At 47.1% G+C, this 57,671-nt stretch carries 50 protein-coding genes and 2 riboswitches (2 of these 52 running past the window's edge); of the genes, 33 read left to right on the forward strand and 17 right to left on the reverse strand.

Annotated elements, in window-relative coordinates:
- The 5 genes from G9G57_RS00840 to rhaB all read right to left on the reverse strand — a co-directional run.
- Positions 1-632, reverse strand: partial view of a GDYXXLXY domain-containing protein gene (locus G9G57_RS00840; RefSeq protein ID WP_180986851.1) — the 5' portion only. 1,657 nt of this gene lie to the left of the window's left edge; 632 of the gene's 2,289 nt are visible here — the first part of the coding sequence; its start codon is at positions 630-632; the stop codon falls past the left edge of the window.
- 143 nt (positions 633-775) lie between these two features.
- Entirely contained in the window at positions 776-1,672 is an 897-nt protein-coding gene (locus G9G57_RS00845; protein WP_017426086.1) for an AraC family transcriptional regulator, read from the reverse strand.
- Between the two features lie 182 nt (positions 1,673-1,854).
- Positions 1,855-2,700 (reverse strand): rhamnulose-1-phosphate aldolase, encoded by an 846-nt coding sequence (gene rhaD, locus G9G57_RS00850; RefSeq protein WP_017426087.1) that lies wholly within the window; start codon positions 2,698-2,700, stop codon positions 1,855-1,857.
- A 51-nt stretch (positions 2,701-2,751) separates the two neighbouring features.
- Positions 2,752-4,008: an L-rhamnose isomerase gene (rhaA, locus tag G9G57_RS00855; protein WP_017426088.1), complete on the reverse strand. Its 1,257-nt coding sequence runs from the start codon at positions 4,006-4,008 to the stop codon at positions 2,752-2,754.
- A gap of 12 nt (positions 4,009-4,020) precedes the next feature.
- Positions 4,021-5,502, reverse strand: a complete 1,482-nt coding sequence (gene rhaB, locus G9G57_RS00860; RefSeq protein WP_017426089.1) for a rhamnulokinase — start codon at positions 5,500-5,502, stop codon at positions 4,021-4,023.
- Between the two features lie 328 nt (positions 5,503-5,830).
- Positions 5,831-5,934, forward strand: a riboswitch (purine riboswitch).
- Between the two features lie 156 nt (positions 5,935-6,090).
- Here rhaB and G9G57_RS00865 point away from each other — a divergent pair.
- The 16 genes from G9G57_RS00865 (at position 6,091) to G9G57_RS00935 (ending at position 22,172) form a co-directional block, all read left to right on the forward strand.
- Complete coding sequence (locus G9G57_RS00865; protein ID WP_016822598.1) at positions 6,091-6,708, forward strand: xanthine phosphoribosyltransferase; 618 nt, start codon at positions 6,091-6,093, stop codon at positions 6,706-6,708.
- Positions 6,702-8,009 (forward strand): nucleobase:cation symporter-2 family protein, encoded by a 1,308-nt coding sequence (locus G9G57_RS00870; RefSeq protein ID WP_016822599.1) that lies wholly within the window; start codon positions 6,702-6,704, stop codon positions 8,007-8,009. The genes G9G57_RS00865 and G9G57_RS00870 overlap by 7 nt, the downstream gene beginning before the upstream one ends.
- Positions 8,010-8,448: 439 nt before the next feature.
- Positions 8,449-8,580, forward strand: coding sequence for a hypothetical protein (locus G9G57_RS26140; protein WP_016822600.1), 132 nt, complete (start codon positions 8,449-8,451; stop codon positions 8,578-8,580).
- 382 nt (positions 8,581-8,962) lie between these two features.
- A riboswitch (cobalamin riboswitch) is annotated at positions 8,963-9,167 on the forward strand.
- Positions 9,168-9,383: 216 nt separating this feature from the next.
- A complete protein-coding gene (locus G9G57_RS00875; RefSeq protein ID WP_017426091.1) occupies positions 9,384-10,967 on the forward strand; it encodes an ABC transporter substrate-binding protein in 1,584 nt (527 codons plus the stop codon).
- 15 nt (positions 10,968-10,982) lie between these two features.
- The gene (nikB, locus tag G9G57_RS00880; RefSeq protein ID WP_017426092.1) at positions 10,983-11,912 is read left to right on the forward strand and encodes a nickel ABC transporter permease; all 930 of its coding nucleotides are present in this window, start codon (positions 10,983-10,985) and stop codon (positions 11,910-11,912) included.
- A 14-nt stretch (positions 11,913-11,926) separates the two neighbouring features.
- Complete coding sequence (nikC, locus tag G9G57_RS00885; RefSeq protein ID WP_017426093.1) at positions 11,927-12,742, forward strand: nickel transporter permease; 816 nt, start codon at positions 11,927-11,929, stop codon at positions 12,740-12,742.
- The gene (locus G9G57_RS00890) at positions 12,742-13,659 is read left to right on the forward strand and encodes an ATP-binding cassette domain-containing protein (protein WP_031462488.1); all 918 of its coding nucleotides are present in this window, start codon (positions 12,742-12,744) and stop codon (positions 13,657-13,659) included. The genes nikC (G9G57_RS00885) and G9G57_RS00890 overlap by 1 nt, the downstream gene beginning before the upstream one ends.
- The gene (locus tag G9G57_RS00895; RefSeq protein ID WP_045244751.1) at positions 13,656-14,432 is read left to right on the forward strand and encodes an ABC transporter ATP-binding protein; all 777 of its coding nucleotides are present in this window, start codon (positions 13,656-13,658) and stop codon (positions 14,430-14,432) included. The genes G9G57_RS00890 and G9G57_RS00895 overlap by 4 nt, the downstream gene beginning before the upstream one ends.
- A gap of 142 nt (positions 14,433-14,574) precedes the next feature.
- Positions 14,575-16,200 carry a nickel ABC transporter substrate-binding protein gene (gene nikA, locus G9G57_RS00900; RefSeq protein WP_045244750.1) on the forward strand — a complete coding sequence of 542 codons (1,626 nt, stop codon included), beginning with the start codon at positions 14,575-14,577 and terminating at the stop codon, positions 16,198-16,200.
- A 45-nt stretch (positions 16,201-16,245) separates the two neighbouring features.
- On the forward strand, positions 16,246-17,190 hold the full coding sequence (gene nikB / locus G9G57_RS00905; RefSeq protein WP_016822607.1) for a nickel ABC transporter permease subunit NikB: 945 nt from the start codon (positions 16,246-16,248) through the stop codon (positions 17,188-17,190).
- Positions 17,190-18,020: a nickel ABC transporter permease subunit NikC gene (gene nikC / locus G9G57_RS00910; RefSeq protein ID WP_045244749.1), complete on the forward strand. Its 831-nt coding sequence runs from the start codon at positions 17,190-17,192 to the stop codon at positions 18,018-18,020. The genes nikB (G9G57_RS00905) and nikC (G9G57_RS00910) overlap by 1 nt, the downstream gene beginning before the upstream one ends.
- 19 nt (positions 18,021-18,039) lie before the next feature.
- Positions 18,040-18,861 (forward strand): ABC transporter ATP-binding protein, encoded by an 822-nt coding sequence (locus G9G57_RS00915; protein WP_164964467.1) that lies wholly within the window; start codon positions 18,040-18,042, stop codon positions 18,859-18,861.
- Between the two features lie 41 nt (positions 18,862-18,902).
- Complete coding sequence (gene nikE, locus G9G57_RS00920) at positions 18,903-19,712, forward strand: nickel import ATP-binding protein NikE (RefSeq protein ID WP_017426100.1); 810 nt, start codon at positions 18,903-18,905, stop codon at positions 19,710-19,712.
- 140 nt (positions 19,713-19,852) lie between these two features.
- A complete protein-coding gene (locus G9G57_RS00925) occupies positions 19,853-20,662 on the forward strand; it encodes a transporter substrate-binding domain-containing protein (RefSeq protein WP_164964378.1) in 810 nt (269 codons plus the stop codon).
- 30 nt (positions 20,663-20,692) lie between these two features.
- Entirely contained in the window at positions 20,693-21,409 is a 717-nt protein-coding gene (locus G9G57_RS00930; RefSeq protein WP_016822612.1) for an amino acid ABC transporter permease, read from the forward strand.
- A gap of 4 nt (positions 21,410-21,413) precedes the next feature.
- Positions 21,414-22,172, forward strand: coding sequence for an amino acid ABC transporter ATP-binding protein (locus tag G9G57_RS00935; protein ID WP_164964379.1), 759 nt, complete (start codon positions 21,414-21,416; stop codon positions 22,170-22,172).
- Positions 22,173-22,367: 195 nt separating this feature from the next.
- Here the strand turns inward: G9G57_RS00935 and G9G57_RS00940 are convergent, their stop codons facing one another.
- The 4 genes from G9G57_RS00940 to G9G57_RS00955 form a co-directional block, all read right to left on the reverse strand.
- The gene (locus G9G57_RS00940) at positions 22,368-23,351 is read right to left on the reverse strand and encodes a FecCD family ABC transporter permease (protein WP_017426101.1); all 984 of its coding nucleotides are present in this window, start codon (positions 23,349-23,351) and stop codon (positions 22,368-22,370) included.
- Positions 23,348-24,370 carry a FecCD family ABC transporter permease gene (locus G9G57_RS00945; protein ID WP_017426102.1) on the reverse strand — a complete coding sequence of 341 codons (1,023 nt, stop codon included), beginning with the start codon at positions 24,368-24,370 and terminating at the stop codon, positions 23,348-23,350. The genes G9G57_RS00940 and G9G57_RS00945 overlap by 4 nt, the downstream gene beginning before the upstream one ends.
- Before the next feature lies 1 nt (position 24,371).
- Positions 24,372-25,349 (reverse strand): ABC transporter substrate-binding protein, encoded by a 978-nt coding sequence (locus G9G57_RS00950; protein WP_017426103.1) that lies wholly within the window; start codon positions 25,347-25,349, stop codon positions 24,372-24,374.
- Positions 25,350-25,448: 99 nt separating this feature from the next.
- On the reverse strand, positions 25,449-26,246 hold the full coding sequence (locus tag G9G57_RS00955) for a helix-turn-helix domain-containing protein (RefSeq protein ID WP_016822617.1): 798 nt from the start codon (positions 26,244-26,246) through the stop codon (positions 25,449-25,451).
- Between the two features lie 114 nt (positions 26,247-26,360).
- Between G9G57_RS00955 and G9G57_RS00960 the strand changes: the two genes are divergently transcribed.
- A complete protein-coding gene (locus tag G9G57_RS00960; protein ID WP_045244741.1) occupies positions 26,361-27,374 on the forward strand; it encodes an asparaginase in 1,014 nt (337 codons plus the stop codon).
- Positions 27,375-27,412: 38 nt separating this feature from the next.
- On the opposite strand, the gene G9G57_RS00965 is transcribed toward G9G57_RS00960, so the two are convergent.
- A complete protein-coding gene (locus G9G57_RS00965; protein WP_017426106.1) occupies positions 27,413-28,360 on the reverse strand; it encodes a Gfo/Idh/MocA family protein in 948 nt (315 codons plus the stop codon).
- A 112-nt stretch (positions 28,361-28,472) separates the two neighbouring features.
- On the opposite strand from G9G57_RS00965, the gene G9G57_RS00970 reads away from it, so the two are divergent.
- Complete coding sequence (locus G9G57_RS00970) at positions 28,473-29,432, forward strand: helix-turn-helix transcriptional regulator (protein WP_026065362.1); 960 nt, start codon at positions 28,473-28,475, stop codon at positions 29,430-29,432.
- Positions 29,433-29,474: 42 nt separating this feature from the next.
- Here G9G57_RS00970 and G9G57_RS00975 read toward each other — a convergent pair whose 3' ends face one another.
- Positions 29,475-29,720: a DUF6953 family protein gene (locus G9G57_RS00975; RefSeq protein ID WP_107733709.1), complete on the reverse strand. Its 246-nt coding sequence runs from the start codon at positions 29,718-29,720 to the stop codon at positions 29,475-29,477.
- A gap of 211 nt (positions 29,721-29,931) precedes the next feature.
- Here G9G57_RS00975 and G9G57_RS00980 point away from each other — a divergent pair, with 211 nt between their 5' ends.
- Positions 29,932-31,332, forward strand: a complete 1,401-nt coding sequence (locus tag G9G57_RS00980) for a helix-turn-helix domain-containing protein (RefSeq protein ID WP_016822621.1) — start codon at positions 29,932-29,934, stop codon at positions 31,330-31,332.
- Positions 31,333-31,542: 210 nt separating this feature from the next.
- Here the strand turns inward: G9G57_RS00980 and G9G57_RS00985 are convergent, their stop codons facing one another.
- Positions 31,543-33,285 carry an ABC transporter substrate-binding protein gene (locus tag G9G57_RS00985; RefSeq protein ID WP_107733710.1) on the reverse strand — a complete coding sequence of 581 codons (1,743 nt, stop codon included), beginning with the start codon at positions 33,283-33,285 and terminating at the stop codon, positions 31,543-31,545.
- Positions 33,286-33,432: 147 nt separating this feature from the next.
- Here G9G57_RS00985 and G9G57_RS00990 point away from each other — a divergent pair, with 147 nt between their 5' ends.
- The 4 genes from G9G57_RS00990 (at position 33,433) to G9G57_RS01005 (ending at position 36,369) form a co-directional block, all read left to right on the forward strand.
- Complete coding sequence (locus tag G9G57_RS00990; protein ID WP_017426110.1) at positions 33,433-34,947, forward strand: DUF4153 domain-containing protein; 1,515 nt, start codon at positions 33,433-33,435, stop codon at positions 34,945-34,947.
- 13 nt (positions 34,948-34,960) lie between these two features.
- The gene (locus G9G57_RS00995) at positions 34,961-35,527 is read left to right on the forward strand and encodes a hypothetical protein (RefSeq protein ID WP_017426111.1); all 567 of its coding nucleotides are present in this window, start codon (positions 34,961-34,963) and stop codon (positions 35,525-35,527) included.
- 9 nt (positions 35,528-35,536) lie between these two features.
- Positions 35,537-35,695, forward strand: coding sequence for a hypothetical protein (locus G9G57_RS01000; RefSeq protein ID WP_164964380.1), 159 nt, complete (start codon positions 35,537-35,539; stop codon positions 35,693-35,695).
- Positions 35,696-35,931: 236 nt separating this feature from the next.
- A complete protein-coding gene (locus G9G57_RS01005) occupies positions 35,932-36,369 on the forward strand; it encodes a hypothetical protein (protein ID WP_016822626.1) in 438 nt (145 codons plus the stop codon).
- A gap of 73 nt (positions 36,370-36,442) precedes the next feature.
- Here the strand turns inward: G9G57_RS01005 and G9G57_RS01010 are convergent, their stop codons facing one another.
- Positions 36,443-37,558, reverse strand: a complete 1,116-nt coding sequence (locus G9G57_RS01010; protein WP_017426113.1) for a WG repeat-containing protein — start codon at positions 37,556-37,558, stop codon at positions 36,443-36,445.
- Positions 37,559-38,060: 502 nt separating this feature from the next.
- On the opposite strand from G9G57_RS01010, the gene G9G57_RS01015 reads away from it, so the two are divergent.
- From G9G57_RS01015 to G9G57_RS01035, 5 genes are all read left to right on the forward strand, one after another.
- Entirely contained in the window at positions 38,061-38,378 is a 318-nt protein-coding gene (locus G9G57_RS01015; RefSeq protein WP_013312603.1) for a PTS sugar transporter subunit IIB, read from the forward strand.
- The gene (locus G9G57_RS01020) at positions 38,371-38,703 is read left to right on the forward strand and encodes a PTS lactose/cellobiose transporter subunit IIA (RefSeq protein WP_016822628.1); all 333 of its coding nucleotides are present in this window, start codon (positions 38,371-38,373) and stop codon (positions 38,701-38,703) included. Before G9G57_RS01015 ends, G9G57_RS01020 begins: the two co-directional genes overlap by 8 nt.
- Before the next feature lie 84 nt (positions 38,704-38,787).
- Positions 38,788-40,116 carry a PTS cellobiose transporter subunit IIC gene (gene celB / locus G9G57_RS01025; protein ID WP_016822629.1) on the forward strand — a complete coding sequence of 443 codons (1,329 nt, stop codon included), beginning with the start codon at positions 38,788-38,790 and terminating at the stop codon, positions 40,114-40,116.
- A gap of 74 nt (positions 40,117-40,190) precedes the next feature.
- Positions 40,191-41,600, forward strand: coding sequence for a glycoside hydrolase family 1 protein (locus G9G57_RS01030; RefSeq protein WP_026065363.1), 1,410 nt, complete (start codon positions 40,191-40,193; stop codon positions 41,598-41,600).
- A gap of 212 nt (positions 41,601-41,812) precedes the next feature.
- Entirely contained in the window at positions 41,813-42,523 is a 711-nt protein-coding gene (locus G9G57_RS01035; protein ID WP_016822631.1) for a GntR family transcriptional regulator, read from the forward strand.
- A gap of 98 nt (positions 42,524-42,621) precedes the next feature.
- Here the strand turns inward: G9G57_RS01035 and G9G57_RS01040 are convergent, their stop codons facing one another.
- On the reverse strand, positions 42,622-44,163 hold the full coding sequence (locus G9G57_RS01040; RefSeq protein ID WP_017426115.1) for a family 43 glycosylhydrolase: 1,542 nt from the start codon (positions 44,161-44,163) through the stop codon (positions 42,622-42,624).
- A gap of 405 nt (positions 44,164-44,568) precedes the next feature.
- On the opposite strand from G9G57_RS01040, the gene hmpA reads away from it, so the two are divergent.
- Positions 44,569-45,798 (forward strand): NO-inducible flavohemoprotein, encoded by a 1,230-nt coding sequence (gene hmpA, locus G9G57_RS01045; RefSeq protein ID WP_016822633.1) that lies wholly within the window; start codon positions 44,569-44,571, stop codon positions 45,796-45,798.
- Positions 45,799-45,905: 107 nt separating this feature from the next.
- Here hmpA and serS read toward each other — a convergent pair whose 3' ends face one another.
- The gene (gene serS / locus G9G57_RS01050; protein ID WP_016822634.1) at positions 45,906-47,195 is read right to left on the reverse strand and encodes a serine--tRNA ligase; all 1,290 of its coding nucleotides are present in this window, start codon (positions 47,193-47,195) and stop codon (positions 45,906-45,908) included.
- A gap of 598 nt (positions 47,196-47,793) precedes the next feature.
- Here serS and G9G57_RS01055 point away from each other — a divergent pair.
- The 4 genes from G9G57_RS01055 (at position 47,794) to G9G57_RS01070 (ending at position 55,236) form a co-directional block, all read left to right on the forward strand.
- Positions 47,794-50,346, forward strand: coding sequence for a DUF2339 domain-containing protein (locus G9G57_RS01055; protein ID WP_016822636.1), 2,553 nt, complete (start codon positions 47,794-47,796; stop codon positions 50,344-50,346).
- 162 nt (positions 50,347-50,508) lie between these two features.
- Positions 50,509-51,858: a sodium-dependent transporter gene (locus G9G57_RS01060; RefSeq protein WP_016822637.1), complete on the forward strand. Its 1,350-nt coding sequence runs from the start codon at positions 50,509-50,511 to the stop codon at positions 51,856-51,858.
- Between the two features lie 165 nt (positions 51,859-52,023).
- Complete coding sequence (locus G9G57_RS01065) at positions 52,024-54,078, forward strand: acyltransferase family protein (protein ID WP_164964381.1); 2,055 nt, start codon at positions 52,024-52,026, stop codon at positions 54,076-54,078.
- Between the two features lie 201 nt (positions 54,079-54,279).
- On the forward strand, positions 54,280-55,236 hold the full coding sequence (locus G9G57_RS01070; protein WP_107733715.1) for a polysaccharide deacetylase family protein: 957 nt from the start codon (positions 54,280-54,282) through the stop codon (positions 55,234-55,236).
- Positions 55,237-55,310: 74 nt separating this feature from the next.
- Here G9G57_RS01070 and G9G57_RS01075 read toward each other — a convergent pair whose 3' ends face one another.
- Both G9G57_RS01075 and G9G57_RS01080 read right to left on the reverse strand, forming a co-directional pair.
- The gene (locus G9G57_RS01075; RefSeq protein WP_107733716.1) at positions 55,311-56,438 is read right to left on the reverse strand and encodes a glycoside hydrolase family 88/105 protein; all 1,128 of its coding nucleotides are present in this window, start codon (positions 56,436-56,438) and stop codon (positions 55,311-55,313) included.
- 47 nt (positions 56,439-56,485) lie between these two features.
- Positions 56,486-57,671, reverse strand: partial view of an MFS transporter gene (locus tag G9G57_RS01080; protein WP_025366158.1) — the 3' portion only. The gene runs 347 nt beyond the window's last position; the window shows 1,186 of its 1,533 coding nt (coding positions 348-1,533); its start codon lies beyond the right edge, outside the window — the gene reads right to left on this strand; it ends in the stop codon at positions 56,486-56,488.

Raw genomic sequence — 57,671 nt, forward strand, 5'->3', positions numbered from 1 at the left:
TGCGGTATATTCATGATCAGGCCATACCCATCGAATGCAAAGGAGTTGGTCATCGCCAACATAGCTATATGGAGAACAGTAAAGCTGATGTATTGTAGTGGAGCAGAATGTATACGATGAAGGAACGTCAATAGAAATAGAACCATATTGAATATTGCGAACACTCCAGCAATGGATAACGATTCCAGTTGGCTATAAGCCGCGCTTTGCATCGTTGGATAAAAATAAAGCCATACCCCCAAATGAATCAATACATAAGACAGCATATAAAAAGGATTATAGCGGGTGATCCAGCTAAGCAGTAAAGCCGGCACTGACCAAATGAGAAACAATCCATAGCTGTCTGCATGGGAGTTGTAAATTTGACCGAGTAACGCCACGGAAACGCCGAAGGCTACACAGCCAGCCAGCAGAAATATATTGGACAGAAAAGCTTGTTGCCCGGGAACAGCACGAACACGTGCAAATACAAAAGACAAGCCATAGAACAAAACAATAAGCGCAATAGCTAGCACAATTTTGGCTGTCCGATCCAGTCCGCCCCAATTGGAGGCGAAAAAATAAATAATCGCAGCCAGTATCAGTGAGATGCCCAGCAGATAACCTGTACGTATAGCATTAAATCGCAGCATGGAATTCACGTACCTTTCCTGTTGGTTTGATGCCTATTATAGCGTTGATAGCGCTCAGAACCAAGTACAAATTAGGATCAGGTCATAAAAAAGGGAGAGCCGCCGTATGATGGTGGTTCTCCTGTATCGTTGCTGGATTCCGACTAAGCGTTGGCAGTGCGGATCTCTTGCCGGGACTGATGCCGGAAGCGATATTCTCGGGGTGGGATTCCTGCTGTTTTCTTAAATGCCTTTGAAAAGGTGGACATGTCGGTATAACCGATAGATTGGGCGATGATCGACAAATTGTAAGTGGTCTGTTCCAGCAATCTTTTCGCTTCGTTAATCTTGAGGGTTTGCAAATATTTGGCGGGGGAGATAAGGAAGGTAGAATGGAATTTACGTGAAAAATGCGCACGATCCACACCTACATGCTCAGCAATTTGCTCAATTGTAACACGGTCACAATAATGCATTTCGATGTAATCCTTCCCCTGCTGGAGCCAATAATCAGAGCATACAGAGTTGCGCAGAGCACCAGATGTGTTGCGGGACAACTCCTCGAAGATCTGATGTAGTGTAATTAAGCGGGCCAGATCGCTGCCCTGTCTGTTGTGGTCGTTGACGATGGAAAATAGGTTGGAGATCAGTTCGAGGATTTCCTCGCTCACTGCGTTAGCTATAAATGGCTTAGAGGGGTTGATCCCGATCCGCTCCAGCAACGCCAGAGATTTCGGTCCCTCAAAGGCAATCCATACCTTTTGTAACGGGTGCTCTTGGTCGGTGTAAAATTCATGGGCAAGATGCGGAAAAAAACAGAATACATCAGACTTTTGCACACGATACTTCTTTTCCTTATAAATGAACTCAGCTTGACCTTCAAGTACAAAAATAAAATAAAAATAAGGGACAGCCTTGGGGCCGACATGACAGCTTGCCTTCGAAATATCCATACCCAGTCTGACTGGCCAAATGGCACTGGATTTTTCCAGTTCGGTTGTTGTGAAATAATGGTCTTCCACGATGTCGAAGTGATCTTCATTCTTTGTTCTTCTCATCATTGTCACCTCTCCTTTGGTGGAGATAAGGGAATTTTGATTTTATTGTATATAAAGGAAAGTACAATTACAAGTTAATTCATTGGAATTTAGGGTTATAAAATTAAAACGGTAAAGGCTCCATGGCTGGTTTGAGACGAGCCGTGGAGCCTTATAGAGTCCTGCGCTATACGATTAGCCTGTGTTTATACGTTCAGGATTCCTTCTTTTGGAGTAACATTAAAGGCTTTAGCCAGATCTGATAGCTCCTGATCTGTAATCCGTTGCTGGATATCATGCTTAGCAATCAGCATATAAATTTGCGCTGCCTTTTCAATCGTTTCAATCAGGCCAAACGCTTCATCAATGGAGCTACCTGTTCCGAAAATGCCGTGATGAGGCCATAATACAGCGTGATGATCCTTCATTTTTTTCGCTGTTTCACGGCCGATTTCGCTGGAGCCTGGCACCATCCAAGGGATTACACCGATACCGTCTGGAAAGACTACGATACATTCGGTACACATTTCCCACAGCGTTTTGGTAAATTGGTTTTCGTCCAGACTATGAATGAAGGTCATGGCAATGACATGGGTGGCATGATTATGGATTACAACCCGATGGTTGGGACCGACCTTCAAGCGCTCAATATGGCTCATAAAATGAGACGGCAATTCGCTGGTAGGAACCGCGTCATGCTTGAGGCCCCACAAAATTTCTAGCTGCTCACCATCTTGGGATACACGCAGGACTCCTAAATTGGCTTCCGGATCGGCAATAACGTTTTTGAAGTACTTGCCTGATCCAGTGACGATAAAATATTTGCCTGCCAGTTCATTCACGGGGAAAGCAGGTTTAATCGTTCGAATGACTTTATGAATATCAATATATTTGGCAACCTCGGCTTCATCCAGAATATAGCTTACATTTCCTCCGTTGCGTTCATCCCAGCCGAATTTCCACATGTTTTGCGTAATTTCCGCCATCTCGCGAACAAATGGGATATCCAGTCCTGATTTTCGTTCTTTTTGATTCTCCAGCACAGTAGTCATGGATGATCTCTCCCTTTGGATGATATGAATATAAAATGATCAGTGCAGTAGTTACCGTTTCAGCAGGACTCGTTGTTCATAGTTTTTAGCCTCGGTTAGCCATTCCTCACGAACAGGAACGCCGTTTTGAGCGCAATAGTAATCCCATACAGCCCCAAACGGATAGGATTTAAACTCTTCGACCAGGGCAAGTCGCGTAGTGAAGTCTCTTTCCTCTTCGGCTTTTTTCAGTTCCTCAATCGGCTCCAGCATGGCGCGAAGCAACGCTTTGATGGTGTTGCGTGTTCCGATGACCCATGCAGCCACATGGTTGATACTGCCATCAAAGAAATCAAGGCCGATATGAGTGCGGGAAAGCAGCTCACCGCGAACGAGCTCACGGGCAATGTCCAGCAATTCGTCGTCCATCGTCACGACATGATCGCTATCCCAACGAACAGGTCTGCTGACGTGTAGCAATAATTGATCGGTGAACATCAGCACAGAGGACAGTTTGTTCGAAATGACTTCTGTCGGGTGGAAGTGACCAGAATCGAGACAGATAGATTTCCCCCGTGTCAGGGCGTAACCCATATAGAACTCATGAGAGCCGACGACATAGCTTTCCGAACCGATGCCGAACAGTTTACTTTCAACTGCATCGATGTTGTAATCTTCACTAATTTCCTCGCTGAAAATCTCGTCCAGAGCATCCCGCAGACGTTCTCTTGGAGCCAAGCGATCCACCGGGGTATCCTTGTAACCATCCGGCATCCAGTGATTTGTGACACAAGGCTGACCGAGTTCCCTTCCAAAATATTCCGCAATTCTGCGTGATTTCTTACAGTGTGTGATCCAGAAATCGCGAATTTCCGGGTCCTTGTGGCTTAGGGTGAAGCCGTCTTCCGCTTTAGGATGGGAGAATAGGGTCGGATTAAAATCAAGTCCAAGCCCTTGCTGTTTGGCCCAGTCTACCCAGTTCTGAAAATGGCGTGGCTCCAGTTGATCCAAATCTACTTGTTCTGTAGTATCTGCATAGATCGCATGCAGATTAACCTTGTGTTTACCGGGGATGAGCGATAGGGCTTTTTCCAAGTCCTGACGTAGTTCATCTGGCGTACCTGCTCTGCCCGGGTAGCTACCTGTTACGGCAATTCCCCCGCTAAGCTGTTTATCTTTGAACAGGAATCCTTGCACATCGTCTCCCTGCCAGCAGTGCAGTGATATTTTGATTTGTGAGAGCTTCCGTAAAACGTCATCCACCTGAATACCGTGGCGGGCATACAGCTTTTTCGCTTCGTTATAACTCGCTTCAATGGCTTCGTTCATGGCTTTACTCCTTTATTGAGATATGTGAATAGGGGGTGTTGCTTGTATCTTGAGGCGTTCCCAGCGATCCAGAAGCTCTCCCATGCCTTCCACCGGTTGCGGCTCATATAGCCGAGTCGGGAAGGAATTGGCTATGGTTCGGCCAGCAGCTTTCAGATCTCCAAGAGCACCAGAGCTGATTAATTGCACGACAATATTGCCGATGGCCGTCGATTCGGAAGGTCCTGCCTGAACCTCAATTTCTAAAAGGTCGGCTGTTAGCTGACATAGTAATTCGTTGTTAGCGCCTCCGCCGACAATGTGCAATCTGGTAATCGTTTCGTCTGTTAAATGTTGTAGCTCATGTAAAGCATCCCGGTAGCTTAAGGCCAGACTGTCAAAAATACAGCGGGCGAGCGAGCCAGGTGTGCGTGGGACAGGCTGCCCGGTTTTTTCACAGAACCTCTGAATCTCAAGGGTCATACTATCCGGATTTAAGAAAGAGGACTGGTTACAGAGGACGAGACTGACAAATGGTGTCTCTGCTGAAGCCAATTGGGCCAATTCGGCAAAGCTATGTGCAGAACCACCTTCTCTTCTAACCTCCTGAATCATCCATAAGCCCATGATATTTTTCAAAAAACGGTACGTGCCGTAAGCGCCCCATTCATTGGTGTAGTTCGCCTGCATAGCTGTCTCGGTATTCAAGGGTTGGGATCGTTCCATACCCAATAGCGACCATGTTCCGCTGCTGATATAAGCCCAAGACTCCTCTCGCGATGATGGAACACCTGCAACCGCTGAGGCGGTATCGTGTGTAGGCACAAGGATGAGCTGACAGTCGGGAAGATCGTATTTCCGAACAAGCTCCGGCAAGATGGAGCCCAGAACACGTCCAGGCTCAGCCAGCTCCGAAAATTGATTGCGCCGAAGCTGGAGCAGGGAGAGCAGGTCCTCATCAAACTCTCGGGTGTTCACGTTGAGAAGCTGCATCGTGGATGCATTGGTCATTTCATTGACCATAATGCCTGTCAGGCGATAGTACAGATAATCGGGTACCATCAATATTTTATCTGCTTGGGCGAGTTGTTCCCGATCATGGACGAACAGTTGATATAGGGTATTAAAGTTTAGTTCCTGGATGCCCGTTTTCTCATATACCTCTTCTCGGCTGATGAGCTGGTGCAGCTTATCGGGGACATGTAGAGTGCGTGCATCGCGGTATGCGTACACCTCATGGATGCGATGACCTTCCTTATTAAGTAACACGTAATCTACAGCCCATGTGTCAATGCCGAGCGTACAGGAATCGATTCCATTTTGTTTGGCTTTTTGCAGTCCCTGGATGATCTCATCAAATAAATTGTCTATATTCCAGTAATCGTGCCCGTTCCTCTCAGTAAAGGAGTTGTTGAAACGATGAAGTTCTTGCAAGTGAATTTGTTCACCTTGTAGAGTTGCACTCACGAGTCTTCCGCTTGAAGCTCCAATATCAACAGCAAGATAGTTGTTCATATCTAATCTCCTTGCATGGATGAAATCCCGGCAGCCTGAAAGACTGCCTTTTGTTTCTTAACTAATTCCATACTACTTCCGTTTGTCTGTGCAGTCAACATAAACGGAAACATTATTATTGGTTTTATTTTTGAATTTAAAAATGAAATTAATTTTAAATGTTGTTTTGTATTGTTTTCCGTTTTTTAATATCTGGTTTCTACTATATATATACTTCAAAAATGGATCGGTGTATGGCTGCGATATTCAAATTGTGGAAGGTTCTCCAAATGCCGCTGTTTGTATGAAAAATAGTCTTGAAACCGCCCGCCAGAGGGTGTAGTATACAAGATATCAATTTCATATGACTCGTATAATATTGGGGATATGGCCCAAAAGTTTCTACCGGATGACCACTGTAATCGTCCGACTATGAGTGATAGCGCATCAGCTTCGGATGAATGCGGGCATTTTATTTGTGCGCCAATCCGTCAGGGATTACGACCCCAAGGACAGGCTTCACTTGAGAAACGACTCAAGGGAGCTTGTCCTTTTTTGGTTTTGGCAGGTTTTATTCTATTTTAAGTACAGAGGAGCGATATTCGCATAATGAAAGCTTTGGAAGAACGTATTCGTCAAGAGGGACAAATTTTATCCGATACGGTGTTAAAGGTAGATTCATTTTTGAACCATCAGGTGGATACAGCATTAGCATTGGAGATTGGTAAGGAGTTCGCACGTCTGTTCGGCAGTGCTCCAATTACCAAGGTGCTTACTATTGAAGCTAGTGGTATTCAATTTGCTATGGCCACTGCTATTGCTTTGGGAGTACCGTTCATTTATGCGAAGAAAAAGAAGGCGATCACGCTGAATGAACAGGTATACTTCGCAGAGGTTCATTCGTTCACTCGGCAGGAAACCTATCAGGTGAGCATTTCCCAAAAATATCTCGATGCCAGCGACCATGTGCTGATCGTGGATGATTTTTTGGCAACTGGTGCAGCTTTGGTCGGACTTACCGATATTGTGAAGGAAGCAGGAGCAGAGCTGGCCGGAGTTGGCTGCGTAATTGAAAAGAGCTTTCAGGAAGGCCGTGGACTGTTGGAGCAAAGAGGTATTGCCGTACGTTCTCTAGCGCGTATCGCTTCCATGGCACCGGGCGAAGTCCATTTTATAGAGGAAGCTGGCACGGTAATTCCTCCCGTTAAGGAGAATGTGGGATGTTAAGTAAACAAAAATTATTTGCGCTGGGCTTCCAGCATGTCATGGCGATGTACGCCGGAGCCATTGCCGTCCCTCTGATTGTAGGGGGAGCGCTGCACCTGACGCCAGCCCAGATGGCTTATCTAGTGGCTGCTGATCTATTCACTTGCGGGATTGCTACATTATTACAGATTATGGGCACACGTTTTTTCGGAAGTAGACTGCCTGTCATTTTGGGCTGTACGTTTACGGCAGTAGGACCCATTATCGCAATTGCTTCGACATCAAATCTGGCGACAGCGTACGGTGCCATCATTTTGTCCGGTATATTTGTGGTGCTTGCGGCACCGTTGTATGGCAAACTGTTACGCTTTTTCCCAACAGTGGTTACCGGCTCGGTCGTTACGATTATCGGTCTATCCCTTATTCCGGTGGCGATGAACAATGTAGCGGGTGGTCAGGGCAGCGCGGATTTTGGACAGCCGCGTAATTTGCTGCTGGCGCTGGTTACACTACTGGTTATTCTGCTTGTCAATCGAGTAGCCAAGGGCTTTTTACGCTCGATTTCCGTTCTTATTGGTCTGTTCGCAGGTACTGTAGTCGCCTATGCGATGGGAATGGTGCATTTTGCTCCCGTAGCGGATGCTTCGTGGGTGAGTATTGCGCAGCCGTTTTATTTTGGTAAGCCGGAGTTTAGCATTATGGCAGTATGTACGATGATTATCGTCAATATTGTGAGCATGGTCGAGTCTACAGGGGTTTATCTAGCAGTAGGTAAAGCGATTGATCAGAAAGTGGAGCAAAAGCAAATCGTCAATGGACTTCGTTCGGAAGGACTTGCAATTATGTTGGGCGGTATTTTTAATGCGTTCCCTTACACGGCCTTCTCCCAAAATGTGGGTTTAATCTCGCTGACTCGCGTCAAATCCCGTAACGTTATTTTTGCTGCTGGCGGCATCATGGTCGTCCTCGGTTTGCTGCCTAAGCTGGCTGCCTTGACGACAGTAATTCCTAACGCTGTGCTGGGCGGGGCGATGATCGTCATGTTTGGCTCGGTTGCTGCATCAGGCATGTCTATTTTGTCAGAAGTGGATCTGCGGAAAGAAAGCAATCTGCTGATTGCAGCATGCAGTATTGCCGTGGGCCTAGGCTCAGCTGTTCTGCCGCAAATGTTCGACCAACTGCCGAGCTTTGCCAAAATGCTGCTGCAAAATGGCATCGTATCTGGCTCGATTACGGCAATTGTCTTGAACATTGTTTTGGCAAGAAAACAGGGTGAATCGGTCAAAGGCGTTAATGTCTCAGAAGTTCCACAGAAGGTTTGATGAATAGGAAATAAACAAAAACAGCCGGAGAAAGGGCGTTGCCTCTTTTCCGGCTGTTTGGCATGGGGTTATCCAGTACTAGTTATTTATTAAGCAGCATGAAATTATTGATAAAACCCTCTTTCTGTATGAAGATCGGGGTTTGGATTTTCGAAGTGAAGTCATAATAGTACACGCCGCGTCCTTCCTCCTGATTTTTCGGGAGGCGCTGCCTAAATAATAGACCCCTTTGCTGTCTGGGGACATATAGATAAAGCTGCGGGACGAAATGGGGAGCTTAGTTTGGTGCGTTTTCCAGTTGCACTTTTAGGTTGGTTTATCTACTAGAGGAATTTGCTAGAGTGGTAGGAAGAGGCATGGTATAATCTACCTTAAGGACTTTGGATAGTGGTGGATGTTTTCGGATCACGGCGCAGCTTCCCGAAAGGGGGTGAAGCCGATGGTCAACCTTGTGTCGTGCTATGATGTGCTGCGTTGGATGGTTACGTTACTAAGCCTGGTGTTTAGTATTCGTAAGCTTTATCGCTGGCTGCGTCGGAAATTTCGGAACAAGCGAAAACCCACCGCGTAATTAGGTTGGCCCCTAACAGTGGGTTTCGTTCGCATTAACATTCAGTTATGCAGCGCGCCGTGGTGGTGATCCACAGCCTTTCAAGTCCTAAGAGTCTTTGCCGTTGGAGCGGCGAAGGCTCTTTTTAGTATACGGATACGGTGGTTATCTCTATACCTAATTTTAACACGTGAATTGTGTGCACGCAACGTTAAGACATACCTTCAATTGCGCGCAAGCAATGAATAGCCTTGGTCTTGATTCACACTATATCATTCAAATTTAAATTATTACGCAACATTTGTTGACAAGCCAGTAGCAACAAAATAAGATAATCCTAAATCGTAATAAAAAGGAATAAAGGAAGAAAACAGGTGTGAGCCGGACAACTCTATATACGAAGTTTCGTAGAGACGATGTAGATAGTTGTTGAGCGTGTTCACTTAAAAGGGAAGTTCGGTAGATTCCGACACGGACCCGCCACTGTATACAGGCATCAGCAGGGTACTGCTGGAGCTTTCAGAACAAGCCACTGGAACTGTGAGGAACCGGGAAGGCCTGAAAGATACGCTTGGAGTCAGGAGACCTGCCTGTTTTGACATCACTGTCAGACCCACGGGATGCTGGGGAGGTGGTTAGGCGTGCTGCATACGGAATGTCTGAAACCGATCTGATCCCTTCTATGTTTTTGGAGCTGGCTTTGAGGTGAGTTTTGACATTTTATAATGAAAGCATTTCTGACTGCTGATCAAGTGGTTGGGAATGCTTTTTCGCGTTTTGCGTTAGGTTTATACGATTTTACAAGATAGAGGGGAAAATGTGGGATGATAGGCAATCGTAATAGGCGTTCATGGTTCATATGTACAGGATTGCTGCTGCTGATGGCAGTTATGACTCTTTCCGGATGTGGCGTAGCCACGAAGACGGAGGATAGCTCGGGCAAGGGTGAGAACACGTCTGCACAACAGACTCAAGCAGATAAAAAGCTGGTGATGGCGTATACGTGGAAACCGTCAGGCGTCGATCCGCATGGAGACAATAGCTGGGATGTGATGCGTTCCGGTGCCGGTGAGACACTCATTCGTTTGAATGAAAAGCTGGAGCCTGTGGCTTGGCTAGCCAAGGAGTGGAAACATGACAGCCCTAACGTGTGGTCGTTCAGCTTGCAGGATAAGGTCACGTTTCATAATGGAAAGAGCATGGATGCAGCAAGTGTAAAAGCATCTTTGCTGCGCTCAATCGAGAAAAGCCATCTGGCGAAGGATTTACTGGATGTGAAGTCCATTGATGTAACTGGTCCGCTGACGCTGAAAATTACGACAAACCAGCCGAATGCAGCGCTGGTATCCAATTTGGCTGATCCGTCAACGATTGTACTGGATGTGGCATCCATGAAAGATGAGCAAAGCTACCCTGCAATGACAGGTGCTTTTAAAATCAAAGCCTTCAACAAGGATCAATCCTTGGTCGTCGAGCGTTATGACGGATACTGGGGCGAAAAGGCGCGATTGGCCGAAGCGACGATGAAATTCATTACGGACGGTAATTCGCGCCTGATGGCGTTACAATCTGGTGAGGTGGATGTAGCGACGGATATTCCGGTAGATAACGCAGAGGTATTAAAAAAGAACGACAAGCTACAAGTGCTGTCGGCTCCATCCTTGCGCACCCATATGATTGTGTACAACATGGAATCACCTGTGTTCAAGGATGCAACCAACCGTAAGGTGGTGGACAGTCTGATTCCGCGCGCATCCATTGTGAGCGCCGTCATGAGAGGCTTCGGTACGGAAGCAAGCAGCCCGTTTCCGAGCATTCTTCCCTTCGGTAAGATTGAGCGCAAAGCATTGGACGGAACGGCGGAGCAGTTGTTGACGAAGGATGGCTGGCAGAAGGATGCCCAAGGTACGTGGACCAAGCAGGGCAAGCCATTCGAGGTTACGCTGCTGACCTTCCCACAGCGTCCGGAGCTATCCGTCATGGCTGAGGTGATTCAGAGCCAATTGCTGAATGAGGGAATTCAGGTCAAGATTCGCAAGGTGGAAAATATCGACGAGGCATTGACCAAAAATGATTGGGATTTTGCTATGTACAGCATGCTCACGGCCCATACAGGGGAGCCGCAGTATTTTATGGACATGTTCTACTCCTCTACAAGTGAAGCGAATGTAAGCCGTTATGCTTCCAAACCGCTGGAGAATATTCTTCACAGCCTGAAGTTGGCGAAGGATACCGCACAGCGTAATGCGGTAACACTGCAAGCGCTGGATATCATCAATACAGATTTGCCGCAGTCGTTCATTGTGCACCCTGACAATGTGTTTGGTGTGAAAAAAGGAGTAAAGGGCTTTACACCGCATCCGATCGAGTATTACTACATTACAGCGCAATCCGATATTGCGGAATAACGAGCAACGTATCCTATGATTCGTTTTATATTGGAACGTGTGGCGCAGCTGCCCATCATTGTATTCGTTGTATCTACGCTGACTTTTGTACTGATGAGGCTGGCCCCTGGTGACCCTGCTCTCATTTTGCTCACCGCGCATAATGTTCCTGCTTCTGGGGAGGCGCTAACCGCGCTGCGAAACGAACTGGGCTTGAATGAGCCGCTTCATATTCAATATGTGAACTGGCTGAGGGATGTGTTCACAGGACATTGGGGAACCTCGTATGTGTCCAAGGAGTCAGTGCTAAACGAACTATGGAGCAGACTGCCCGCCACGGTGGAGCTAGCTTTGGCGGGCTTTGCCGTCATGACGGTGCTTACGCTTGGGATGGGACTGGCTGCCTCGCTAAAAGTCAGCGGTCCACTAGATCGTCTGGGCAGGCTGTTCGCTTTGCTGGGATCGTCAATCCCTTCTTTTTGGCTTGGGTTTCTGCTGATCTATCTATTTTCCGTTCGCTTGGGCTGGCTCCCATCCATGGGAAGGGAGGACTGGACACATTTAGTACTCCCAGCGCTGACGCTTGGTGCAGGATTGGGAACGGTGCAAGCCCGTGTATTGCGTGCTCAGATGCTGGAGCTGAGTGACCGGAATTTTGTGAAGGCAGCGAGGGCTCGCGGTTTTTCACGTATGCATATTCTCTTTTTTGAGATATTTAAACATGCCGTTCTGCCTATGATTACGCTGCTAGGTACGAATCTATCATTTATGCTGGCAGGTAACGTCATCGTAGAAACCATTTTTTCATGGCCAGGGTTAGGAAAGTATTTTATAGATGCAATTACGCAGCGGGATTACCCGGTGATTCAGGGGTATGTTATGTTTGCCGCGTTTTTAATTGTAGGTGTTCAGTGTTTGGTGGATGTGGTCCAGACGGTGATAGATCCAAGGCTGCGTTTGCGTTAAGGGGGAAGCTGAAAATGAAAAAGATACGGCTTTCCTTTAGAGGAAGCTTGCTGGCAGGGGGCGCACTGTTTGGCCTGATCGTGCTGCTTGGGTTGCTGGCTCCCTGGGCCGCTCCGCATGATCCTCTGCATGTGGACCTTCTGAACCGTTTGGCACCACCCAGCCGTAAATATCCTTTCGGTACGGATCATCTGGGTCGGGATGTGCTGTCACGGCTCATTTATGGAATTCGGACAAGCGTGTTAATCGCTTGTGCGATTACGGTAGCTACGCTATGTATTAGTCTGCCCACAGGCTTGCTCATTGGTTATGTGCGAGGACGTGTGGATCAGCTGATTATGCGGGGAATCGATGGCGTACTGGCTTTTCCCGATATTATTTTAACGGTGGCGATTGTGGGTATTTTGGGGCCGGGTTTCGTCAACATGACCTTAGCGATTATTGCGGTACGGTGGGCGGGCTATGTCCGCTATATCCGTAGTTTGGTTCAAAAAGCCTGCCAGGAGGACTATGTACGGTATGCCCGTTTGTCCGGCAATTCACACGTGCGCATACTAAGACGTTATGTATTGCCACAAGTATGGCCGCAATTATTGGTATATGCGGTATGGGATATTGGACACGTGGTGTTGATGATCGCTGGACTCTCCTTTCTTGGATTGGGTGTACAGCCGCCCAAGCCAGAGTGGGGCGTGATGCTGCATGATGCAACCTCGTATTTTCAGGTGGCTCCGCATGTTATGATCTTTCCGGGTTTGGCGATTATGCTGTTTGTGCTTGCCTGCCAGCTTCTGGGTGATCATTTTTCAGAAAAGGGGGCGGCGAAATAGTGGGAAAACGACCAGTCATAGGGTGGAAGGATACGATAGAGCGAGCTTACGTACAAAAACCGTTGTTACACGTGGAACATTTGGAGATTAGTCGTACAGGTGCAGGAGCAAGCGGAAGCGAGAGCAATCCGCTACTGCGAGATGTGAACTTTTCCGTCTACCCAGGGGAAATTGTGGCTCTGACTGGACCAAGTGGATGTGGCAAGAGCCTGACCGCACACGCAATCGCGGGTATGCTGGACCCAAGTGTTGGTGTTACGCAAGGGTGCATCTACTATAACGGGGAAGACATTATCCCATTCCATGAACAGCGCTGGCAAAGACTGCGCCGTGAGGATATTGCCCTGCTCATTCAACAATCGCTGAGCGGGCTGAATCCGATCCGTACCGTCCGCGCCCAGCTGACGGATACGCTTAGACTGCACAGGCGGCGCCAAATGCACGCCCAGAAGGAGCAGGGACAGGCTGATCTTGCCCCGTCCCACACTGCATCACAGCAGACCCATCGACGACAGGGCGTAATGTCACGGATGCGACAGATGCTGAACCGTGTCACGGAGCTGGCTGGAGGCCGCACTACTCCAGGGCAGGAAGCTTATTTGTGTTCTCTGCTCCGCAAGGTCGGTTTTGCCGATCCTGAGTATATTCTGTCATCATATCCTTTTGAACTAAGCGGAGGTATGTGCCAAAGGGTGCTGCTGGCTGCAATGTTAAGCTCCGGCCCGCGCCTCTTTATTGCCGACGAGCCCACTACAGCGCTGGATGTGATCAACCGCGACAAGGTTCTGTCATTGCTTTTACAGTTGAGAGAGGATTTCGAGCTCACTATTTTGTTAATTTCACATGATCGTCAGGGTATGAGTCGCGTAGCAGATCGAGTATTGGAGATGACCCCGGAAGGGAGGATGCAACCGTGATATTGGAATTGAAGAACGTCACCAAAGCTTATCCTGTCCGCAGACGGAGAAAAGGCTGGTTCAATACGAAACACAGTGAGCAGGCTATAAAGAAAGTGAGCTTGGAATTACGACAGGGAGAATGCCTTGGACTGGTTGGAGAAAGCGGAAGTGGCAAAAGTACGCTGGCACAGTGTATCCTGGGGCTAGAGTCGTTGACCTCGGGGGAAATCTGGCTGAATCAGCAGCCCATACATACCGGAAGGATGAAAGATATTCATCTGTACAAACGAATCCAGTTAGTCGCGCAGGACTCGGCCTCCTCACTGCATCCCCGTATGACCATTCGAGATATTCTGATGGAGCCGATCTGCAACTATTTTCCTGAGCGAAAAGTAAGGGCACTGGATATCTGCCTTTCCTTACTGGAATCGGTAGGGTTAGAGGCTGACAGTCTGAAAAAATACCCTGCGCAGCTAAGCGGTGGACAAAAACAGCGGGTGTGCATTGCTCGGGCGTTGGCCGTTGAACCAGAAATCATCCTGTTCGATGAATCCGTCGCCAATCTGGATACGACAACCCAGTCCTCCGTGCTGAACATGCTCAAAAGAATGCAGCTCGAACGTCAGTTGTCCTATCTTTTCATCACCCATGATCTTCAATCCACCCGTACGTTCTGTGATCGTGTTGCCGTCATGGTTCAGGGAGAGATCGTGGAAATATTTGAGGATTGGGATGAAGAGCTAGTGAAGCATGAATACACGCGTACTCTATTTCAAACGTTGGCGGATTAATCCATAAATTTAATATTATACAAATTCAAAATAAATAAGAGCTTTGCTTGTCGAATATTGTTGACAAAATATAATGTGGTACCTATTCTAAATATGATTATGATAATCATTATCACATATATAGAAAAGGGGAAATACATTGATGTCCGTTCGACACCGCAAGACTGCCACCTTTATGTTGGTGACGCTCCTCTTATTATCCGTTATTCTGGGCTGCGCGAAGCAGGAGAACACACCTGCATCCACCTCTACTAACGGAGCTGCCAATGAAAAGTCGATCACGCTATCGTGGCCACGGGACATTGGTACAATGAATCCTCACGTATACAACCCTTCCCAGCTATTTGCACAATCCATGATTTATGAGCCGTTAGTCAGCTACAAGCAAGGAGGCAAGCTAGAGCCTGCTTTGGCTGAATCCTGGACCATATCCAAGGACGGCAAGACATATACGTTTAAGCTGCGTAAAGGTGTGAAATTTTCCGATGGAACGCTATTTAATGCGGCGATTGTGAAAAAGAACTTTGACGCTATTATGAAAAATGAGAAAACGCATAGCTGGCTTGGTATAGTAGGCGTTCTCGATAAAACTGAAGCTGTAGATGACAGTACGTTCCGAATGACGCTCAAAGAGCCATACTACCCAGTTATTCAGGATCTGTCTGTCGTTCGCCCGTTCCGTTTTTTGGGTGAAGCCGGGTTCCCGGATGATGGAGATACGTCCAAAGGAATTAAGAAACCTGTAGGTACAGGACCTTGGATGCTGGATGAATACAAGCAGGATGAGTATGCAACCTTTAAGCGTAACCCGAATTATTGGGGTACTGCACCGAAGGTGGACAAAATTACGGTCAAAATTATTCCCGATGGTGAAACACGTGTAATGGCCTTTGAAAAAGGCGACCTGGATCTGATTTATGGAGAAGGTGTTATTAGCCTGGATGCTTTCAAACAGCTTCGCGACGCGAATCAGTATGTTACCACGCTGTCCGAGCCTGTCGGCACAAGAAGCCTGTTGCTCAATTCGTCCAATCCCAAGCTGGCAGATCTTCGGGTACGTCTGGCACTCCAGCATGGATTTAACAAGCAGGCGATGGTGGAAGGCGTAACCTCGGGGCTCGAGGAAACAGCGGATACGGTTTTATCCAAAAACTACCCGTATACGAATGTCGACTTACAGCCAATAGGCTATGATGTGGAAAAATCCAAAGCATTGTTGGATGAGGCTGGCTGGAAGCTGCCCGCAGGCGGCACAGTACGGGAGAAAGACGGACAACAGCTGGATTTTGAGCTGATTTTCGATAAGACCGATCCGATCCAAAAGGCGATGGCTGAAACCATTCAGGCTGAATGGGGAGAGCTGGGTGTCAAAGTGAATCTGACCGGACTGGAGCTGACGGTTCAAATCAAGCGGCTTAGATCCAACCAGTTTGATCTGTATTTCTGGTACAACTATGGTGCGCCTTATGATCCGCATTCCTTTATTAATGTTATTGCCAAGAAGAGCTTCGGAATTTCTGAGGTGCTGAGCGCCCTTCCGATGAAGAAGGATCTGGATCAGCAAGTACACGAAGCACTTTCATCGACAGACGAAACAAAGCGTCAGGAGCTGTACGCCTCAATCCTGAAGACACTTCAGGAGCAATCTGCAATTGTACCTATTTCGTATATTAAGAAGACGGCAGTGTATCAGAAAAAGATTACTAATTTTGTATTCCCAGCTAATCGGGATGAAAATCCATTTGAGGGAATTGAAATTGGAAAGTAACTGAAACGGGAAGGTAACGTTAATTTACAGGATAGGAGGACAACTATGATTAGCTATATCGGGAAGCGAATGGTAGCGGTCATTCCTATTGTTCTCTTTGCCACCCTTGTTACCTTTGCACTCATTCACATTTCACCGGTTGATCCGGCTGAAGCTTATTTGACGGCTGCTCATATTTATCCTACCCCGGAAATTCTGGAGCAGAAAAGGCATGAGTTCGGGCTGGATCAGCCATTGCTGACACAGTATATGCATACACTTCAAAGAATCAGTCGGTTGGACTTTGGTAGTTCGTATCTGACCAACAAGCCAGTGTGGGATGAGGTGAAGGCTCGATTGCCTGCCACTGTTGAGCTGGCCTTAAGCAGCATGGCATTATCCATCGTGGTGAGCATTCCGCTGGGTGTGTTGGCGGCGATGCGTAAAAATGGCTGGATCGACATACTGAGTCGAGGGATTTCGTATTTCGGGGCATCTATTCCCCAGTTCTGGCTGGGATATTTGTTAATCTTCTTTTTCTCTGTACGATTGGACTGGCTACCTGTAGAGGGTCGGGGAACGTGGCAGCATCTGGTGTTGCCGACGTTGACTCTGTCGCTGGTTCTGATTGCTTTATATACGCGCCTGTTGCGCTCCAGTGTGCTGGAACAGCTTCAGGAAACGTATGTCCAGTATGCCAGAACCAGAGGAATACGCGAGCGTGTGATTATGCTCAGGCACATACTCAAAATGGCCATTACTCCGCTAATAACAAGTATGGGCATGAACCTGGGCAAGTTGCTGACTGGAACGATTATTGTGGAGCAGGTGTTTTCATGGCCTGGGTTTGGCCGTTATTTCGTGGAAGCCATTTTTAACCGGGATATTCCCGTCATACAATGCTATGTGTTTTTGGCGGCATGCCTGTTCATCGTATGCAATTTGCTCGTTGATCTGGTGCACTTGTATATGGACCCCCGAATTTCTTCGAAGGGACGAGCAGAGCAGTGATGATAAGGTTGCGTAAAATGTTCAAAGGTCAAAAGGTAATCGTGGTTTGCTCTGTCGTGCTGGTAGCCCTTTTTATCATAATGGCGCTGGCTCCGTGGCTAGCTCCTCATGATCCGGTTAGAGTCAATTTACTGCATAGGCTGGAAGGCCCCTCAAAAGAGTATTGGCTGGGAACGGACCATCTGGGTCGGTGTAATCTATCCCGGCTGCTGTATGGAGCGCGAATTTCGCTCGGCTTTGCGACATTAATTTTCTTGTCCTCGCTTAGTATCGGTGTTGTGATCGGATCAGTTGCAGGTTATTTGGGCGGTTGGGTCGATAGTGTACTGATGCGGTTTTGCGAAGGCATTATGGCGTTTCCCAACTTGGTGCTTGTGCTCGGCATTGTTGGTATTTTTGGGCCAGGTCTCATGCAGGTGCTGTTTGCCTTGATGCTGGTGCAGTGGGTGTACTATGCCCGAATGTGCCGCAATATGGTCGTCAGTCTGAAAGAGCAGAATTTTATAGCGGCCGCAAGGATTAGCGGCTCCTCCTCAGGGGCCATTATCCGGCGGCACATCATTCCGAATGTGCTGCGGCCGATTGTGGTCATTGGTACGCTGGAGATGGGCTGGGCGATCATGGATATCTCCGCGTTGTCATTCCTGGGTCTAGGCATCCAGCCGCCGACTCCTGAATGGGGAGCCATGATTCATGAGGGAACGGGATACATCCGCAGTCATCCGGAATTAATGATTTATCCGGGTATCATGATTCTGCTGGTGGTAATGGCCTTCAATATATTGGGAGAGGCGTTGTCCGACCGATATGGAATTGCCAAACGTCAGTAAAACAGGAGTGGGGACAACGATGGAGGACACAGCCAAGACGCAGGTGCTGGAGGTCAGTGGCTTGCAGGTAAAGCTCAAAACTGATGCAGGGGCGGTATCTCTGCTGGAACCTATCCATTTTGAACTGAAAAAGGGGCGGGTTCTGGGTCTTGTCGGCGAGAGTGGTAGCGGTAAAACAGTAACCTGTAACGCGCTGCTCCAGCTACTGGATCGCCAGACGATGGATGTGGAAGGCAGTGTTCGTCTGAACGGACGTGAGTTGAATGGAATGCCAGCCGAGGAGATGCGCCGCATTCGGGGCAAGGCAATTGCTTTTATTATGCAAAATCCGATGAGGGCTTTTACGCCAGTATATACGATTGGGGATCAGTTTATGGAAACGATCCGCACGCATACCGGATTAAGTAAACGACAGGCCCGTGATCTTGCTATAGCGGCTCTGGAAAATATGAATCTGCCCAATCCAGCCAAGCTAATGAAGTGTTATTCGTTTCAGTTGAGTGGCGGGATGCTGCAACGGGTCATGATCGCCATTTCCATGTGCCTGCGGCCAGCAGTGGTTATTGCGGATGAACCGACGACGGCACTCGATGTGGTTAATCAGCTACAGGTGCTGAGAGAGTTGGATCGCTTACGTACGGAATATGACACGTCTATTTTGCTGATCTCGCATGATCTGGGTGTCATCTCCCAAATGGCGGATGAAGTGGCAGTGATGCAGCGGGGGCGTATTGTTGAGCAGGCAGAGGTGTTTCAGTTGTTCGACCAGCCACAGCATGAATATACGAAAATGCTGTTGCAGGCCAGACCTAAGTTGTCCCTTCAGGGCAGAAATCAGTAGGGCGATGAGTTGCCTGTTGTATACTTTCAAAGGGGGAGCGAATGCATGTGCTGCAAGTGAAGGAAGTAACTCATAGCTATAGAAAGCGCAAATGGCTGGGCCGCTCCGAATCACGTCTCCCTGTGCTCACTGATGTGTCGCTTACCATAGAGAGCGGATTTTGCCTAGGACTGCTTGGAACCAGTGGAGCGGGGAAGAGCACGCTGGGCAAGGTTATTCTGGGGCTGGAGAAGCCGCAGGAGGGTCAGGTGCTGTTTCAGGGGCAGGACATCTATAATGGAAGTCCTCAAGTACGCAGGGGATTGCGACGGGATATGCAGGTTGTATTCCAGGACTGCTATTCTGCTGTAAACCCTCGCATGACCGCCGGACAGATTATCGGAGAGCCCTTGGACAATTACGAGCGGTTATCAGTGCAGGAACAAAAAAGAACGGTAGAAAATCTGCTGGAGCGGGTGGGTCTTAAGCCGGAGGATCGGAATAAATATCCGCATCAATTCAGCGGCGGACAATTACAGCGGATTAACATTGCACGGGCGATTGCGCTCAGACCCAAGCTGATCGTGCTGGATGAGTCCGTCAGCAGTCTGGATATGGTTCATCAGATGCGCATTTTATCCCTGTTGGAAGAGCTGAAAACTTCATTTGGATTGTCATATCTGTTTATCACACATGATATTCGAGCGGCTTACGCCGTCTGTGATGGCATTGCTGTGATGGAACAAGGGAAATTAGTCGAGCACTGTGCTGAGAAAGATCAGATTTTTGAATCTGCTCACCCGGCCGTGCAACGTTTAATTTCGTCCATTTTGCCGGAGCATCCAGCAGACCGTCTCCCACTTCATGAATAACAACTGACCCGCAGGGGTCTTTTTTTGTGCAGCATCTGGTTAGATAATCAAAATGAAATTTGCTAGTTGTATTATTTGAATAACTCGTTATAATATAAAATCATAGTAAATTACTTGGATTTTAAAAGGGGATGTCATTTATGAAGAAATCTGCTTGGGTAGCAGCGATTGGGCTATCTCTTGTGTTAATAACGGGTGCCTTGAGTGGTTGTTCCTTGAAGGAAGCGGCATCAGGGGATAAGGTACTCTATGTGGGGACACAAAATGACTACCCGCCGTTTGCCTTTACGAATGATAAAAATGAGCTGACCGGATACGATGTGGAAGTAGTCAAGGAGATCGATAAGAAGCTGGACGGCTATAAGATTGAATTTGTACCTTCGGGCTGGGATGCGATATTCCTTGCGCTGGATGCGAATAAAGTGCAGATCATCGCAGATGAAGTTGCCAAAAATCCTGAGCGTGAGAAGAAGTATTTGTTTTCGGATGAGTCCTATTTCTCGGCTCAGTCGGTTATTATTGTGAAAAAGGGTAGAACGGATATCCATTCTCTCAAGGATTTGGAGGGCAAGAAGGTAGCCGCCTCGGTAGGCGATTCCTATACGCAGTTGCTGGAGCAGTATAATGCGAAGAACGGGAACAAAATTATTTTAAAATATAATGATACAGGCACTTCGTCCGACAACCTTCAAGATGTGCAAAATGGCCGAGTGGACGCTTATGTGAATGATCCAGTGATGGCGGCAGCAACGATCAAGAAGGAAGGCTTACAGGTGGAAGCTGTGGGCGAGCCTGTGCAAAGCGATAACATCAATCTAGTGTTCAAGAAGGATAAGCAGGGTGAAGAACTGAAAGCTAAAATCGACCCGATTATTAAAGAGCTTAAAGCGGACGGAACACTGAAAAAATTGTCTGAACAGTGGACAGGTGGAGAATTTATTCCTCAGTAATCACAATGTAAAGAATAGAGTGGGGTTCCTATGGAAAAGCTGTTTGATTTAGATTATATGCTGAAAAGCCTTCCCCAGATCGTGGAGTATCTCCCCGTTACCTTATGGATTGCGTTTGTCTCCATGCTGCTGGGTGCGATCATCGGGTTAGCTACGGCCTTAATCCGGATATACAAGGTGCCTGTCTTGGCACCCTTGTCTACATTGTATGTCTCGTACATCCGGGGAACACCGCTCATTGTGCAGCTGTTTCTCGTATATTACGGAATACCCAAGTTTTTGTATTATTTTCAGAGCGAATATGGCTTCTTGCAGCAATTCAATGTCTACGTCATTCCACCCGAGCTGTTTGCGTTGCTCTCATTTTCATTGAACCTGGGGGGATATTTGTCGGAGACGTTCCGGGCAGCGATTCATTCGGTCGATCGGGGACAGTTTGAGGCGGCCAATTCCATCGGAATGAGCCAAACACAGATTATGCTTAAAATTGTATTGCCGCAGGCGCTAACGGTGGCTTTGCCCAACCTGGGAAATACGCTGATCAGTACAGTGAAGGATACGTCTTTTATCTTTATGATTGGTGTCGTCGATATGATGGGGCAGGCCAAAATTATGGGCGCGCGGGCGTTGGCTTTTTTTGAGGTCTATGTTGCGGTGTCTTTGATCTACTGGCTGGTGTGCATCATTATTGAGCGCGGGCTTGTTGTGCTGGAGAAACGTATTCGAATTTACGAAAGAAGTGAGTAAGGGCATGATTCAACTTCATCAAATTCATAAGCATTTTGGGCAGCATCATGTGTTAAAGGGCATAGACCTGACAGTAGGTAAGGGAGAAGTGGTGGTCATTCTGGGCCCAAGCGGATCGGGGAAATCCACACTGCTGCGCAGCATTAATTTTTTGGAACAGCCGACCAGCGGTACCATTGAAATTGATGGCCTGAAGGTAGATGCAGCCAAGGCCGGAAAAAAGGACATTCTCGGACTGCGGATGGCAACGGCAATGGTATTTCAGCAATATCAGCTGTTTAAAAATTTGAATGCACTCCACAACGTGATGATTGGTCTGACCAGTGTGAAAAAGATGGATCGCAAGCAGGCAAGGGAGATCAGTGAAGGCATTTTGGAAAAGGTCGGGTTAAAGGATCGTATGACCTATTATCCTGCCCAGCTTTCGGGTGGACAGCAGCAGCGTGTTGCGATTGCCCGCGCTTTGGCGCTGAATCCGCAGGTGCTGTTGTTCGATGAGCCGACATCCTCGCTTGATCCTGAACTGGTGGATGAAGTGCTGTCCGTGATTCAAAAGGTGGCGAGTGAAGGCAATACGATGATTATTGTCACGCATGAGCTTGGTTTTGCGAGGGATGTAGCGGATCGGGTCGTGCTGATGGAGCATGGTGCGATCGTAGAACAGGGACCGGTGGAGCAGTTTTTCAATCATCCGAAGGAAGAACGGACACGGCAATTTTTGGGCAAAGCTTTGGGGCAAAGAACGTTACAGGAGCAACCGTAAAATTCTGTACAATGACGTGGAAAGGGGTAGAACTTAGAGTAAAAAGCACGTTAGACTTATCGCAGGAGAAGAGAAACCTGTGTATGTCTGACGTGCTTTTTGGCGTGCTATATATAGATGCATCAGGCTACTAGTGGATGTACCCGGAGAATCCTCAGGTAGGATGAGAGGTCTTTTCCCGTGGGTATCGGGGAATCAGAATGATCTTCTGCTGCGTTCCCTCCGCAGCAAATATACAAAATAAGGAGCGCCCACAAGTGCTGTCATGATCCCGACGGGTATTTCACGTGGAACAATGAGCATTCTGCCCAAGATGTCGCCCATCAGCATCAGATTCGCTCCCAGCAGGGCAGCCAGCGGAATCAGCCACTGATTGTGGCTGCCAACAAATCTTCGAGCCATATGGGGTGCCATCAGTCCGATGAAGCCGATGGCGCCGACCGCCGAGACTGAAATTCCGGCCAGTGTAACGGCAAGCAATAGAAGCAGCAGGCGCTGGCGAGTCATATGTACCCCGAGGGAAGTAATGGTCTCATCGCCAAGCTGGTAAACATTCAGTTTTTGGTAGCTGCCCCAGGCCAAGGGTAGCAAGACAATGATCCAGGGCAGCAGTGAGATGACCTCCCGCCAGCTCCGGCCCCATAGGCTACCTGACATCCAGAGCAAAGCCGTGTTCACATTGGTCGGGTGGGTTACGATGAGATACTGCGTGGCTGCCATGAGGACGGCCCCCATAGCGACCCCGACCAGAGCTAGAGCTGCTGGCGCCAGCGTAAGTCTACGGCTGAGCAGCAGCAGAATCAGGAATGTTCCCACGGCTCCGCCAAACGCCGCCAAGGGCAGGATATAGGCTGGAGACTGGGGGAACAGGAAAATCACAGCCGCCGCTGCAAATCCGGCTCCTTTGGAAATGCCGATCACGTCAGGACTGGCTAGCGGATTGCGAAACAGACTTTGCAGAATAGCTCCTGCCACGGCTAGTCCCATGCCTGCCAGCAGTCCAACCAACGTCCGGGGCAAGCGAACCTCGTATACGATAAAATGAAAACGGCTGTGCGTATCCAGCAGAGCCGAGCTGACATCATGCAAGGGAATAGAAAGTGCTCCCACACTGACCGAAACGATGCCGAGCAGGAGCAGCAAAAGCAAGGCGGCCACAAGATAGAAAGTTCTGGTCATCGTGTCCCCCTCCTTTTTTTACGGGCCAGATAGATAAAAAACGGCCCTCCGACAGCAGAGGTTACAATTCCCACGGGCGATTCGAACGGAAACGAAATGATGCGGCTGAGCAGATCCGCATACACCAGCAGCAGTCCTCCGCCAAGCGCTGTCATCGGAACGAGCAACGAGAGACGTGTTCCAACCAGCGCCCGGGCGATGTGGGGTACGATCAGACAGACAAAGCCGATCGGTCCGCATACCGCCACGGCTGAGCCTGCCATTACGATAACCAGCAGCAGAGCCAGCGCTCGAACAAGAGGGACGCGCTGCCCTAGTCCGGCTGCGATCTCATCCTCCAATAGCAGCAGTCGCAGGGCTGGCAACAGCATAACGAGTAGCACAAGGCTCGCAATGAAAAAAGGAAGAATCATTCGTACCTCTGTCCAGCCCGCCTGACTGACAGAGCCAGCCAGCCAGAAAATCATGGACTCCGTAGAGTACTGATTTAATATAATGAAGCCCTCTGTTAGTGACGACAGCATGAAATGAATGGTGATGCCCGCCAGCGCCAAGCGAACAGGCTGCTTGTCTGCGAATCCAGCCAGCGACCAGACCAGCCATGCACCTGCCGCTGCCCCAGCAAAGGCCATCAGCATCGTGGATGTTGCCGATAGCTGTGCGGATAAGACGAGTCCCAGCACCACGGCGAGAGAAGCCCCAGCGTTAATGCCAAATACATGTGGTGAAGCCAGCGGATTTCGTGTGGTGAGCTGGGTCAATAGCCCCGCCAGCGCCAGCAGGGTACCGACCATGCAGGCGGTCAGGGTGCGCGGCAGGCGCAGCGTCTGAATATACAGATGTACCTTGTCGCTGCGCTGATAGGTCAATGCCTGATACAGTTCAGCCCACGATATAGAGGCGGGGCCCCATTTGAGGCTGAATAACAAGCCCAGGATTAATAAAATCAAAGACACTAAAAACAGGAAGAGCAGAAACCGCGAACGGCTCTGCTTCTTGGTGGATATGGAATGGATCATTTTACTTCTCTCCCAGGCTGTTTACGATGTCCTCGGCTATTTTTTCACTTCCCAGCATCCCGCGGGACAAGGACCAATTACGTCGTTCTACCGTAAATACACGGTTGTTTTTAACTGCGTCTATTTTTTGCCACAAGGGATTGCTTTCCCACTGGTTCACGATCGTTGCAGAGTCTGTCGGCATCAGGAACAGTACCTGTGGGTTGGCTTCAACTAATTGCTCCAGCGTCAGCTCGGGATATGCCTTGTCGCTGTGCACCGGATCGGTAAAGCCTAACAGCTTTACAATGGAGCCAGTATATGCATGGTCCGAATGGGCGAAGAAGCCTTTAGGATTGACGACAGCAGGCAGTACGGTCAGAGAGGTGCTCTTCAGCTTCTTTTTGGCTGCATCCATTTTGACCTGATGTTCTTTTAGGCGTTTTTGAGCCTCTTCACTTTTACCTACGGCCGTAGCGAGGATCGTGTAGTTTTTTAGCATATGCTCATAGTCTGCCTGAAAATCGTCCAGTGCCAGCACTGGGGCAATGCCTTTCAATTGAGTTAGGGCGTTTTTGTGCTTATTAATATCCACAATAATCAGATCAGGCTGCAATGAGCTGATCAGTTCAATGTTGGGTTCATAACGGGAGCCTACGGAAGTGTAGTCCTTCAGCTTGCTTTTCACGGAATCCATGAACAGCTCAGGCGTACCGTCATCAGCAATTCCGATAGGCTGCACACCAAGAGTCACCAGCATGTCCGTAAAGCTGAAATCCATTGAAATAATACGTGCAGGCTTGCCTGGTAAAGTGAGAGTTCCGAGTGCGTCCTGAACGGTGATACGGTCTCCGTCAGATGAGCTGTTCGCTGGTTGGGAACCCGTCGAATTGCCGTTTGCCGCAGTCTGATTCGTGGAGGATGAACTACAAGCTGCCAAGCTAATAGCGAGCAGTAAGGTGAAGGCGAGGCCCAATATACGTGTAAACCAATGATGCATCCTGTTTCCCCCTGATAATAATAATTATTCTCATTTGAATTTTAGCGGTAACCTCTCTTTTATACCATGTCTGATTTGTAGACGTTACATGTTATATTATTAGATTCTTTGAAACTGGGTGGGGGAGCAGCCGACTTCTTTTTTAAAAATACGACTAAAATGAAAATAATCCGTAAATCCAACCCGTTGGGCGACTTCCTTGGCTGGAAGTCGGGTCTGCTGGAACATTTGCTTCGCTTTTTGGATACGGAGATGACGTAAATACTGGGTCATGGTCATGCCAGTGGCTTTTTTGAACAACACCGTGTAATGTCCTTCGCTCATGCCCGCCCGATCAGCCAGAAGCGGCAAGGTCAGCTTGAGCATATAATGCTCATGGATATAAGACAGGGATTGTTCAATAGATACCGATGAGTTGTGGTTGTCCTGCACCATATGCGTCTCATAGATATAAATGAATAGCAAGCGCTCCAGAAGCAGTCTTTTTCGAAATTGCCGGGCCGCCTTTTCCACGCCAGCTTCATCCTGAATGCTTGGGGCTGTTGTTCGTAGCAGCTCGTCCAGCATATATTTGATTTTGTATTCACTCAAGGTACGCAACGGACCATGCAGCGTCCAATCCGTGGATTCGCCTTGCAGCACACGATACGTAAGCACGATATATTCGGCTTCCCGGGTTTTGGGGACCTGAATGCTGCAAGCGCCATATTGATTATGAAAGGCAAAGCCCTGCGTGAAAATAACCGGCTCTTGGTCTTTAGCTGAGAGAGTGACATGTCCGTGCAGCGCAACAATCAGGAGATGGCTGTCGGAGCCAGGATGCAGGGTCTGAGAGGTGTTGCCGTATTCGATATGCTCCAGCAACGGGATGACGGTTGCTAGCTGCTCCAGATTCATGAATGCACCATCCTTCATTATTTCTTTTCTTTAGCAAAGTAGCTAATCACCCTTATTCATGATAAATTCTAAGAACAATAAAGTGAAGTTGTAATCGGGAAGGAACATTGGCAAATGAAAAAGGTTCTGTTCATTAATACCGGAGGAACAATTTCTTCCTCCTATCAGGAAAACGGCCTGACTCCAACTCAATCGGCTGAAAATATTTTGGCTGAAATTCCAGAGCTCCAGGAAATTTGCGAGATTGATGCCTACAATCTGATGAGCATTGATAGCACCAATACACAACCAGAGGATTGGGCTTCCATCGCCCGGATGGTACATCGTTCGCTCGATCAATACGACGGTATTGTTATTGCCCATGGCACGGATACGATGGCTTATACGGCTTCAGCCCTGAGCTTTATGTTGGGGACTGTGGACAAACCCGTCGTTGTGACAGGGTCACAAGTATCCATATTGGCGGAGCACAGCGATTCCAAAAAAAATGTAATTGACTCATTCCTGACCGCATGTGGCGAGGTAGCAGGGGTTTTTGTCGTGTTTAATGGCAAGATTATTAACGGCAGCCGCAGCTCGAAGATCAGAACACGCAGCTATAATGCTTTTGAGAGTATTAACTATCCGTACATAGGTCTCGTGGAGAATGGCAAGGTGGTCTATACGGAGGGCGTATTTGCAAATCGTGATACCGTTCGTCACCCATACAATGACAGGTATGCTTCTGAAGTATTTCTGCTCAGGCTGATTCCAGGTACAAACCCGGCGATTTTTGATGCTATTCAGAGCTTGGGCTATAAAGGTATCGTCATTGAGGGCTTTGGCATGGGCGGCGTGCCTTTTAAAGAAAGGAGCCTCATCAGTAAAATTGAGGATCTGATGAAGGACGGTATGAGTATTGTTGTTACCACTCAATGTCCTTATGAGGGCGGGGACCTGACGATTTATGAGGTAGGGCAGAAGGTGCTGGAAAAGGGTGTTATTCCGGGGTATGACATGACAACAGAAGCGCTGGTAACGAAAATGATGTGGGCGTTGGGCCAGACGACTGACCCGGCTGAGGTAGCCAAGATTATGGCAACGAACTATGCGGACGAAGTGTCCCTGCCTGCGGATACAGCTTCCTGATAGGAAGCTGATTTCCGAAGGTACGGGCTAACTACCGGCTAACGCCGAGCTTGCTCCAGTCTGTTTTTAATCTCAATGGCCATTTCCAGTGCTTGTACGGCCGACTCCAATGGAATCAGACATTCCGCATGTCCGCCAAAGCAATCAAGTGCATGATCCCAACTTTTTTCGTATGGATTGGCGGATTCGAGGTTGATTTTTTGCTGTCCTGATGCGGTATACTCAAATAATGCGGTGGGTATGGGATCGTTTTCGTCACTCTCATGAAATACCAGCTTGGCTTTTTCAAAATAAGCTTCATAGGCCACCGTGAAAGGATAGCTTTTCGGCATATGGGAAGAAGCGATGACTTCTGTGAATGTATCCCGATGCTGAAAATAAGCCCGAACTTGTGCCTGTTCGGGATGGACTACCTCTGTACCCCACACTGTATATGGATCACATGGACCCCATAGCCAGGTGAATAAATCCAGTTCATGAATCATGAACTGCGTAGGGAGGGAACTTAGTCCAAGGTCTCCCCATAGGGGAGGGGTTTCTCTTTTCAAGGACAAGGAAATGAGTTTTCCGTATTTTTGTTGGTGATAAGCCTCGTACAGATAGGTATAGGCAGGATCAAACTTAATGAACTGGTTGACCAGAATTTTTTTGCCATATTGCTTCTCAGCTTGTTGCATAAGAAGAGCGTCTTCGAGATGAAAGCAAACCGGTGTTTCACAAAATACATGCTTCCCGTGCTTTAGCGCATCAATGGCATGTGACCTATGCAGGTGGGAGGGCAGGCATAGATCGACGATATCCACGTCCGGATCCAGCAGAATATCCTCTATATTTTGTGTGACTTCTACGTTTAGCTCCTCTTTCAATTTTTGCAGCTTGGTTTCGTTCCTTCCAAATACAATGAGACTGTTTACCTTGGGATGGTTGTTTAACAGCGAGGCATGATACGCGCCGAATCCCGTCCCCAAAATTCCAATATTCATCATCCATTACACCCCTTTACTTCTATGATACACACCTATTGCTGCCAACAGGGTGTCAACAATCTTTGCATCATCTTTTCATTTCGGGTTAACCATCTATTGTGGAGGTATGATTGTGAGACTGCATCGTTTAATCGCGATTTTATTATGTATCGAATCTAGAGGGAGAATGAAGGCCAGGGAATTGGCGTTGGCACTGGAAACCTCTGTACGCTCCATTTACAGGGATATCGACCTTCTGGCTGAAGCCGGAGTTCCGATTGTTACCGCATCCGGTCCGAAGGGCGGAATTTATTTAATGGAGGGTTATACGGCAAACCTGAAGCAGTTGAATGGCGGGGATGTCATTCAGTTGTATTTAACGGGGATGGGCATTTATACGGGCGGGTCCACGGAATCGGGTTTGAAGTTAAAGAATACTTTGCTCAAACTGGAACAGACGATGCCGGCCCCCTATCAATCCGATATTCAAAAAGCCAAAGCTCGGTTTTATTTTGATGATACACCGTGGTGGACGGAACGTGTAGCGATTCCTTGCCTGGAAGCCGTGAGAGCGGCAGTATGGGGGTCCTATAAAATAACTATACAATATGAGAAAGCTGACGGCTCTTGCACTTCTCGCCATGTACATCCCTATGGACTTGTGGTGAAAAAAGGAGATTGGTATCTTATTGCCTTTTGTGAAGTCGGGCAGGAGATTCGGACTTTTAAGTGTGAGCGAATTATGGAGGTTCAGCCGTCTGTTGAAGTCTTTAAGGTTCCTGAGGATTTTTCACTGGAATATTATTGGACAAGTAAAGAAAGCGCTTTTAAGCAACTTTGTAGAGAGAAAGAATACTATCCTGTTCTGGTCCGAGCGACTAAGAAGCAAGCTGGAATACTAGCGAAAAGGATGGAAATCATCCAGTCTGTACAGGAAGGCAATCACTTCATTCTAACCGTCAACATGTATAGCTATGAAGCGGCCTGCCGCGATGCGATGGATTGGATCGGCCGGGTTGAAATCGTGGAGCCTGCAATACTCCGACAGTTTGTGAAGGAGGAAATTAGCCGACTCCAGAGGATATACGGTTAAATCATCAAAAAAACATCTGCCTATAGCAGATGCTTTTGCTTGTTAAGTCCAGGCCCAGAGGAATGCATCACGATCCCAGGCGATTCGGCCACCATGTAGCTTGCGAAATGCCTTTTTGATTCCTTTTTCCAAAGATACATGACCATGCTCGCTTATAAACACATACTGCTCTCCGTATTCAGAGCGTACATATGCAATGGCATCTTCTTGTTTCAGAGTGCCCACTTCACGGATTTGCGCGACCATCCATTGTGCAATTTGTTGTTCTATAGTTGGGGTGTTGTCCATTTGTCGTATCCTTTCCTGCGACCGATTGGTTGTAGCTGTTCAGCTCGCCTCCTGTAGTATACGGCAATTCGGAGAATTATTGAATTTTTTGATATAAATGTACTTATGCAGTTGGCTAAGTGGGCTTTCTTTTGTATAATTAAGGGAATATTCACGGGAATTTTCTTTTTTTGTATTGAAATCATGCAAGTTATCCCTGGGGGTGCCTGATTTGAAGGAAACAACCACTATTCGCGCAGAGCTGGAGCAGTACATCAGACGAGAAGGAATTACGATTAGTAAGTTTGGGGAGAACACAGGTATTAATGCAGGAACAATCAGTGCCATTATCAACGGTAACCGGCCAATTGCGATGCTGCTGCTGGATCGGATTGCTGCAGGTATGGGGCTTGAAGAAGGAAGCCTCTATGAGCTATACATTGATGAATTTATACGGAATACGGCACCGAATTGGCGACGGGTTCGGCCTTTTTTGCATCGCTGTGCAGAGCTGAACAAACTCGATTGTATTAAGCAAGTCGTGGAGTTTATCATGGACTATCTCATATACGCCCCGGCTTTGTTTGAGACAGCGGAAGAATTATTCAGCGAAGGTAGGTTGGAGGCTGCGGCCATTATTTATAAAAATGTCGCGGAAAGTGAGAAGTATCAACATTCGGAGCGGCTGGCGCTCTGCCAATACCGTTTATTTACGATTACCGTTGGCGATGATCAGGATGAAAATTTATGGGCAGCCACACATTTTGAAAGCTTTGTAGAGCGATTGGGTGAGGCAGACCAACTGGATGCCTTAAGAGATTTGGCTAATACGTATGCCTCCTTGCGGCGTTGGGATAAAGTAGAATGGTTTGCTGAAAAAATGGCTCAAAAAGCCAAAGTACAATACGAGCAAAAATACGGAAATACCAGAAAATCAGAGCGTGGCAAGGAACCTAAGGGCCCTTTGTTTATGTATATTGTATACTCTTACGTACTCCGTGCCGGGGTATGGGATGAGCGCGGGGATTATCAGAAGGCACTGGAATATGTATCCCTATACTCTGATTTGAGCTGGGTGCAAGAGGATACGGAGGAAGCTCGGCATTTGAAGGCCCTTTGTAGCAACTGGGCTGAGGCCAACAGGTATTTGTATCAGTTGATGTCCGGTAGCCTGGATGTGATTCCACAGTATGTAAATTATTTGGAAAAAAATGAGGGCGAAATTCTGGTGGGGTTACATAAGATAATGGTAGCGGCCAACCGTTATGATTTTAATGTAGATCATGTACTGCAGCACTTTGAAAAACAAATTGAGGCATTTGCAGATCAGCATGCCAAGGTAGGCACCTATACCGAGCAAATGTCAGCAGATCTCTATGCACGATTTTTGGCAGAGATGGCTTGTTACGATCTCAACAAACATCGTTATTCCAAAGGTATGAAATTCCTGCTTGAGAGCCTTTCCTATTCTGTCGTGCTGAATGGTAATCCTGTCACCATCAAGTGTGTAGGACTATTTGAAAAGTATCGGCATACTGCCACTTCTGAGGACAAAGAGGAATATAAAAACTTACTTGGAGAGGTAGAGTACATCTATGATAAAAAAGATCGTTTTTTCTCTGCTCGCATTTAATGTTTTTATCCTATTGAATTTTCCACCCGTCACCCCTCCTATAGAAGACCCTAGCGATGTCCACAGTCATGGGCTGGGGGGATGGGCATTGTCATCTCCTGAACCATCGGCTTAGAGGGTCTAGATAACATTAAAAAAGGTATTCTCTTATGAAGAGGATACCTTTTTTATTTGCAAGTGCATTTGAAGGTTGAAGGAGCGTCCTTGCCGTCAAGTGTGAGGAGTTGGAGGTTGGGCAGGCGGAAACCAGACATGACGAAGATCCACCCAACCTTGGCTGTTAAAGGATACGCCGCGAACAGTAGGAAGATAGGCCGTCTGAACGGGCTTTTCATATAAAATATGCAGCTGGTGCTCATCCATGAGCCGAGTTTCGATATGTTCAAATTGCTGTGCTCTAACGGTATGATCGGCTTCCCGTGCAATTTCGCGCAGCAGTCTTTCGATATCCACACGGCTATGCGGCTCCACATGCCCGGATACATTGAGATACAGATCAAACAGACGCAATTGCTCATCACGGTCACGAAACAGAGAAAAGATGATTAAGTCTGACTCCATACGAATAGATGAACTTTTGAATTCATTCATGGATGCGGCCACAATGTTACACGTATATCCACAGGATTCGAGCTGAGCTGCGACCCGTTCTGCATCCGCTCTATACTCGGGAATGGTGGCAATTTGTAACGCCGCCAGTGGTTCGCATGAATCATTAGCGTTAGATGAATTCACTGCTGAAGGAAGGGGGCGATGATCCAGACATGCTACAATCCGAGCACGTATTTCCGGGTTGCGCAGCGGTCCATCCTTGTGTGTGTTACATGTGATAAATTTGCGTACCGAAGCCGCCGAGTGAATCTGGCTCCATGCGGTATCCGTGTCTCTTGCCAGTATAGGATTATGGATAATGTGAAAAGAAGAAGCGGTGTCTTCCATATCCGGCGATTCCAGCTTAGTCGCCCACGGGAGTTGAACGATTTCCACCCGATCTAGATGAGCGCGACCCTGAAAATAAGGCGCAAAAGCCTCAAGTAAGCACAAGCTTTCGTTCATTTCCGTGACCTTGAAAGCCCCCGTACCGATAGGACGAATGCCAAAGGCGGCTTCACCCACCTGATTAAGCTCACGCGGTACAATGGCAGCCCGGCTGGTACACAGGAAGGATAAAAATAGCTCGTTCGGCTCCTTTAGTACAAAGCGTACCATCGTCGGACTCAACGCTTGAACGTGCTGAATTTGCCGGACGATAAAATGGTAAAGTCTCCTTCCCGGCGCCCGACTCAGTCGTTCAAAGGTATAGACGACGTCTTCCGCGGTCAGTATTTTGCCGTTATGAAACAGCACTTCTTTACGCAGGAAAAAGGTCCACTGCGTACGAGTAGTGTCCACCTCCCAAGCGTGCGCCAGTCCCGGCAAAATCTCACCGCTCTCGTTCGCCCGGCGGGCCAGCCCGTCAAAGACATGACTGGATACGAAGGACTCGGCGAGCCAGTTCAAGTACAACGGGTCCAGCGTATAGAGCTGCTGGCGAATAGGCAGACGCAGTGTGTCGATCTGCTGCTGATCACTGCGCACCTCCGCGTGATGCCCGAAATAATTCAGCAGCCAGCCCTGCAAATGCTCCTGCATGGTGGAGGAGCGTGAATGAACTCGGATTTCATCCAGTGCGCGTTTGATATCATGGCGGTCTATGGCTTGCATCATGGATTGCACAGCAATGTCTTCCGGCTGAATAAGGAAGCGCAGGCTGGAGCGGCGGCCTCTGCCTCGGCGAGGAGTCCATTGTATCCAGTCGTGCTGCTCCATTTTCTGAATGATCATCAAGGCATTGCGGTGGGTGCAGTCAAAAATAGCCGCCAGCTCATCCAGCGTAGTCTCTATGGTATGGTTCTCGTCCCTGTCGTCAGCTGCGTGGGAGTGAAGCCGTAAAAATTGGGCGTGAAGTTTCATTCAGGAATGCTCCGTTTCCCCTATGCTTGAGTAAAAGCGCAACTGCTTTTATAAAATAGGAAATTTTATTTTGATTAATTTCTCTTTATCTTCTTATTTTATCATCTACAATAAGGGTTATAAAGCATAGTTGTGGAGGTATTTACCATGCATGACAAGGTGAATGGATCGTCTTTGCCGAAAGCGTCGTTGTTGTCCGCCTTTGCCGGCGCCATTGTATTGGCGCTGGTCCATCAATATCTGTTCTTCGGACATGGGCTGGGCGTGTCTATGCCTATTTTCGTTATTGTATTTTACGTGTATATGTATTCCTTTAATCGAGATCGTTGCCAGCCCATTACATGGATAGGACGTCTGCTGTTTGTGGTCATTATGATGCTGGCACTGACATATGTGCTGTTCGATAACCCGATCTTCTATGTGTTAAATGCCCTGGCTATATCTGCTCTGATTAGCGTACATATGGTGTTGCTGTTCGGGGAAAAAAGGCATGGCTGGTCAGAAATCGGTATTATCGGTCAGGCGCTAAGCCATTGGTTTTATCAAAATTTTCGCCATATCGTGACTCCGTTTCGAATGTTTAAGACGGCAGCCTTTCGGAATGTAAAGGATGAGCGTAAGCGTGTATTGGGTAAAGTGATAATCGGTCTACTTATTGCCTTGCCGTTGCTACTCATTATTATATCTCTGCTGGCTTCCGCAGATGGGGTGTTCGAAGAGTTGTTATCTGGCATACCCGCATGGATTGGCACATTGACCTTTGGGAGTGGTTTGCCGCGGCTGATCTGGGCCTGCTTTTTTACCTTCTGTTTTTTCTGTTACTTGTGGGGATTCGTACAGCCTGCTCCGCGGAATACGGAAAGAGAGGCTCAGTCAGCAGCAGCAGTACCTTACCACGAGCCGGTCGCAATCAAGTTTGATCCTGTCATTACCGCTACAGTGCTGATTGTCATGAACCTGGTGTATGTGGTGTTCGTCGTGCTGCAGTTCGGATATCTGTTTGGTGCATGGGAAGGTGCTTTGCCAGAAGGAACCTCGTATGCCGAATATGCGAGAAGAGGATTCGGGGAGCTGGTTATGGTAACAGGTATCAATTTTGTGCTGATGATCAGTGTATTGAAATGGACTGAATTCGGCTCAGGTATAGTGCAAACATTGAACAGCGGCCTGCTGTACATACTCGTCGGTTGTTCGGGTGTGATGCTGTACTCGGGATATACCCGGCTGGTTATGTACGAAGAAGCATACGGATATACGTATATCCGTTATCTGGTACACGCATTTATGATTTTTCTAGGCTTGCTGCTGCTCGTTGCGGCCGTGCGTATTCATGTCCGCCAGCTTCCGCTGGCGAAATATTATATTGTACTCGCTCTAATCGCCTATGTCGTCGTGAATTATGTGGGTATTGATGTACGGATAGCTGAAAATAATCTCGAACGGTATCGTACAACATCGGTGATAGACAAGGAATATTTGAGTGAGCTATCAGCGGACGCGATTCCACTACTGATTGATTTTAGCCGTAAGGAACACGGAGCGCTGGATGAGTTTTTACAAGCCCGCTTGATGAGCATGACGAGAGAAGAATCGAGTTGGCCCGAATTCAATTGGGCTAAGTATCGAGCGCAACAGGAATTGCACGCCTATATTTTGGAATGAGAGGTGTTTGGGAATGATCGGAACAGATACGTTACAAGGTATGGTACTAGAGCTACGGGATGAAATGTCACACTACCAGCATCAGTTTGGTGTAAGACGGAACGATTTCCTCGTGGAGGCTATGTCCTACGGAATGAGTAAGGAGGAAGCCCGTGCTTATGCTATCCAGCGTATTGGCCCGGTCGTTCCCGTCACCTGTATGCCTACGTTGGCTCTAGGGAAAGTGAGACCGCTCAGTCCGATGTTGGCAATGCGGTACCAATATGCAGGGGATTGGAAGGACATCCATGAGCATCTGCTCCTTCCTGATGAAGTGCTCCGGATCGCAGGTACACAGCATTTTCGCAGCTGGATCAGCGATATGCGAAATTACTGGGTGGAATCGGCCCCTTACCGATTCGGGGATGATCGTCTTTCGCTGCTGTCGGTTGCAAGCGAGAAAGAAGGTCACTTTTCCATGCTCGTCTGGAAGGAACCTGGTGAAGAGCCGGAGGTATGGACGTATGCTTCCCAGCATGAATACCGATTCAGTCATTTGCTCCACTGGTTCAAGTGGATGAACGGGCGCAGTGAAGAATGAGAGGTACAGATGATGAAAAAGAATCGTAATTGGATCGTGCTGTTTATTGGCATTGCTATAATGGTGGGGGTTGCAGACTATTTTACACCAGCTAAGCCTGCGACTACTCCTGAGCTTATCGTTCCAACCGTAATCAGTGAAGAAAGCCTTCAGCTAAGTGATGACTAAACAATAAGGGTCACATTATGGCTGCTGTTAAGTTGATTTTGAGCAAAGTCTCTGGTTTCGATTGAAATTAAAAAAATATAGTTCATTTTCTGTGGTATTCCGTTGTTAAAGTAAGCCGGAAATCACCCTAATAGTTGAGAGGGAATTGAAGCTAATATCAATCGAATGTGGAGCCATTCAGATGTTCAAGCGACTCCGTCATTTCCTCTACAACTTATATTCAGGGGGAATTTTCAATGGCTAGAAGTGCAAGCACATACGCATCTGTAATCGACGGTTTTAAGGTAGAAACGAACAAAAAGTATTCGCCAGTAGGTGGAACAAAATGTAATATTTTTGCACAAGACGTGATGGCTGCGATGTCGGCTTCCTTGCCAAGTGGCTTAGCCAATCAAATGGCTGATGCTTTACTGGGTAACAACACGCCGGGCTGGTACTCCGTAACTTTTCAGGATGCTCAGAAAAGAGCAAACCTCGGGTACCCAACCATCGGGATCAAAAAAGCGGACGGACATGGTCATGTCGTTGTCGTCAGACCAAAGGGTTCATCGATCACGATCTTGAAGGAAGTACAGATCGCTCAGGCGGGAACCAAAAATTACAACAGTAATACTATTAATTACTCTTGGGTGGCAGCTGATCTGCCTGGCGTAAAATTCTATACACACGACTAAGTGGTTTTGAGATATTAGCAGTCAAAATAACCCTGGAAGCAGATCCATTCGATCTGCCTCCAGGGTTATTTTTTTATTTTGAAGCAGAATGTTTAGAAACAATGAAGGCTTTGCCTGGCTTGACAAAAGCAACAGCATAACCATTAGAGAAGGAAGAAGATTCCGATCTGTATTCAAGCTTGGTCAGCAGTTGCCCTTGGCGATTGATGTAACCGAATTTTCCGTTCGAGACAGATGAGTTTGCTTGTTTACCAACTAAAGCAATGCCTTCCTTGAATGGAGATGTAACGTCATACTTTTGTTGATATTTAATGACCAATGTTCCGGTTTTATCAATAAACCCAACCTCATTTTTCGCATTTTTCACACTGGCCAAGCCCTCGCTAAAATCCTGTGCATCCGTAAACTTAAAGGGAATCACGACTTTTCCCTGTTTATTGATGAATCCCCATTTACCCTTGGCATTTTGTACTGGAGCCAATCCTTCCGAGAAGTCTCCGCCGGATTTGTATTGAGGTGGAATGACTTCTTTTCCTGCCGTATTGATATAACCGTATAGTCCCTTGCTATTTTGAACAATAGCCAAGCCATCCGAGAAACTACGACTGTATTTGTATTGATAAGGAATCGCTAGCTTACCGGAAGCATTCACAAAACCAATCTTCCCAGTGTTAGGGGCATAGGCAAGGGCCAGACCTTCTGTAAATACATATTCTGAATCCACATGTTCTTTAAAATGAGAAAGGGTTTTTCCCGTTCGATCTATAATTGCATTTTCTTTGGTGTCTGCTATGGTGACCTTGGCCTTGCCTTCGGAAAAGACATTGGCTTCGGTGTATTGGCAAGGAATGACCAGTGTCCCTTTCGTATTAATGTACCCAAAGAGATTGGTTTTTGTATTTTTGACTACAGCCCGCTGCTCTTGAAAATCACCAACAGGTTTAAGCTCGGCGGGAAGAGAGAAAGCCTTTTGTCCCTTGGTATTGTAATACACAAGGTTTCCGGCAGATGTTTCAGCAGCCAATAAGCCATCATGAAAAGCACCATCGCTTGAAGGACGAGCAATGTTGTAATCTACAGCAGTTTTAGAGACTTCAATGGTTGTTGTGCTGGGTGCGGCCCAGCCTGTTCCAATAACAGAGATGCCAGTAATCAAAATTAATGCAGCTAATCCTAATTTTTTCAACATGCATAAGCTCCTTTGTGAGTTGATTTTTAACTTCGGGCTTCAAAGAATCCTGCCCTCATACGTAAGGCCTTCCATAATATAGACGATAAAAATGTAGGAATGTTTCTTAATATTCAAAATTTTTCTAATTTTCAGTGCGTGAAAGCTCTATTTTTATGTAGGATGCTTGTTCATCTCGTTTCTACTCATCTCTTCTCACCTCAGCTATTCTTTGGCTACGGAGGGACTATCAAGCCTATTCCGTAGCTCATGTTAACATTTTACAGAATCGAATAACATATCATTGGCAGAATCTCTTATAGTGAAAATCGATTATTATTGAGAGATTAAAGATGAGGGATCAGTTCACTTTCAAAAAAAAAGAAGAAAATGTGTCATATTAAAAAAAGTCTATACATATATGTTAAATGTATAGACAAATTCAAAAAGCGGATTTATAATTACGCTGTAAACGTTTTCTAGTAGTTATCATCCAATCAGACCTTGAAGGGAAGGAACAATCATGAAGAAAATTTTACTGGCGTGCAGCTCAGGTATGTCTACAAGTTTGCTGGTTACTAAGATGCAGGATTATGCTAAGTCCATTGGAGACGAGGCTGAAATTTGGGCAGTAGGTCAAGATCAAGCCGCAGAGGACATGGCTAAGGCTGACGCTGTATTGATCGGCCCGCAAATGAGTTTTCTTAAAGGACAGCTGGAAAAGGAAGCAGCCCAATATGGTATTCATGTAGAAGTGATTGACATGATGGCCTACGGAATGGTTGACGGTAAGAAAGCCTACGAACAGGCTGTGAAACTGGTGGAACGTAAAAATGGATAAAGTTAATATAGCTGATCTGACGGAAGAACAAATTAGTTTCCAACTTATTTTGCATAGTGGAAGCGCTCGCAGCAAAGTGATTCAGGCGCTGACTGAATACAGAAATGAAAATGTAGAAGGTGCGGACGATTTGCTCAAACAAGCCAAGCAGGATTTACGTGCCGCGCATGATATCCATTTTCAAATGGTTAAGAAGGAAGCGGGAGGAACCCAAACTCCCTTCTCGCTCCTTCTAATGCATGCCGAGGATCATTTGATGTCCACGGCTACCATGAAGGATTTGGTTCAAGAGCTGCTGGAGCTGTTCAAATCCAGAAGTTTATAGCTGGACCTGTAAATTTGTGAATTTTGGGACATGAAATGCTTGCAACCCTATTGATGCAAGTCACTTCGCGGGGAGGAATAGGCTTTGTTTGAAAAATTAAGCCGGATACTGATACCTATTGCCGGTAAACTGAACAACAACCGCTATCTTACTGTACTGCGTGATGCATTCATGCTGTCATTTCCATTAACAGTTTTTGGCTCCATTATTGTAGTTATTATTAATCTGCCGTTTCTAAAAGGGTGGATGGGCGACGGCAATTATGCGACTTTTAGCAGTCTGCTGAACATTGCGCCTAATGCCACACTGAATATTATGACCTTATTTGTCATCGTCGGGATTGGTTATTATCTATCTCGAAGTTATAAGGTCGAGCCCATATTCGGCGGTATGATCGCGTTGGCCAGTTTCTTAATGCTCACCCCTTTTGTACTGACACAAGAAAGCGGTGCCACGATTGCTGGTGTCATTCCGGTGGACCGGATTGGTGCCAAAGGCATGTTCCTTGGTATGATCGTCGCCTTTATCGCGGCTGAGATATACCGGAGGGTGACACAGCGAAATTTTGTCATTAAAATGCCTCCAGGTGTTCCGCCAGCCGTTGCCAAATCGTTTGCCGCTTTGCTTCCGGCATGTATCACATTGGGCATATTTTTGATCATTAATGTTGTAGTTACACTGACCCTTCACAATAACCTGCATGATCTGATTTATCATGCCGTACAGGCACCGCTGGTGCATTTGGGCAGTGGTATTATACCTACATTAATTGCTATTTTCTTTGTTCAGCTTTTATGGTTCTTTGGGCTTCATGGTCAGATTATTATCAACTCAGTTATGGACCCAATCTGGAATACACTGGCACTTGAAAACTATGAAGCGTACTCCAAAGGAGCGGAACTGCCGCATATTATCACCAAGCAGTTTGTGGATATTTATACAGTAGGTATCGGTGGTACAGGTATGACATTGGCTGTCGTGCTTTCGATTCTGATCTTCCTGAAGAGTAAGCAATTGAAGCAGGTCAGTAAGCTGGCCCTTGGACCAGGTCTGTTTAATGTCAACGAACCCGTCATATTCGGTCTGCCGATTGTGATGAATCCGCTTATTTTTGTTCCGTGGGTCATTTCTCCAATGATCGTTACGCTGATTACTTACTTTGCCATGACTACGGGGATTGTACCGCCGCCCAACGGGATACAGGTTCCTTGGACGATGCCGTTGTTCTTTAGTGGAATGATGGCTACGGGTTCTCTAATGGGAGGCATACTGCAGTTGTTTAATATGGCTGTCGTCTTTGTCATCTGGTTCCCGTTCCTGAAAATTATTGATCGGATGAACGTTCGTAAGGAGCAGGAAGAGGAGCTTAAACAAGCAGCCGTTGCAGGTAAGGATCAAACTGTTGGAATGTAACATGAATGAGCTGCTAGTGTAGTGGACTTGTTCTTTGCAAAAGAGAGAGGAGTAGAGCTGTGAATCATACCGAAATGAAAGATATAGAGCAGCAAGCCATTCAATACCGTTTTCCGACTGACTTCTGGTGGGGTTCCTCAGCTTCGGCTACCCAGACAGAAGGAACTGTGGAGGGAGACGGCAAAGGACCGAACATTTGGGATTATTGGTTTGAGCAGGAGCCGAACCGTTTCTATGACGGGGTCGGTCCTGCTGATACATCCCGTTTCTATACCCGTTATAAAGAAGATATTGCACTCATGAAAGAGCTTGGCCACAACTCTTTCCGGTTCTCTATCTCCTGGTCACGCCTGTTTCCGGCAGGGAAAGGTGAAATAAACCAGCAGGCGGTTCAATTTTATAATTCCGTCATTGAAGAGTTGCACCAGGTGGGCATTGAGCCGTTTGTGAATCTGTATCATTTTGATTTGCCGATGGCTTTACAGGAAAAAGGAGGCTGGGTAAACCGCGAGACGGTCGAAGCTTACGTGGATTACGCGAACACTTGCTTTGAGTTGTTCGGGGATCGTGTAGCCAAATGGTTTACGCATAACGAGCCAATTGTCCCGGTGGAAGGCGGCTATCTATACGATTTCCACTATCCCAATGAAGTGGATTTCGGTAAAGCTGTACAGGTGGGATATCATACCCTGTTATCGAGCGCCAGTGCCATTAAGGCTTACAGAGAAGGCGGCTATAAGGGCAAAATCGGTATTATTTTGAACCTGACGCCGAGCTATCCGCGTAGTCAGCATCCGGCAGACGTGCAGGCTGCTGAAATATGCGACGCGTTCTTTAACCGTTCCTTTTTAGACCCATCTGTGACGGGAGAATTTAACCCTTTGCTTGTGGAGCTGTTACGCCAAGAGGGATTTGTACCGAGCATGGAAGATGGAGATCGGGAAATTATACGCCAGGGTACTGTAGACCTGCTGGGGATTAACTATTATCAGCCGCGCAGAGTCAAGGCTCGCGAAAGTCTCCCAAATCCAGACGCACCTTTTGTGCCGGAACGATTCTTCGATTATTATGCCATGCCTGGTCGTAAGATGAATGAGATGCGAGGCTGGGAGATTTATGAGAAGGGCATTTACGACATTCTGACCAATGTCAGAGAAAATTACGGCAACATTGAATGCTTCATTTCAGAAAACGGAATGGGCGTACAAGGTGAAGAAAAATTCAGAGATGAGCAGGGTATGATCTGCGATGATTATCGTATTGATTTTATCCGTGAGCATCTCAAATGGGTCCAACGAGCTATCTCAGAAGGGTCCAATGTGAAAGGCTATCACTTATGGACGTTTATGGACAACTGGTCCTGGACGAACGCATATAAGAATCGTTACGGCTTTGTATCCGTGGATCTTCAGAACGAGGGTAAAAGATCCGTTAAGCAGAGTGGGTACTGGTTCAAACAAGTGATCGAAAATAACGGATTCTAAGGTAAGGTGGGGGGTGGTCCTTTGGACCGCCTTTTTTTCTTCATTGCTGAAAGGAAGCTGTGCTGTATACCGCTGGTGAGAAAGTATAATGTTCGGTATACTTACTATACCGTCATACCTTAACGTCCCGCCTGCAGAACAGAAAAACCAGCGCTACCGATATTTTGGTAAAATGCTGACATAAAACAATTTTTAGTACAGGTGGTAGACAGATGAACAAATACGAGCGGATTGCACAAGAGGTCAAAGAGCGTATTATGAATAAGACCTACTGCAGTGATGATCCCATCCCTGATGAGATCTCATTGGCAAAAGAGTTTCGTGTAAGTCGAATGACGATTAAGAGGGCATTGGACACATTGGTGATGGACGGACTGCTGAATCGTAAAAGAGGACACGGAACCTTTATCGTCAAATCGGTCTACAATGGCCCGGTTAATGTCGTTGTGAATGAAATGCTGGGGCTGACCAACGTACTGCGCGGGAAAGAAATCAAAAGTAAAATCATAGCCTTTGACGTTCAATTTCCATCCGAGGAAGTAGCGACTCATCTGTTTATTGACGTCAATTCTCCTGTATATCATGTGATCCGTCTGCGTGTTGTGGAGGGCGAACCCTATGTTATCGAGCGCACTTACATGCCAACGAAGCTGATTAGCGGTATTACCGAGGAAGTGTTGTATGGCTCGGTGTACAAACATATTAAGGAGGAACTGGGCCTTAATATTGTCGGTTCACATCGTACTATCCGGGCATCCAAGTCGACGGAACTGGATCGGGAGCATCTGGATTGTGCAGCAGATGACCCAATCTTGGAAATTGAGCAAGTGGGTTATCTGGATACGGGGATACCATTTGAATACTCATTCTCGCGCCATCGGTATGATAAATTTGTGTTTACCACAGTGAATCGGATGCGTTGAGCCAGTGAGTAAGAAACGGATGGTAAAGCACAAGCATGGCAGAAGAAGGCCTAACTGATGTGGGCACTCTCCTGCCATGTTCTTTTTAATGAAGCAAATTAATTGCCAAGCAATCTCACTTCATGCACCGTCGGAGTATACCAGTTGTTCGGATTATTGAATAGCACTGCATTTACAAGATTGATTCGCACGTAACGGGCTTGAAAATTAACTTTGTCACTGGTAAAGCCGTATGCAGTATTGCTCGTACGGTCAATGGTGGAATAATGAACGCTATCCGTACTATATTCGATCTTATACTTGTAATATGCCTCAGATCCTTTGTACATAAACCATGAAATATCCACTTCGTTAATCGTCTTGGTACTGCCCAAATCCACCTGCCACCAAGCAGGCCAGGATGCAGATGTAGCCTTCCATGAGGTTTGGGGATTGCCATCGTTCGCCAGTGAGGCCGGGGAAGCAGATGCGGCTGAACTGGCAGTAGCTGTTTTGCCTTGCGCGTGATTCACAAGGGATGGCAGGATGACTGTGCCTGTAGCAGCATCCATATCCCAGCTACTGTACCAGTTTAGAGTAGCCGTTTTATTGGAGTCATTCAGGGTCAATGGCAACCAGATGAATTTGTGATCGCTCAGATTGAGCGGGTTCCAGCGGTCGCCCATATAGATGTAGCTGGTTCCTGCGCTGCCTGTAATTGTGGCGATGGAATGGATTTGCGAGCCGTAAGCCGCCGGATCACCGAAAGGCGACAAAGCAGACCAGCTTCCAGTCATGGAGCTGGCGGTTGCATAAGCACCCTGATTCGGATACCAGCCGGATGCCTGCGAGGTAAACAGGTAGTAGGTATTGTTCTTTTTCACAACAGCGGGGGCTTCGCGATAGCCATTTTCAAAAATCCAGCCAACGAACGACTGCACGCCTGTATAATCGGCCGTCAGCTTGAAGATTGCCATCGTATCATTGGCGCCACCATTTTTACGGGAAGCTGTAATGAGGTAGCCGCTACCGTCGGTATCCGTGAACACCGTCATATCACGGGACTCATAATTCAGCGGGCGGAAGCTGCCTTGGTAGGTGAAATTCCCGTCTGGTGTATCGCTGGTAGCAACAGCTACGCGACCGAGTGAGTAGTCCGTGCCATTTTCATAGTGTGCCCATAGTACATATTTTCCGGTGGATTTGTTGTAAATGACTTTAGGCCGCTCGATTTTGCTCGAATTCAGCTCAGGGGCGGAATCTTTGGTGAGGATACTACTGCGGAAGGACCAATTCTTCAAATCAGTCGAGGTATATACGTTCACTTTTTCAAATTTCCAGTTCTCAGCGTGCTCGCCGTACCAATAATAAGTGGAACCTACTTTTAGGATATTGCCGCTGTTCGCCTGAATCGGGTTTCCTGCGGTGTCCTTCCAATCCGTTCCATTCGTAATGGCTGTGCTTGCTGTTGCACTCAAGGACAGTTCTGCATTAGCGGCGTCCAAACCATTCATCGATGGGTTCATCTCGCTCCCATAGGTTGCTTGCGTAACGCCTGTTGTATTGGCATGTACTGCATCGGGTTGAAGACCTGCACCGACCACTGCGATTATAATACAAATCCATGGGGCTAACCATTTGCTGTTGTTGATCCACTTCACGATATCATCTGCCTCCCTAATATAGATAGGATGGCCCCGAACAGCTTGTCCGGTACCTCATCTACGATTCTATCTTAATTGGAAGCGTTTACAAGTGGAATAAATTGAAGTCTTTCGAATCATAAATTGGAATCGGTACTGAATGAAAATGGGAATGTTGGTCGGCTGAGTTAAAAGAAGCGTCTCTTTGCCTACTTGTGGATGTGCTATTATCTACACCGGGAATGTATATAATTGTGCGTTTTGTCATTGACACGTTCACATTATTTCAAATTTAAAGTGACTGGAATCACATAAACGGTTACTTTATGTGGGTATACTTGCTTTAATTGAAGGTTAACAAAAGGGAGCTATGTTGTAACGCCTTTTGTTCATCATTATTTTGGAGAAAAGAGGGATACAACAATGCTAAGTGAGCAAACCATTGCAACGATCAAATCGACTGTACCTGTTTTGGAGGTACACGGAACTACAATCACCAAGCGTTTTTATCAGATGATGTTCGAGGCCCATCCCGAGCTTCTCAATATATTTAATCACGCGAATCAGAAGCAAGGACGTCAACAGGGGGCGCTGGCCAATGCTGTATATGCGGCCGCACAGCACATTGACCGTCTGGAGGAAATTCTTCCGGTGGTACGCCAGATTGCACATAAGCATCGTAGTTTGGGGATTAAGCCAGAGCATTATCCTATCGTCGGGAAATATCTACTCGCTGCGATCAAGGACGTGCTAGGGGATGCAGCAACAGATGAGATCATCAACGCATGGGCTGAAGCCTATGGTGTGATTGCGAATGTATTTATAGATGTGGAAGCTGAAATGTACAAGGAGGCTGAACAGCAGCAGGGAGGTTGGTCAGACTTTAAGAACTTTGTTGTACAGAAAAAGGTTAAGGAAAGCGAGCGAATTACGTCCTTTTACCTGGTGCCGCAGGATGGACAGGTGCTGCCTGCATTCGAGCCTGGGCAATATATCAGCTTGAAGATGGAGATTCCGGGTGAACATAATACTCATATCCGTCAATATAGCCTTTCTAGTGCACCAGGAAAACCTTACTACCGGATATCCGTAAAACGAGAGGATGCTGTAGGGTCTCGTCCAGCGGGCAAGGTATCTGTGTATCTGCATGAGCACGTGCAGGAGGGCGATGTACTATTGGTATCTGCACCGGCGGGTGACTTTACCCTGGATCGGACAGATCGCAGACCTGTTGTATTGATCAGTGGTGGAGTCGGGCTCACCCCGATGGTTAGCATGCTGGCTTCCCTGGTGGAAACTGCTCCGAATCGGCCCGTCACTTTTGTCCACGCAGCAGTCAGCGGAGATAACCATGCTCTGCGTAATGAGGTGGAAGAACTAGTCGCCACACATGCACAGGCGGCCGTTCGGTGGTGCTACAGCAGACCAACCGAGCAGGATCGTCTAGCCCAGGCTTTTCACAAGGAAGGACGTTTGGATCTGGCCTGGCTGCAATCCGTAATACCGGAACGTAATGCGCAATATTACTTTTGCGGCCCTGTGGGATTCATGCAATCGGTATACGGCCTGTTGAAAGAGTGGAATATCCCTGCATCGGATATCCACTATGAATTTTTTGGTCCTGCTAGTGCATGGGAAGCAGAAGCGCAGTGAGACATTAAAAAAGGCGAAGGATGGTTATCCTTCGTCTTTTTTGTGTTTATGACTATGAGGAAATCCTACTCATTGGCTCTACGCTTCTTCAAAGTGTGCCCATATTTTCATGACATGGGCGGACGCAAAAATTCTATATGCTGCGGCATATACTGTCGTAAAGCTTCTGGAATGCGGATCGAACCGTCCTCTTGTTGGTGATGCTCTAGCAACGGGATCAAGATCCGAGGCGAAGCGACCGCTGTATTGTTAAGTGTGTAACAATATTGTAGCTTGCCGTCCGCATTACGGTACCGGATGTTGGAACGACGCGCCTGAAAATCAAGCAACTGGGACGACGAGTGTGTTTCGCCGTAAGCCTGTCTGCTAGGCATCCATGTCTCAATGTCTAACTGCTTGTAGGTTTTTTGAGACATGTCGCCTGTACAGACAGCCATCTTGCGGTAGGGTAGCTCCAGCAGTTGAAGCAGATCTTCCGCATTGCGCGTAATCTCCTGAAACATTTGCTCTGAAGCGTCCAGACTCGCTTCGCAGATGATGACCTGCTCCACCTTGGCAAACTGGTGCACACGATACAGTCCGTGCACGTCCCTTCCGGCCGAGCCAACCTCGTTGCGGAAGCATACGGATACCGCCGCCAGCCGAATCGGGTCTGTAACGTCCACAATCTCACCGCTGTAATACGAGACCAGCGGAACTTCCGAGGTGCCTACAAGCCATTGATCTTCTCCTGCGATACGGTACGTCTGATCCAGTCCAAGCGGGAAAAAGCCAGTGCTGCGCATTGCCTCAGAGCGTACCATTAATGGTACGTCCAGCAGCTGAAATCCTCGTTCGCTCAGCAGATCAACAGCAAGCTGCTGTACAGCCCGGTGCAACGCGACCCCAGCTCCCGTCAGATAATAGTTACGGGTACCGGCTGTTTTGACACCGCGAGGCACATCGATCAGGTTGTGAAGCTGGCCGAGCATCATATGATCCTTGGGTTCAAATCCAAAGTCAGGTATCGTTCCGACCCGTTCCAGTTCTACATTATCTTGATCCGACTGGCCTCGCGGCGTATCCGGGGATACGATATTAGGCATTAGAAGCAAGAGCTGTTGAAACTGTTGCTCTACTTCCTGTTGCGGGACTTCCAGAAGATCTAGCCGTCCGTTAATTTCTTTGACCTGCCGCTTAGTCTCATCTGCCTGTTCATTATTCCCGGCCTGAATTAGCGCCCCAATATCCTGACTACACTGATTACGCATCTGGCGCAGCTGCTCCACTTCCTGAAGCAGCTGCTTTCTCCGATCATCCAGGGTTAACAGCTCTGCGACCGATACTTGTATTCTTTTGTCGTCTGCCGCTCTCTGAACCTGCTCTTGATGCTCTCTAATCCACTTGATATCTAACATGACACCGCACTCCTTTTCGGATAAAAATACAAAAAGCGCCCTCATCCACATGGGACGAGGAGCGCTTTGATCTCGCGGTGCCACCCAAATTGACCGGACAGCATGACAGAAGTCATGACTCTCCAATCCACTTTGCTCCGCTTTAACGGGCGGGTCCGGTTTACTTAGGAACATATCGCCATATCGTACACTAACGTATAATCCTTGGCGTAAACGCCTCCGAGTTGGATGCTCTTCACAGGCACAATGTCGTTTGCTTTTTTGTAAGTATACGAATTTTTGGCAGGTTAATCAAGGGCATGAGTCAGTACACTGGATTACTTCCTTTTTTCAACATGATCTTTCCAATAAAAATAAATACACAATGCGATTAAGATAAGTGGAAACAAGTGAAAAGCCGATTTCATGTTTGCGAAGGGGAAAGGTAGGCTTTATTTCTTATGTATTTCCATTCTACTTCATCTGTGATAATGAAACTGGAAGAATATTTAAGTAATAGCCTTAATTCAGCGTTCAAAATGGGCTATAGTCTCTATAATGCTATTTTAATTTCATGTAAAATGTAATGATTACCAAAACGACAGCGATGGAGGGGAACATGGAGGATTTTAAAGATCGTTTACATACGATCCGCCAAGAACAGAACAAGCTACTCAAGGAGTATCAAACATTAATCGCAGATTACGAGGCTTCAGATATCATTTTGGAAAACGAGGTTCTGCGAAAAAAGTTCGAGGATTATCAGGCTCGCTGCATTCACTTGGAAGAGCGGGTACGACATATTGAGCAGGAAAATGGAAAGCTGCGTACTGCGCTGACGGAGCAGATGTTGAGCGAAAAGGCGAATATGATTCGCATTTCGCGGGAAAAGCTGGAGACCTATTTTGCTTCCAGAACCGCAGAAGGGGAAAACCGGCTGACATCCATTGAATATGGGGCTAAAAACCGGGTGGACCAGCTTATTCAGCAAACCACTCATGAGCTTAAAGAGGATCAGGACGAGATCGTCGCTAGACTGAGACTGTTCTCGGAGGAGATTCGTGACCGGATCATGGAGCAACGCAGGCGGTTTCAGGAAGCAGAGCGCAAATTGCTTCATCAGACGGAAAACGAGCTTCATCAGCTCGAAGAAGAAGAGATCAGCGAAGAAACGATGCAGAAGCGCATGAAGCAGAATCAGTTTGAAATGATGCTGGGATTGAACTGGATCAACAAGCTGGGGATTTTGCTCATTATCTTGGGTGTGGGAGCCGCTTTTAAATACTCATACTCAAACTGGTTTACAGGGAATATGAAGGGCGTTGCGTTCTTTTTGCTAGGAGCGCTGATGCTGGGCGGCGGCGAGTGGTTGTATCGCAAGCAGAAGCAGACCTTTGCGCTCGGTATCTTGGGCGGCGGTATTTCTGTACTGTACGGCTCCATTTTTTATAGCTACTTTTTGCTAGAAATCATAGGAATGTATACAGGTATAGGCTTGTCCGTTCTAGTTACGGTGACCGCTGTGCTGTTGTCCTTAAGATATGAATCTCGAACGATATGTTCCTTCGGTTTAGTAGGGGGATATCTTCCGTTGTTCTCCTATATGGCAGCAAACGGGCTGGAAGGAAACGCCGTGTATATCGCGATGGGCTATCTATTCCTGCTGAACCTGCTGATCCTGCTTGTATCCTTCCGCAAACGGTGGGTCATCGTGCAATATATCAGCTTTCTGCTCAATACCCCATTAATGGTTGTACTCGCGTGGTTATCAGAAAGCAATATAGCCAGCATGCTATATGCAATCATTACATTTGCGATGTATCTCGGGATGACACTGTGGGTGCCGTTCCGACTCAAAACAAAACTATCATGGCTGGATTTCTCCTTGTTGGCTCTGAATACAGTTGTGAGCTGTTCCGTTCTGTATTCTCTGTTCGGCGATGCAGGTCTGGATGATTACAAAGGATTACTGGCACTCGTCTTTTGCTTGGTGTATGGGGGCTTGGGCCAATGGGTTCGGCGATATATTCCAGAGGAGAAACAAACCAAAATACTGTTTTATACGACATCATTGACCTTTGCCATTCTCATGATTCCGTTCCAGTTTGGAGTCAGATGGTTGTCCATGGGCTGGTTAATCGAGGCTGTGCTTCTTACATTGTATGGACATCGCTATCGCTTGAAAGAATTGGAGCGTGCAGGATGGGGCATTCTAGGATTGTGTCTGGGCGCATTCTTTTTCATTGATTTCCCTATATATCTGTTGTCAGGCTTTGAGACAGATTATTTTGGGCTCAAATATACGCTCATTACACTGGGAATGTTGATCGTTACTGTCTTCTATGCGATTGAATATAGTCGTCCGAATGCTTTCAAAAACAATCGTTTGTACGAAATGCATATCATGCAAGGATTTAAGTATGTAGCTTTGGTGAACGTGTACCTCTATCTTTTGTACGAAGCTGGGCATTGGTATAACATCGTCTTATCCGATGAGTTTGCACATTACACCTTGTACAAGGTATTGTTGTTCACCTGCGTATCCCTGGTGTTAGCTTATTTCCTGCCTAAAGTGAAGCTGTTGTACGATCGGGTGATTAAATATTATAGCTTGGCATTGTACGTCATAGGCTACGCGCTGGCATTGGTGGTTACCGTAGCGATTCCAACCTTGCATGAAGACTATGCGCAGAATACGGCTGCTGATTATGTGGCGTTAATTGTACTGACAGCCTTTAATGTACTGGTATTCTTCAGCAGCAAGGACTTCCTAAACGCACTGATGACGCGACATTATAGAAGTAATGAGCTATATCCGGTCATTATGGGTGTATATTTGTTGGGCATCATTACCGCCTTTCTCGGAGTTCAGTTCCGTCTGGGAGACGCAGGTCTTGTATTCAGTCTGGTGTATCTCCTGCTGGCCATTTTGTATATTGTATACGGCTTCCTCAAGCGAGTGGTCTACATTCGCCGATTTGGATTGGGCTTGACCTTGCTATCGACAGGTAAGCTGCTATTGTACGATCTACACCTATTAACGTCAGGAAGTACGATTGTAGCCTATTTCTCATTTGGGGTTATCCTGCTGGCTATTTCATACATTTACCAAAAAGTATCCAATCGTATGGGAGAGACCATAATAAAGAAGGATGCTGAAGAAAAAATGTAGTTTTTTGTTGTATTGTGTAGATCCCGAACATTATGAAAATAAATCCGGAAATAGTGAAAAATTATGCATGACCTTACATCCTACTTACGCTATAATGAGAAAAAATTATTTATGTACGCATGCTCAAGTTTATGCGTAAGTAGAGAGAATGAGGGGGATACCATGAATTTGGGCAAGGGGCAGAATAACCTGTCTGATAAGAATGAACGCTTCTCGTCGGCTGGATTCATTTTGGCAGCGATCGGGAGTGCGGCAGGACTAGGTAACATCTGGAAATTTCCGTATATTACCGGACAATATGGCGGAGCTGCATTTTTCTTGTTGTTTATTGTCTGCTTGTTGCTTGTTGGTTTGCCTGTACTTTTAGCAGAGCTTGCGCTTGGTCGTGCAGGTCGAGGAAGTGCTGCCTCTGCAATGGTGAAAGTAGGCGGACATCCAATTTGGGGCAAGATGAGCATTATGTTTGTTATCGTGCCGTTTGTTATTTTGTCGTTCTATGCCATTGTAGGAGGATGGACACTGCATTATGCCGTAGAGGCATTTAGCGGAAGTCTGTTTTCGAATAATGATTTTGCTGGTCAGTTTGCTTCATTTTCCTCCGGCTATGCACCGTTGGTGTGGTTGTTAATTGTTTTTGCATTTACAGCAGTCGTGGTTACCCTTGGGGTATCGAACGGAATTGAAAAGTTCAATAAAATTTTGATTCCTGCTAAGGTCATCCTGTTGCTCGTGCTGATGATTAACGCTCTCATGCTGCCAGGTTCTGGTGCGGGTGTATCCTTCTTTTTGAATCCTGACTTTTCTAAGTTAAGTATAGAATCTGCATTGGTTGCTTTGGGACATGCCTTCTTCTCCCTCTCACTGGGGATGGGGATCATGGTCACATATGGTGCTTATGTAGATCGTCGACAATCGCTGGGGGGAGCTATGCTGGCAGTGGGTGGCGGGGATTTAATCTATGCGTTTATCGCAGGTATGATCATTTTCCCTACAACCTTCTCCTTTGGTATTAACCCTGCCCAAGGACCGTCTTTGGTTTTTATTGCTTTACCGGCTGCATTCTCTGCCATGCCTTTCGGAGCTTTCTTCGGCGGTTTGTTCTTCGTATTGCTGGCGGTTGCAGCATTAGGCTCTATGGTATCCCTGCTGGAGGTACCGGTAGCTTATGTTATGGAGCGGTTCCGTTGGGGCCGGGTACGCTCGGTTGTCATCGTATCGATCCTGTGTCTGTTGCTGGGTGTCCCTTCTGCATTGTCGATGGGGTTGGTTCCAGAGTTAAAGGTGGGCGACAAATCTTTCTTTGACTTTGTTGACTTCACAGCGTCCAACATCTTCTTGCCATTGGGCGGCTTACTGATAGTTATATTCACAGGGTACTACTGGAAAACTGCTGGCGAGCATGCCAATCTCAAGCCTTTCTGGTTCCGTGTATGGTTGTTCGGCCTTCGGTATGTTGCACCGATCCTGATGTTGTTGGTCTTCCTTCATACTTCAGGGATCATCAAATTTTAATAGACACGAATTAAAAAAAGGTATTTTCTTCCTAAGGGAAGAGATACCTTTTTTTGTATATCTATCAGTGGTTACCTAAGTGTGGAAAGGAATGATATAATAAAAACATTGTCATTAATTTTAACTTCAATGAAATCATTACGATTATGAAGTTTTATATAATGAATGAAAAGGCTACAGGGCATCGCACAGACGATGTGCAGGAGAGGGAAAGGGCAGAAGAGCATTGAAACAGACAGAGAGTTCGAATTTGCAAGAAGGACAGCGGCTGAAATGAAGTCTAATCGGTTGTCGCCACAACGTCGTTATATGCCAGGTTTGGATGGATTAAGAGCACTGGCGGTCATCGCAGTCATTGTGTATCATTTGAATCCGGATTGGTTACCGGGTGGTTTGTTGGGTGTAGGCGTTTTTTTTACTTTGTCGGGGTATCTGATTACAGATATTCTAGTCAGTCAGTGGGATACATATCATAGTTTTAAAATGAAAGATTTCTGGGTGCGTCGTGCCAGAAGATTGCTGCCTGCCATGCTGACGGTGGTGGCTGTCATTGTCCTGTGCTCGTTGCTCTTCGATCCGTCACGGCTTACGGCCTTGCGCGGAGATGTACCTGCCGCATTGGTGTATATGAGCAATTGGTGGTTTATTTTCCATCAGGTTTCGTATTTTGAAAGTTTCGGTCCTCCTTCTCCGCTTGGGCATCTGTGGTCGCTGGCGGTGGAGGAACAGTTTTATATCCTGTGGCCTTTACTGCTGGCGCTTGGGCTAAAGTACATGCCCAAGCGTATTGTACTGGCCGGATGGGTGATTTGTCTGGCGTTAATATCTGCGCTCCTGATGGCCGTGATTTACGTACCGGGAAGCGATCCGAGCCGGGTATATTATGGCACGGATACACGTGGCTTCGCTCTACTGATTGGTGCGGCGCTGGCCTTGGTATGGCCAAGCGGCAAGCTGAAAGAGCATGCTTCTGCGAAGGCGCGCCTGCTTCTCGATGGCATCGGTGCAATCAGCTTGCTGCTGCTTTTCCACTGGGCGTGGGCCTCGAATGAATATGATCCATCTCTGTACCGCGGCGGCTTGCTGGGGATTGCTGTGGTCACTGCTATTGTGGTCGCAGCGTTGGCACACCCAGTGAGCCATCTCGGTCGCCTGCTTGGACGCAAGCCGCTACGCTGGATAGGCGCCCGTTCCTACGGACTGTATCTATGGCATTTTCCAGTTATCACGCTAACTACACCTCAGGTGGACACCGATGGTGTGCATGTGATGCGTATCGTTATACAATTGCTAGCTACCATACTGCTGGCGTCTCTCTCGTTTAAATATGTCGAGGAACCGATTCGGCACGATGGATTCCGGCACTGGATTGCAGGAATTCGTTCAGCGGTTCGCCGACAGGTACGGTGGAGATGGATCTCTACAACCGCAACGGCAATGCTTTGTATAGGTATTGGTGTGGGTACAGTTCACCTGTACGTGGTATCTCCTGACGCAACGTTGCAGGCAGCATCTAGTGATGAGCAGCCAATTGCAAAGGCAAAGGCGATGCCGCCGCTTCACGGAACGGTGTCCGTAGCTTCCAAGGAGCCTACAGCCACCAAGTCACAAGGAGTCCAGGACAGTAAAGCTCCGTCCCAAGCCCAGACGCCTAAAAACACGACAGTCAAGGCTGGTACTACGGATGGCGTTACGACGAAGACGGAACCTTCGACTACATTCAAACAGGCTAAGTCTATGACAGGCGATGGTTCGAGCGTGACCGCCATTGGAGACTCTGTCATGCTCGATGTACAGTCGTACATTCAGGAATACTTCCCGGGGGCCGTTGTGGATGGACGGATCGGCCGTCAAATGACGGAAGCGCCTGCTGTACTGGAGCAACTGAGACAGAACGGACAGCTGGGTAAGACGGTGATTATTGAACTGGGTACGAACGGCGCTTTTACCAAGGACCAGTTATCTGATCTGCTCGCCAGCCTGAAGGATACGAAGCGTATTATACTTGTGAATACCCGTGTACCACGGCCCTGGGAGAGCATTGTGAACAAGCATCTTGCCGAAGCTGCATCCCAAGATCCGCGAATTACAATGATTGACTGGTATGCAGCAAGTTCTGGTAAAGACTCATATTTTGAGCATGATGGAGTACATTTAAAACCTAAAGGCGCTAAAGCCTATGCATCTTTGCTGGCTGAGGCCCTGACGAAGCAATCTTAATGAGCAGAACCGCAATGATATTCATAAATTATGCAAATGCAAGATAAGAAACCACCGGGAGTAGGTTGTGCGTCCCCTGGTTGAAGTGCAACCTTAAACTTTCATCGGTCAAACCTCCCGGTTTTCCAATGTTCGTTGTAAGGTGCGCTTTCACCCTGCTCCGGTGGTTTTTCTTATTTTAGGGTGGAGGTACATAATCTAATGGAAAAGGGTTATTCACATAGTAGAACAAGAGAGCACCGCTTGAAGAGGAACAAAAGAAGGCTGATGCTGATTGCTATTGTATTATTTGTGGCAGGCTGCATTACTTTTATTGCAATAAAGGTCTCAGATAGCAAACCACATGCGCCGACTCAGGAGCTTGCTAAAAAAACAGATTCTGTATCCAAGGACTCATCCAAAGTTAAAGCCAGCGCAGGGGTAAACGATAAAGCAGCCTCTCCAAAAAATGATCCCGGTGTAGAAGACGGTGCCTTTGTTGAAAAATATTTAAATCAGCAAATGTTAGGAAAGATGCCTGATGGAGCCGATGGTAAAAAGGTGGCCTACTTATCCTTTGATGACGGTCCATCTGTGACGGTCACACCCCAAATATTAGACATTCTGAAAAAGCAAAAGGTCAAGGCAACCTTTTTTATTGTAGGAAAAGAAGCCAATGAGAATGAGCATACCCGGAACCTTATCAAAAGAATTGTCAAAGAGGGTCACGCGATAGGAAACCATACGTACTCACATAACTATAAGTATTTATATCCGAACAGACGAGTAAATACGGATCATGTTATGCAGGAGATCGAGAAGAACAATCAGGTTCTAAAAAGCATTCTGGGACCAGAATTCTCCACCAGAATGATCCGATTCCCCGGGGGGCACATGACATGGAACAGAAGAGATCCACAAGGAATGGCTGCTCTGGATAAGGTTTTACTTCAAAAGGATTACCATCAGGTGGACTGGAATGTATTAACGAAGGATGCAGAGGGAAGATCCAAGAAAGCACCCGCACTAATTAATCAGTTTATGAGGTCAGTTAAAGGCCGAGAAAAAGCGATCATACTCATGCATGACACTTATGGTAAAGAAGAAACAGCCAAAGCATTGCCGCAAATTATAGAATATCTGAAGAAACAGGGATATGAATTTAAAGTTATGAAGTAAGATATATATGAGAAAAGGACGGGGCTCATCGCCACCGTCCTTTGTGCTATTTAAAAGTACATAGTCCGCATCATTTAGATGCGCTCTGCTTCACCCATCGCCTGAATGAAAGCTCCAATACCTTTGGGATCGTTAGTTATAATCGGCTCGCTGATATAGTAAGCGAAGGTACCATCCCGGCGATCTTTACCACCTAGACCGCTTACTTGTACTGTTTTGTTCAGATTCACAAGTCCTTCTTCAGTAATCGTAATAAATTCATCAATAATACCTTTACGGGTGATTTCTGCTTCTTGGCGATAATGCTCTGGCAGATAACCTTTGCGAACACCTTTGGCCATAGCGTATAGAATCATGCAGGAGGCAGATGCTTCCAGATAGTTGCCTTTCACATGGCCCAGGTTGAGCACCTGATAAAAGACGCCGCTTTCTTTATCACGCACTTTCAGCAAGGCTTCCAGTGTTTCTCTCAACATATCAATCAAGACGGGACGATCTGCATGATCTTCTGGAATGTAGTCCAGCACGTCGACGAGTGCCATGACAAACCAGCCCATTGAGCGGCCCCAGAAATTTTTGGAACAGCCGGTTTCCGGGTTGCACCAATGCTGTTCCCGCTTCTCATCCCAAGCGTGATAGAGCAGACCTGTTTCAGGATCACGCGTATGCTTGTAGCATAGCTTGAATTGCAGGGTCACATCGTCAAACTCTGACGGATCTCCGAATTCGCGAATAAACTCAGCATAGAATGGGGCACCCATGTACAAGCCGTCAAGCCAAATTTGATACGGATAAATTTGCTTATGCCAGAATGCGCCCTCGCTTGTGCGTGGATGTTTTTCCAGCTGACTGCGTAATTGGAAGGCTGCCTTTTTATAGCGTTCATCGCCTGTGGCACGATACAGAGTGAAGAGCAGCTTGCCGTTATTCACATGGTCAATATTATACTCATCTACTTTATAGCGCTGAATCACACCATTTTCATCAACAAAGTGATCCATATGTTTTTTTATATATTCCATATACTTGGGATCGCCTGTCAATTCGCCAACCCATTCCAAACCTCTGTAAATCACGCCATGGTCATATTCCCATTTTTCATAAAATTCCGGACTCCGTTTAATCACGGAATCGCTCATACGTACAGCCCAGGAATCTGTTTTTGTAGGATTTGTTGTTGGTTGCGATGTTGAATTTGCCATGATACAGTCACCTCTTCAGTAAAGTTTAATCTGTAATGTTATTGTTGTTACATAGACGGAGTGTGTGTCTTAGGATCAACGGGTTTGTTCTTAAAGCCCACATTATTGTTGCCCCAGCACCGATCGTAGCTGAAGCCTGTTAGTTGTTCGAACACTTTTCGAGCCTCTGGCTTGGCTGATTTCATGGAGCCACCGTTTTTGAGGCGGTCAATCTCGGCGATTAGCTTCTTGTGGCTGTCAATATCCAGCTTCATTACGACAGAAGCAATCATCCCGATGATCGCGAGAACAATAGTACCCACCACGAGTACATAGAAGATAGCGTGCTGAGCAGAGACTGGCTGACTTTCAGCTCCGGATACAAAGCCAAAGTGCTGTAACACCCAGCCGAGAATGAAAACGACAACAGCCCGCACCATTTTTCCGGCAAAAGTCATCATACCCGCATAAATACCTTCCCGGCGACGACCAGTCAACGCTTCATCCACATCGGCAAGGAACGTGTATTGATTCCAAGGAATGTAGTAGACGCCACCCGTACCAAGCCCCATGAACAGTGTGATGACATATAGCCACATCATCGTATTAGAGGCTCCTGTGATATAGAGCAGACCATAACCTGCTACGCTAAAGCAAACGACGACGAGTGCGGCGATGAAAGGCATACGAAACCCTTTACGCACACAGAATTGGATGAAGAAATAGGTAGAAATCAATTGAATGACAGAGTTAAAGCTGTTCAGATTGGATACCATTTCAGAGCTTTGGAACAAGGAGAAAACAATAAAGTACGTAAAAGCTGAAGTAAACAGCCACTCAGCTGAAAAGCCGCCCAGGTACATCCCGAGATGATGACGGAACGTCTTGACCCGAAAAGTAGAGGAAATATCGATAAACAACTTTTTCATGGAATCTATAAAGGAAAGCGGAGCTTCACCTTCCAGTTCCTTTTGTAGTTCCTCACTTGGACGCTCCCAGGAGTTTTTGTACAAGAATGCCATGGCAATCAGCAGAATTGCTGCAAAAACGAGACCGGTATACAAGAAAGGCAGCGGAGAGTCTTTGCCGTACGCAGCAATAAAGCGACCAGGGATAAAAGCGGCGGCGAAATTCGCAATTTTACCGAACATGGCCTTCCATCCGGTCAATCTGGAGCGTGCGCCAAAGTCCCGGGTCATCTCGGACGCTAGTGCTTCATACGGCACCATGACAGAGGTGTACACCAGTTCAAAC

The organism is Paenibacillus sp. EKM211P, assembly GCF_011066175.1.
Classification (GTDB): domain Bacteria; phylum Bacillota; class Bacilli; order Paenibacillales; family Paenibacillaceae; genus Paenibacillus; species Paenibacillus polymyxa.

Excerpts from the sequence above, each read along its gene's own strand:
- G9G57_RS00875 (WP_017426091.1), top strand. The coding sequence starts at position 9,384 with ATGATAGGCAATCGTAATAGGCGTTCATGGTTCATATGTACAGGATTG.
- rhaD (WP_017426087.1), bottom strand. The coding sequence starts at position 2,700 with ATGACTACTGTGCTGGAGAATCAAAAAGAACGAAAATCAGGACTGGAT.
- G9G57_RS00870 (WP_016822599.1), top strand. The coding sequence starts at position 6,702 with ATGTTAAGTAAACAAAAATTATTTGCGCTGGGCTTCCAGCATGTCATG.
- nikC (WP_045244749.1), top strand. The coding sequence starts at position 17,190 with ATGATAAGGTTGCGTAAAATGTTCAAAGGTCAAAAGGTAATCGTGGTT.
- rhaA (WP_017426088.1), bottom strand. The coding sequence starts at position 4,008 with ATGAACGAAGCCATTGAAGCGAGTTATAACGAAGCGAAAAAGCTGTAT.
- hmpA (WP_016822633.1), top strand. The coding sequence starts at position 44,569 with ATGCTAAGTGAGCAAACCATTGCAACGATCAAATCGACTGTACCTGTT.
- G9G57_RS26140 (WP_016822600.1), top strand. The coding sequence starts at position 8,449 with ATGGTCAACCTTGTGTCGTGCTATGATGTGCTGCGTTGGATGGTTACG.
- G9G57_RS01010 (WP_017426113.1), bottom strand. The coding sequence starts at position 37,558 with ATGTTGAAAAAATTAGGATTAGCTGCATTAATTTTGATTACTGGCATC.
- G9G57_RS01065 (WP_164964381.1), top strand. The coding sequence starts at position 52,024 with ATGAAAAGGCTACAGGGCATCGCACAGACGATGTGCAGGAGAGGGAAA.
- G9G57_RS00925 (WP_164964378.1), top strand. The coding sequence starts at position 19,853 with ATGAAGAAATCTGCTTGGGTAGCAGCGATTGGGCTATCTCTTGTGTTA.
- G9G57_RS01000 (WP_164964380.1), top strand. The coding sequence starts at position 35,537 with ATGATGAAAAAGAATCGTAATTGGATCGTGCTGTTTATTGGCATTGCT.
- G9G57_RS01055 (WP_016822636.1), top strand. The coding sequence starts at position 47,794 with ATGGAGGATTTTAAAGATCGTTTACATACGATCCGCCAAGAACAGAAC.
- G9G57_RS01035 (WP_016822631.1), top strand. The coding sequence starts at position 41,813 with ATGAACAAATACGAGCGGATTGCACAAGAGGTCAAAGAGCGTATTATG.
- G9G57_RS01075 (WP_107733716.1), bottom strand. The coding sequence starts at position 56,438 with ATGGCAAATTCAACATCGCAACCAACAACAAATCCTACAAAAACAGAT.
- G9G57_RS00955 (WP_016822617.1), bottom strand. The coding sequence starts at position 26,246 with ATGAATCTGGAGCAGCTAGCAACCGTCATCCCGTTGCTGGAGCATATC.
- G9G57_RS01060 (WP_016822637.1), top strand. The coding sequence starts at position 50,509 with ATGAATTTGGGCAAGGGGCAGAATAACCTGTCTGATAAGAATGAACGC.
- G9G57_RS00960 (WP_045244741.1), top strand. The coding sequence starts at position 26,361 with ATGAAAAAGGTTCTGTTCATTAATACCGGAGGAACAATTTCTTCCTCC.
- nikE (WP_017426100.1), top strand. The coding sequence starts at position 18,903 with ATGCATGTGCTGCAAGTGAAGGAAGTAACTCATAGCTATAGAAAGCGC.
- nikB (WP_017426092.1), top strand. The coding sequence starts at position 10,983 with ATGATTCGTTTTATATTGGAACGTGTGGCGCAGCTGCCCATCATTGTA.
- G9G57_RS00930 (WP_016822612.1), top strand. The coding sequence starts at position 20,693 with ATGGAAAAGCTGTTTGATTTAGATTATATGCTGAAAAGCCTTCCCCAG.
- G9G57_RS01005 (WP_016822626.1), top strand. The coding sequence starts at position 35,932 with ATGGCTAGAAGTGCAAGCACATACGCATCTGTAATCGACGGTTTTAAG.
- serS (WP_016822634.1), bottom strand. The coding sequence starts at position 47,195 with ATGTTAGATATCAAGTGGATTAGAGAGCATCAAGAGCAGGTTCAGAGA.
- G9G57_RS00915 (WP_164964467.1), top strand. The coding sequence starts at position 18,040 with ATGGAGGACACAGCCAAGACGCAGGTGCTGGAGGTCAGTGGCTTGCAG.
- G9G57_RS00995 (WP_017426111.1), top strand. The coding sequence starts at position 34,961 with ATGATCGGAACAGATACGTTACAAGGTATGGTACTAGAGCTACGGGAT.
- G9G57_RS00950 (WP_017426103.1), bottom strand. The coding sequence starts at position 25,349 with ATGCATCATTGGTTTACACGTATATTGGGCCTCGCCTTCACCTTACTG.
- G9G57_RS00975 (WP_107733709.1), bottom strand. The coding sequence starts at position 29,720 with ATGGACAACACCCCAACTATAGAACAACAAATTGCACAATGGATGGTC.
- G9G57_RS00965 (WP_017426106.1), bottom strand. The coding sequence starts at position 28,360 with ATGATGAATATTGGAATTTTGGGGACGGGATTCGGCGCGTATCATGCC.
- G9G57_RS00865 (WP_016822598.1), top strand. The coding sequence starts at position 6,091 with ATGAAAGCTTTGGAAGAACGTATTCGTCAAGAGGGACAAATTTTATCC.
- nikB (WP_016822607.1), top strand. The coding sequence starts at position 16,246 with ATGATTAGCTATATCGGGAAGCGAATGGTAGCGGTCATTCCTATTGTT.
- G9G57_RS00945 (WP_017426102.1), bottom strand. The coding sequence starts at position 24,370 with ATGATCCATTCCATATCCACCAAGAAGCAGAGCCGTTCGCGGTTTCTG.
- G9G57_RS00940 (WP_017426101.1), bottom strand. The coding sequence starts at position 23,351 with ATGACCAGAACTTTCTATCTTGTGGCCGCCTTGCTTTTGCTGCTCCTG.
- G9G57_RS00985 (WP_107733710.1), bottom strand. The coding sequence starts at position 33,285 with ATGAAACTTCACGCCCAATTTTTACGGCTTCACTCCCACGCAGCTGAC.
- nikC (WP_017426093.1), top strand. The coding sequence starts at position 11,927 with ATGAAAAAGATACGGCTTTCCTTTAGAGGAAGCTTGCTGGCAGGGGGC.
- G9G57_RS00935 (WP_164964379.1), top strand. The coding sequence starts at position 21,414 with ATGATTCAACTTCATCAAATTCATAAGCATTTTGGGCAGCATCATGTG.
- G9G57_RS01015 (WP_013312603.1), top strand. The coding sequence starts at position 38,061 with ATGAAGAAAATTTTACTGGCGTGCAGCTCAGGTATGTCTACAAGTTTG.
- G9G57_RS01030 (WP_026065363.1), top strand. The coding sequence starts at position 40,191 with ATGAAAGATATAGAGCAGCAAGCCATTCAATACCGTTTTCCGACTGAC.
- G9G57_RS01020 (WP_016822628.1), top strand. The coding sequence starts at position 38,371 with ATGGATAAAGTTAATATAGCTGATCTGACGGAAGAACAAATTAGTTTC.
- G9G57_RS00990 (WP_017426110.1), top strand. The coding sequence starts at position 33,433 with ATGCATGACAAGGTGAATGGATCGTCTTTGCCGAAAGCGTCGTTGTTG.
- G9G57_RS00845 (WP_017426086.1), bottom strand. The coding sequence starts at position 1,672 with ATGATGAGAAGAACAAAGAATGAAGATCACTTCGACATCGTGGAAGAC.
- G9G57_RS01070 (WP_107733715.1), top strand. The coding sequence starts at position 54,280 with ATGGAAAAGGGTTATTCACATAGTAGAACAAGAGAGCACCGCTTGAAG.
- nikA (WP_045244750.1), top strand. The coding sequence starts at position 14,575 with ATGTCCGTTCGACACCGCAAGACTGCCACCTTTATGTTGGTGACGCTC.
- rhaB (WP_017426089.1), bottom strand. The coding sequence starts at position 5,502 with ATGAACAACTATCTTGCTGTTGATATTGGAGCTTCAAGCGGAAGACTC.